This window comes from Desulfocurvus vexinensis DSM 17965, assembly GCF_000519125.1.
Taxonomy (GTDB): Bacteria; Desulfobacterota; Desulfovibrionia; order Desulfovibrionales; family Desulfovibrionaceae; genus Desulfocurvus; species Desulfocurvus vexinensis.
The window spans coordinates 1-51,974 of record NZ_JAEX01000013.1 but is presented as its reverse complement, the minus strand read 5'-3'; the positions used below and the strand labels follow the sequence as shown (position 1 = coordinate 51,974).

Below are 51,974 nucleotides of genomic sequence, written 5' to 3'. Positions count from 1 at the left end.
CTCCCGGACCCTCTCCCCCCTCATCCCCCAAATGCGCTCTCGCGGGGAGCGGCCGGGTCGGCGTGGCCATGCGCGGGCGTGGGCGCGGATACGGTTCCAAGGCGGTTTGGGCGCGAACTGCCCGGCATCCGGCTCCGGCCCTGGGCGGGGGGAAGGGCCGAAGTCCTGCGCATGATGGGGCCGGAGGTCGTCCGGCCCTGGGCGGCGGGGGGCTGGCTTGAGGAAGGGGCAGAGGGCGCTTTTGGAGAAAACGTGTGGGATGAAAGGCAAAGGCTGGCGCTTCAGCGCGCCGGGAAGCGGCTGACGCGGGCGGGGCGGCCCTGGGCCGCGCCGTCCTTCGTCGTGCCGGGCACGGTGGGCGAGAACTGCCGTTTCCTGGCCGGGCTGGCGCCCGAGGTGGGGCTGCTGTTTTTCGAAACGCAGGCCTGCATGGCCTATGGGCCGCAGGATTTGCCCCCGGAGCTGGCGGGGCTGGGGCTGCGCTACCATGTCCACCTGCCCCTGGACCTGCCCTGGGAGCGCGGGGTGGCGGCGGTGTGGGCCGTGGTCCGCGCGCTGGTGGACAAGGCCGCGTTCCTGGCGCCCTGGGGCTATGTGCTGCATCCGCCCGGCACGGTGCGGGAGCTGGAAGCCCTGGTGGGCTTGTGGACCGGGCATGGCCTGGACCCGGCGGCCCTGCTGCTGGAGAACGTGCGCGGCAACGATCTGACGGCGCTGCTGGCGCCCTCGGCGGCCCTGGGCCTGTCGCTGTGCCTGGACTTGGGCCACCTCATGGCTTACAACCAGCCCATCCCGGAGCTGGCGCGCGACTGGCAGCGGGTGCGCATGCTGCACCTGTGCGCCCCGGGCCCGGGCGGGCGGCACAGGCCGCTGGCGGAGCTGGACGGGGCCGGGCGCGCGCTGCTGGCGCGGCTTGTGGCCGCAACCGGCCCCCGGGCGGTGCTGATGCTCGAAATCTTCGACGCGCCCGGGCTGTTCGCCTCGGCGGCGCTGCTGGCGGACTGGATGGAGCAATGGAACGCGGCCCCCTGACCCTGATCCTTGGCGGCGAGAAGTCGGGCAAGTCGGACTACGCCTTGCGGCTTCTGGCCCGCTCGCCGGGGCCGGGGCTGTTCGTGGCCACGGGCCGCGCCCTGGACGCAGGCTTCCGCGCGCAGATCCAGGCCCACCGCGCCGGGCGCGGGCCGGAGCTGCCCGTCTGCGAAGTGGGCACCGGGCTGCCCGAGGCCCTGGCCCAGGCCGCCGGGCGCCACGGCACCGTGCTGGTGGACAGCCTGGATTTCTGGCTCTTCGCCTGCCGCGCCGCAGGGGACGAGGCCGGGCGCGTGGCCGCCCTGCTGGCGGCCCTGGACGCCATGGGCCCCACGGGTGTCATCGTGGTGTCGTGCGAAATCGGCCTGGGGCCCGTGGCGCCCACGGCCGAGGTTCGGGCCTTCGTGCGCGCCCTGGGGGCCCTGAACCGACAACTGGCCCGGCGCAGCACCCGGGCCGTGCTGGTGGTGGCCGGGCGCGCCCTGGCCCTGCCCGAGGACTGACCGTGGCCTATTTCCGCAGCCTGCCCAGGATCGAAGACCTGCTCGCCCTGTTCAAGAAGCAGGAGCGCTGGCTCATCGCCATCAACGCGGACCCCGACGCCCTGGCCTCGGCCATGGCTCTCAAGCGGATCATGGTCCACCGCGTGCAGGACGTGGGCATCGCCCACGTCAACGAAATCTCCCGGCCCGACAACCTGGAAATGATCGCCAGCCTGCGCATCCCCACCCGGCGCATGAACCCCAACTACACGGCCCAGTTCGACCGCTTCGCCCTGGTGGACTCCCAGCCCCACCACCACAAGGACTTTGCCGGGCTGCGCTTCTCCATCGTCATCGACCACCACCCGCGCAGCACCGAAAATCCCGTGGACGCCGATTTCGTGCACATCCAGCCCGACTACGGCTCCAACTCCACGCTGCTCACGGAATACCTCTACAACATGGACATCCGGCCCGGAAAATTCCTGGCCACGGCCTTGCAGTACGGCATCAAGACGGACACGTCCTCCTTCGAGCGCGCCTTCTGCGAGGCCGACCTGCGCGCCTTCCAGTACCTGAACAAGTTCGCCGACGCCCTGCTGCTGCGCAAGATCTACCGCTCCGAGTTCCAGCTCGAATGGCTGCGCTACTTCTGCCAGGCCTACTTCAAGATGCGCGTCATCGGCGACGGCCTGTTCGCCTTCCTGGACCATGTGGAGAGCCCGGACATCCTGGTCCTGCTGGCCGACCTGTTCCTGCGCGTGCAGGGCCGCTCGTGGACGGCCATCTCGGGCATCGTGGACGACAAGGCCGTGGTCATCTTCCGCGGCGACGGCCTGCGCCGCGACATGGGCAAATTCGCCCAGCGCTGCTTTGCCGACGTGGGCTCCGCCGGGGGCCGCGTCAACGCCGCGCGCGCCGAGGTTCCCGTCTCCGCCGCGCAGGACGAGCCCTCGGTGGAGGCCTTCGTCTGGAAGCGCCTGCACACCAAGCGCAAGCGCCCCCAGAAGCCCGCGCCCGAAGCCCCCGCCCAGAACCAGTAACCCGCCCAGGAGCCCCCATGTCCCTCAAGGAACGCCTCGGGCTGGAGCAGGACCCCGTCTTCCTTGTGGACGGGCACGCCTTCCTCTACCGCTTCTTCTACGCCAACCCGGGCATCTCGCGCTCCGACGGCTTTCCCACCAACGCGGTGTTCATGTTCGTGCGCATGCTCTTCGGCCTGGTGCGCACCGAGTCCGTGCGCTACGCGGGGTTCTTCTTCGACGGCAAGGGCCCGACCTTCCGCCACGAGCTGTTCACGCCCTACAAGGCCCAGCGCCCGCCCATGCCCGACGACCTGCGCGCGCAGGTGGACCACGTGCTGCGCGCCATCGGGCTCATGGGCTTTACCACCGTCACCAGCCAGGGCGTGGAGGCCGACGACTGCATCGCCGCCCTGGCCGCGCGCCTGGGCGCCGGGCGCCCGGTGGTCATCGTCGGGGCGGACAAGGACCTACGCCAGTGCCTGGCCCCGCAGGTCTTCCTGTGGGACCCCGGCGCCAAGAAGGACAGCGTGCTGACCCTGGACGCCTTCCGGGCCGAAACCGGGCTGGCCCCGGCCCAGTGGCCCGACTTCCAGGCGCTCATCGGCGACAGCGCCGACAACATCCCCGGCGTGCCCAAGGTCGGGCCCAAGACGGCCCTGCGCCTGATGCAGGACCACCCGACCCTGGAGGCCCTGCGCGAGGCCGTGGCCGCCGGGGCGGGCGAGTTCAGCCCCGCCCTGCGCCAGCGCCTGGCCGAGCACATGGACGACGCCTTCCTCTACCGCCGCCTGACCACCCTGGACACCACGGCCTGCCCGGAGCTGGGCCTGGCCGAGCTGGCCTGCGCCGCGCCCGACGCCCAGGGCATGGCCGACTTCCTGGCCGAGTTCGAGCTGCGCTCCCTGGGCCGCGAGCTGCCCGCCGTGCTGGCCCTGGCCACCCGGGTGGCGGGGGCCACGCAGGCGGCGGGGGCAGGGGCCCCGGCCCCCGGGGCGTCCCGGGCCAAGGCCGGGCCCGCCGCCCAGCAGCAGGTCTCGCTCTTCGAGATGGCCCCGGCGCCCGCCCCGGCCCAGGCCGACATCCAGGAGGCCAACGCGCCCTCGGCCCTGCCCGCCGCCGCCGGGCTGGTGGCCGGGCTGCTGCCCGAGCCCGGGGCCGCCCCGGGGGCCGACACCTTCCTGGTGGGCCTGGGCGGCGAGGAGCTGCGCAGCCCCGGGCCCGTGGCGGCCCTGGCCGCGCATCTGGCCCCGGCCCGCGCCGTGGCCACGCCCGACGTCAAGGCTCTTTTGACCCGCGACCCCGCCTGGGCCGCCCTGCCCGAGGACCGCTGGTTCGACCTCGGGCTGGCCGCCTACCTGCTCTCCCCCGAGGACCGCAACTACTCCTGGGAGCGCCTGACGGGCCGCCTGGCCCCGGAGCTGCTGGCCGCGCCCGTGGCCGGGCAGGCCTGCACCGCCGCCGCCCTGGCCCTGGCCCTGGAAGGCCGGCTGGCCGCCGCCGGGCTCGACGCGCTCATGCGCGACATGGAAACCCCGCTCATCGGCGTGCTGGCGCGCATGGAGCGCCGGGGCGTGCTGGTGGACACGGCGGCCCTGGCGGCCTTCCTGGCCGAGGTCAACGCCGAGCTGGACGCCCTGGAGGCGCGCATCAAGGAGCGCGCGGGGGTGGACTTCAACCTGCGCTCCAGCCAGCAGATGGCCGAGGTGCTCTTCACCCGCCTGGGCCTCAAGCCGCGCGGCAAGACCCCCGGCGGCCTGCCCTCCACGTCCTTCGACGTGCTGGAAAAGCTGCGCCACGAGCACCCCGTGGTGGCCGACATCCAGGCCTGGCGCAAGCTGGAGAAGATGCGCTCCACCTACCTGGAGCCCCTGCCCAGGGCCGCCGGGCCCGACGGGCGCATCCGCACCACCTTCAACCAGCTGGCCACGGCCACGGGCCGCCTGTCCAGCTCCGGCCCCAACCTCCAGAACATCCCCATCCGGGGCGACATGGGCCGCCGCATGCGCGCCTGCTTCGTGGCCCCCCCGGGGCGGCTGCTGGTGGCGGCGGACTACTCGCAGGTCGAGCTGCGCGTGCTGGCCCACCTCTCCCAGGAGCCCGCGCTGCTCGAAGCCTTCCGCCAGGGCCAGGACATCCACGCCCGCACGGCGGCCATCCTCTTCGACGCCGACCCGGCCCAGGTCACGCCCGACCAGCGCCGCAACGCCAAGACCATCAACTTCGGGCTGATCTACGGCATGGGCCCGCAGAAGCTCTCGGGCGAGCTGGAAATTCCGCTCTCCGAGGCCCGGGCCTTCATCGAGCGCTACTTCGAGCGCCTGCCCGGGCTGCGCGACTTCTACCAGACCGTGGAGGACGACGCCCGGCGCCACGGCTTCGTGACCACCCTGGCCGGACGGCGCCGCCTGCTGCCGCACATCGACACCCAGAACCAGCAGGACCGCGCCCTGGCCCGGCGCCAGGCCATCAACACCCGCGTGCAGGGCTCGGCGGCGGACATCATCAAGCTGGCCATGCTCGCCGTGGACCGCGACCCCGAGCTGGCGGCCCTGGACGCGCGCCTGCTGCTCCAGGTCCACGACGAACTGCTCCTGGAATGCCCCGAGGCCAATGCCGAGGCCGCCGGGCGGCGCATGGCCGCCATCATGGGCGAGGTCATGGCCCTGGACGTGCCCCTGGCCGTGGACTGGGGCCAGGGCCCGACCTGGGCCGAGGCCCATTAGGCGCGCCGCAGATCCGGGGCAGCGCCCCGGACCCTGCGGGGGGCACCGCCCCCCGGCCCCGCACGCCGCCCCGCCCGCGCGCGGGAAACCACCCCCCACGCCCATTGACACCCTGCCCCTCCCGCATTAGTTCCCCACTCAACTGTTGAGCGGTAAACAAACGGAGGGCCCATGGACCACCACGCGCGCCGAATGACCTCGGGCGGCTACCGCATCGGGATGATGAGCCGCCTGCAAGGGGCGCTGCTGGAGCGGCGCCTGCGCAGCCACGGCATCGCGGCAGGGCAGTTGCCCTATATCCTCGAAGCCCTGTGCAAGCCCGGGCTGACCCAGGACGAGATGGCCGCCCGCGTGGGCGTGAGCCGCGCGGCCACGGCGCGGGCCCTGCACGCCCTGGAGCAGGACGGGCTGGTCACCCGCACCGAGAACCCCGACAACCGCCGCCAGAAACTCGTGGAGCCCACCGCGCGCGCAAGAGAGCTGGAACGGCCCCTGCGCGCCGTGCTCGACGGGCACAACCAGATGCTTTTCAAGGAGTTCTCCCCACAGGAGCGCGCCCTGGCCCTGGGCCTCATGGACCGCATCGTGCACAACCTCAAAACCGCTCTGGATAATTGGGACAATTCGTGAAAACGCCTCTCACCCCGCAGCAGCACGCGGGGCTGTTCACCATAACGGCCACGCAGTTCGTGCTGGTGTTCATGCTCTCCTCGGTGGCCGTGGCCGTGCCCGCCCTGGGCCGCGAGTTCGGCGCCAAGGCCGCCGAGCTGGGCCTTGTGGAATCGGGCTATATCGCCGCCGTGTCCATGCTGCTGTTCCCCGTGACCCGCCTGGCCGACATGGTCGGACGCGGCGCGGTGTTCTTTTCCGGCATCGCGCTGTTCACCGTGGTCAGCCTGCTGCTGCCGCTGACCACGAGCATCGACGCCTTCATCGTGCTGCGCGTATTCCAGGGCGCGGGCGGGGCGATGATGGTCACCACCGGGCTGGTCATCCTGGCCGAGCTGTTCCCGGGCCAGGGCCGGGGCCGGGCCCTGGGCATCTCCTCGGCGGGGGTCTACCTGGGCCTGTCCGCCGGGCCGTGGCTGGGCGGGCTGATCACCACCCATCTGGGCTGGCGCTGGGTCTTCTACCTGTGCGCCGTGCCCTGCGTGGCCTGCCTCGCCCTGGCCCTGCGCCATCTGCCCGTGCGCCCGCGCCTGGCGCGCGGCCAGCGCTTCGACTGGGGCGGCGCGCTGCTCATGGCCCTGGGCATGATGCTCCTGACCCAGGGCGGCACGCACTTCGACACCGCCACGGGCAAGGCCATGCTGGCCGGGGCGCTGCTGGCCCTGGCGGGCTTTGTCGCCTGGGAGGCCCGGGCCGACGCGCCCCTGCTCGACCTGCGCCTGTTCGCGGGCAACCGGCCCTTCGCCTTTGCCTGCGCCGTGCAGTTCATCAACTACGCCGCCACCTTCGGCATCACCTTCCTCGTGAGCCTGTATTTGCAGATCGCGCGCGGCATGAGCGCGGGCGACGCGGGCCTGGTGCTCATGGCCCAGCCGCTGATGCAGGCCGTGCTCTCGCCCCTGTCGGGCTCGCTGGTGGACCGCGTGCCCCCGCACCGCATCGCCACCCTGGGCATGGGCGCGGGCACCCTGGCCATGGCCCTGGCGGCCCTGCTGGGCCCCGAGGCGCCCCTGCCCCTGGTGGCGGGCGTCCTGCTGCTGTGCGGCGCGGGCACGGCCAGCTTCGCCACGGCCAACATGAGCGTCATCATGGGCAGCGTGGCGCCCACGCACTACGGCGTGGCCTCGGCCATGACCGCCGCCATGCGCACCACGGGCATGACCTTCTGCCTGGTGGTCATCAGCGTGGCCCTGTCCGTGGCCCTGGGGCCCGCCGCCGCCACGGCGGAAAACGCCCCGCAGTTCATGGCCGCCATGCACGCCGTGCTCTGGGGCTTCGCCGCCCTGGGTGCGGGGGGCACGGTGCTGTGTCTCTACGCGCCCCTGCGCCGGGCGGGGCAGGGGCAGGCTCCCCCGGCCCCTCCCAATGATTGAAGGTTTGCGGGATACGCGGTACACCTTCCCGGCAACGGCACAGCAAACCCGCAACCAGCCTGCAAAGGACCGCCACCGATGACGCCCAAGACGCGACTGCTGACCCCCGGGCCCACGCTCCTGCCCGAAACCGTGCGCCTGACCCTGGCCATGGACATGGTCCACCACCGCAAGCCGGGGTTCACGGCCCTGCTGGGCGAGATCCAGGCGGGCCTGCGCTGGCTCTTCGGCACCGCCCAGCCCGTGGTGGCCATGGGCTGCTCGGGCACCGGGGCCATGACCGCCGCCGTGGGCAACCTGTTCGCCCCCGGCGAGCAGGTGCTGGTGGTCGAAGGCGGCAAGTTCGGCGAGCGCTGGACGGAAATCGCCGGGGCCCACGGGCTGGACACGGTGATCCTCTCCGTGCCCTGGGGCCAGGCCGTGACCGTGGAGCACGTCCAGAAGGCCCTGGCCCAGCACCCCGGCGTCAAAGGCATCCTGGTCCAGGCCTCGGAGACCTCCACCGGCGTGCTGCACCCCGTGCGCGAGCTGGCGGCCTTCACCCGCGAGCGCGACCTGATGCTCGTGGTGGACGGCATCTCGGCGGTGGGCATCTCGCCCTGCCCCATGGACGCCTGGGGCATCGACTGCCTGCTCACCGGCTCGCAAAAGGGCCTGATGCTGCCGCCGGGCCTGGCCTTCGTGGCCCTGTCGGCCCGGGCCTGGGAGCGCGTGGAGCGCGTGAACCCGCGCCACTACTATTTCAACCTGCGCGGCGAGCGCGACAAGATCACCGGCTCCAGCCAGACCCTGTTCACCCCGCCCATCAACCTGCTCATGGGCCTGCACACCTGCCTGGAGCTGTTCCGCGAAACGACCCTGGAGGGCGTGTTCCGCCACCAGTGGGCCCTGACGCAGATGGCCCGCACCGGGGCCCGGGCCCTGGGACTGGAGCTGCTGGCCAAGGACCACTTCACCTGGGGCCTGACCAGCATCCTGCTGCCCGCCGGGGTGGACGGCGCGCGCCTGCTCCAGGCCGCCGCCGAGCGGTACGGGGTGGTCATGGCCGGGGGCCAGGGCCAGCTCAAGGGCCGCATGGTGCGCCTGGGGCACATGGGCCATGTGGATTTCGGCGACGTGCTGGCCGGGCTGGCGGCCCTGGCGGGCGCCCTGGCCCTCACGGGCGGGCACAGCGGCTCGCGCGACCATCTCGAGCAGGCCATGGCCGCCTACGAGCAGGCCCTTGAGGACGGGCCGCCCGCGTGGGCCATGGACGACCACAACCCGACACAGGAGTGAGGCCATGAGCAGCGGACAGCCAGACGGCCAGTGCCCCGGCTGCGGCACGGGGCCCAGCAGCGAGGAGCAGCGGGCGGCAGAGCGCGCGGCGGACGCCGCGGCGGCCCAGACCCCCCTGCCCGAGGTGACCTTTTCCACCTTCGTCATGTCCCTGGCGTCTTCGGCGCTGGTGCATCTGGGCGAGGTGCCCGAGCCCGAGTCGGGCCGGACCATGGCCAACCTGCCGGTGGCCAAGCACACCATCGACATCCTGGCCATGCTCCAGGAAAAGACCGGCAACTGCCTTGCGGCGGACGAGCGCAGGCTCCTGGAGGGCCTGCTCTACGAACTGCGCATGAAATACGTCATGCAGATGAAGTGAGGGCCTGGCGATGACGACCTTCAAGGCCGGGCTGGTGGGCGTCACCGGCTACACCGGCATGGAACTGGCGCGCCTTCTGTGCGGCCACGGCGCCCTGGAGCTGGTGCGCGCCACCTCGCGCTCCGACGCCGGGCGGACCCTGGCCCAGCTCTTCCCCGGGCTGACCGGGCTGCCCCTGGGCGGGCTCACGGTCAGCGAGCCCGACGTGGACGACCTGGCCGGGGCCTGCGACCTGGTGTTCCTGGCCGTGCCCCACGGCACGGCCATGGACATGGCCGCCGCCCTGGTCGGGCGCGGGGTGCGCGTGGTGGACCTGTCCGCCGACTTTCGCATCAAGGACCCGCAGACCTACGCCCAGTGGTACGGCCTGGAGCACCGCCACCCCGGGCTCATCGCCGACGCCGTGTTCGGCCTGCCCGAGCTCAACGCCCCGGCCATCCGCACGGCCCGGCTCATCGCCAACCCCGGCTGCTACCCGACCTCGGCCATCCTGGGCCTGTATCCGGCCCTGAGCCGAGGCTTCGCGGAGCCCGACGGGCTGGTCATCGACGCCAAGTCCGGCGCCACGGGCGCCGGGCGCAAGGCCGCCGTGGGTTCGCTGTTCTGCGAGGTCTCCGACACCTTCCGGGCCTACAACCTGGGCCGCCACCGCCACACCCCGGAGATCGAGCAGGAGCTGTCGCGCCTGGCGGGCCGGGAGCTGCGCGTGTCCTTCAACACGCATCTTCTGCCCATCAACCGGGGCATCCTGTCCACCTGCTACGCGCGCCTGGCGCGCCCGGCCACCCTGGCCGAGGTCCACGCCGCCTACGAGGCGGCCTACGCCGACGCGCCCTGGGTGCGCGTGCTGCCCCAGGGCGCCCTGCCGGAAACCAAAAACGTGCGCGGCACCATGTTCTGCGACATCGGCCTGGTGGTGGACCCGCGCACCGACCGGCTCATCGTGGTCTCGTGCATCGACAACCTCTGCCGGGGCGCCTCGGGCCAGGCCCTGGCCAACGCCAACCTCATGCTCGGGCTGGACCCGGCCACCGGCCTGAACCTGGCGCCCCTGGTGCCCTGACCCCGCCCGGGCCCGGCGCCCGCCCCGCACCCCGCGCACAAGGCCGCCGGACCGCTGGTCCGGCGGCTTTTTGCGCGGGTTGCCGCCAGTCCGGCAATCCTCTTGCACGTGCAACAAATACTGTGGTATCTTCACAATACTGCGGGATTGCCGTCCGCAGCCGCGACACGAACCCGACACCCGCACCGCACCGGGAACCCGATGAACGACACCACAGGAACCGCCGCTCCCGCCGCCGAGGCCGTCTTCGTGGCCCGCCAGCCCATCTTCGACCCCAAGATGAACGTCTGGGGCTATGAGCTGCTCTTCCGCGCCACGGGCGAGGCCCGCTCGGCCCAGGTGACCGATGCCGACATGGCCACGGCCAAGGTCATCGCCGACGGCTTCCTGCTGGCCTCCCAGGGCCTGCGCCCCGGCCAGCGGACGCTGATCAACTTCCCGCGCACCCTGCTGCTGGAAAACTTCGCCTTCGCCCTCCCGGCGGACATCGCCGTGGTGGAAATCCTCGAAGACGTGCAGCCCGACGAGGCCGTACTGGCCGCCGTGGGCGAGCTCAAGGCCGCGGGCTACACCCTGGCCATGGACGACTTCACCGGCGAGGCCGTCCTCGAACCCTTCCTGCCCCTGGTGGACATCATCAAGGTGGACGTGCTGGCCGTGCTGGGCCCCGACGGCCTGGAGGGCGCCCCCAGGCTGCGCGAGGTGGTCCGCCGCCTGGAGCACCACGGCTGCCGCCTGCTGGCCGAAAAGGTCGAGGACAACGCCGTCTTCGCCCTGTGCCGCGAGCTGGGGTTCACGCTGTTCCAGGGCTACTTCTTCGCCCGGCCCGAGATCATCCCGGGCCGCAAGATCGCCGCCAGCGAGCTGGCCAAGCTCCAGCTGCTCCAGGAACTGGGCTCCCCGGACTTCGACGTGAAGCGCCTGGCCGAGATCATCCAGCGCGACCCGTCGCTGACCTACCGCCTGTTCCGCTACATCAACTCCGTGGGCATGGGCGTACGCCAGAAGGTGGAGTCCGTGACGCGGGCCATCGCCCTCCTGGGCCAGCGCCAGCTCGCCCAATGGCTGCGCGTGGTGATCATGTCCGACCTGGCCCCGGGCAACAAGGGCCGCGAGGTGACCTTCCTGTCGGTGCACCGGGGCCGTTTCCTGGAGCTCATGGCCGAGAGCTGCCCGGCGAACTACTCGCCCGAGACCCACTTCCTGCTCGGGCTGTTCTCGCTGCTGGACGCCATGCTCGGGGTGCCCATGGGGCAGGTCCTGGAAAATCTGCCCCTGGACGAAACCATGAAGGCCGCCCTGGCGGGCAAGAGCAACGACTACCGCTTCTGCATCGACCTGGCCCTGGCCTACGAGCGCAACGACTGGCCGCAGGTGGACAGCATGCTGGCCATCCCGGGCGTGCCCCCCGAGGAGGCCGACGTGCTCTACACCCAGGCCCTGGAATGGACCCAGGGCATCCTGGGCTCTGCGGAGCAGGGCCAGGCCTGCTGAGGCCTCCCCCTCCCCCGGCGGCGCGCCCGTGCGCCGCGCACAACCGCCCCGGGCCGCGACGGCCCGGGGCGGTTGCGTTTCCCTCTCCCGAAATAGCACTAAATAGCAAATGATAGCATTTTACTCTTGACCTATCCATATTAGTTCTACTACCCACAACCTTGTTCTTGAAACATATGCGTTTAAAATCGCAAAAAACAATTTGCGGGCATTTGTAGCGTATACCCTTTGGCCGGTCAGCCGGGGGTTTTGCCGCACCGGCCCGCCCCGCCTCCGGCGCGCCGGGAGCGGCAAACCAGGCGCACCGGAGGCTGCCATGCGGACCCACTGCTCGCGTCCCCCCCGCTCCCCGTTCCCGTTCCTGGGCCTTTGCGCGGCCCTCGCCCTGTTGCTGACCGGGCCTGCCCACGGCGCGGAGAACACCATCCGCCTGGACGAGATGGTCGTGAACGCCACGCGCATCATCACCCCGACCATGCAAAGCGGCGACACGGTGTTCACCGGCACGCAGATCACCACCGACGGTATCGAGATGCAGGGCGGCAGGACCGAAACCAGCATCTACAACGCCCTGCAGGTCATCCCCGGCGTGAACGTGGAAAGCGCCGACGGCTTCGGCCTGAGCCCCGAGCAGAACACCATCCGCACGCGCGGAGTGCGCGGCTACCTGGGGTCGCTGTCCGTGGAGGGCGTGCCCAACTGGGGCGGCAACCCCATCGGCCCGCGCGAATACCTCTACGACACCAACAACTTCGAGGGCGTGACCATCTACAAGGGCGCCGTGCCCGCCGACATCGGCACCGGCATGGGCGCGCGCGGCGGGGCCATCGAGCTGCGGCCCAAATGGCCCAAGGCCGAGCCCGGCCTGGAGTTCGAGCAGGGCCTGGGCTCCAGCGCCTACAGCCGCAGCTTCCTGCGCCTGGACAGCGGCGAGGTCACCGACTCCGGCACGGCGCTGTCCGGGTCGGTCTCCTACACCGAGGCCGACAAGTGGAAGGGCCCGGGCGAGGTCGGCCCGCGCACCAACGTGAACCTGATGCTCCGCCAGCCCACTGTGAACGACGACGACATCAAGATTTTCTTCAACTCCAACTACATCGAAAGCGATATGTACCGCGCCCTGAGCCACGCGGAAACCGAATCGCTCTCCGAAAACCACGACAAGGATTTCAACGAGGAACTGACAGGGACCAATGCCCAGGACATCTACTACTACAAATACAACCGTGGCACGTACAACAACAACGATGTCATGAGCATCATCACCGCCAGCGTGGACGACACCCTCGGCTTCACATTCAAACCATTCTACTCCAAGGAGGACTCCACGGTCTACGCGGGCAACTCGTCCAACAACCGCGTGCAGCAGCGCAACCGCTACATCGAGCGCTTCGGCGCCGCGGCGGAGATGGAAAAGCGTTTCGGCGAGCTGACCACCGTGCTCGGCTACATGTACGAAGCCGTGGACATGCGCATCATCACCAAGAACTACATCCCCAGCACCGGACAGTTCGCGGGCTACGGCATCTACACCCGCAACCTGGACAAGGGGCACATGCACAGCCCCTTCCTCAAGATCGGCGGCGAGCACGACCGCTTCAAGTGGCAGGCCGGGCTGAAGTATTTCTACTACCGCGACCCCGCCACCCACGGCTACACCTCCAAGACAGGGGCGCCCAGCACCCTGGTCCGCCAGGCCGACCTGGACCGCGCCACCAAGGAATACGACGCCCTGCTGCCGAGCGTCGCCCTGTCCTACGCCATAAACGACGCGGTGGAGCCCTTCGCCAGCTACGGCCGCAGCCAGATCCGCCCCTACTCCTACGTGCCGCTCATCAACACCTACAGCAGCAACCGCGCGGCCTTCCAGGCGGCGGGCGTGACCCTGGACGACCTGTTCAACACCCGCGACATGGAGACCACCGACACCGTGGAGGTCGGCGTACGCCTGAGCCTCGGCAGGGCCGAGATCACCCCCTCGGTGTACTACACCAAGAGCGAGAACCTGCTGGTCACCGTCCATGACCCGCGCATCGGCGTCGCGGGCGTGAACTACCAGCAGAACGTGGGCGCGGCCACGGGCTACGGCGCCGAGGTCGAGGCCAACGTCCACCTGACCGAGAACTTCACCTGGTTCCTGAGCCCCTCGTACTCGGTGCTGACCTACGACGACGACCTGACCTTCGCGGGCAACACCCTGGACAGCAAGGGCAGGCAGGTGGTGGACACCCCGCTGTGGATGGCCAAGACCGGCTTCATCTTCCGCCACGGCGGCTTCGAGATCTCGCCCATGCTGCGCCTGCTGGGCGAGCGCTACGGCGACCTGGAGCACAAGGAGAAGGTGGACGGCTACGGCGTGGTGGACCTCTGCGCCTCCTACACCTTCACGGACCTGGACTGGGCCAAGCGCGTGCGCCTGAGCCTGGACCTCTACAACCTGCTGGATTCCGAATACATCTCGGCCATCAACACCGGCGACGACACCCGCGCCGGGAGCAGCACCTACATGGTCGGCGCCCCGTTCACTGCGCTGCTGCGCTTGGCCGTGGAGCTGTAGCCCGCCGTCACCCCGGGCCCACGCCCACACCCACACCCCGCCCCCTCCGGCCCTGGCCGGAGGGGGCTCGCTTCTGCGCCACGGGGCAAGAACCCCGCCCGCAGGCGCGATTCTTGCTCCCCACCCCGCAGGGGGAATTTTTTTCACTGTATCCGGCCAGCAGGAGGAAGCATGCGCATCGACGACAGCACCCAGGGCCCCTGGGCGGCGGCGGCAGCGCCCGCCATCCGGGAGCAGACCCCTCAGGACGCCACCAACGAAGACACGGCGGCAGCCAGCGCCTGGACCGGCGACGACGCCTTCCGCGCACCGCGCGCCGCCGCGCGTCTGGCCGAGGCCGCCTCCGCGACCACCCTGGCCGCCACGGTGGACCCGGCCCCGGTGGGCGGGGCAAGCTGGCTCGCCGAGCGCGGCGCGGCGCTCTTCGGGCAGGGCCGCCCGATGCTGGGCATGAAGGACGGCCTGCCCATCGTGGGCGAGACTGAGCAGGAGCACGCCCAGGGCGTGGCCTACCTCACGGAGCAGCTCGCCCGGCGCGGGCAGGACACCGCGAACCTGGAGTTCATCACCGTGCGCGTCCCGGTGTTCGACGGCGCCACGGGCCCCAAGGTGGGCTGGTTCGAAGGCACGGCGGTCCTGCTGGACGCCAGCAGCCTCAAGGCCGTCGGCCCGGCGGACCTGCCGGAGAACATCGCCAGCGCCCTGCGCACCCTGGCCCGGAACTGAGCCCCCGGCGCAGGACGCAAAAAAAGGGGACCGCCCGCGGGCGGTCCCCTTTTTCTTTGCCTCGATGCCGCAGCTCGGCGCTAGCCCTTGCAGTTGGCCTTGAGGGTTTCGGCCATGTCGGTGGCCTCCCAGGTGAACTCGGGGCGCTCGCGGCCGAAGTGGCCGTAGCACGCCGTGGCCTTGTAGATGGGGCGGCGCAGGTTGAGCTTCTTCTCGATGTAGTAGGGGCGCAGGTCGAAGGTCTGCTGCACGGCGTCGGTCAGGGCCTCGTCGCTGACCTCGCTGGTGCCCAGGCTGGACACGAGCACCGACACCGGCTCGGCCACGCCGATGACGTAGGCGATCTGGACCTGGCACTTGGGGGCCAGCCCGGCGGCGACCACGTTCTTGGCGATGTAGCGGCCCATGTAGGCGCCGGAGCGGTCCACCTTGGACGGGTCCTTGCCGGAGAAGGCGCCGCCGCCGTGGGCGCCCATGCCGCCGTAGGTGTCCTGGATGATTTTGCGCCCGGTCAGGCCGCAGTCGCCCATGGGGCCGCCGATGACGAAGCGCCCGGTGGTGTTGATGAAGATGCGGGTCTTCTTGCGGTCCACGAACTCGCCGGGCAGGGTCTTGAAGATGACCTCCTCGCGGATGGCGTCCACCAGGTCCTGGTAGGCGATGTTCTCGTCGTGCTGGGCGGCGATGACCACGGTGTCGATGAACTTGGGCTGGCCGTCCTCGTAGGTGAAGCTGACCTCGGTCTTGCCGTCGGGGCGCAGGAAGTCGAGGATGCCCTCCTTGCGCACGTAGGTCAGGCGGCGCGAGAGCTTGTGGGCCCAGAAGATGGGCGCGGGCATGAGGGTCGGGGTCTCGTCGCTGGCGTAGCCGAACATCATGCCCTGGTCGCCCGCGCCCTGCTCCTCGGGGGCCTTGCGGTCCACGCCCTGGGCGATGTCCGGCGACTGCTTGTCGATGGTGGACATCACGGCGCAGGTGTCGGCGTCAAAGCCCATGACCGAGCTGGTGTAGCCGATCTCGCGGATGGTCTCGCGCACGATGGCGGGCAGGTCGGCGTAGCCCTTGGTGGTGATCTCGCCGGCGATCATGGCCAGCCCGGTGGTGACCAGGGTCTCGCAGGCCACGCGGGACTCGGGGTCCTGCGCCAGCAGCGCGTCGAGCACGGCGTCGGAGATCTGGTCGGCGACCTTGTCGGGGTGCCCCTCGGTCACGGATTCGGACGTGAAATGGAAACGGCCTTTGTTGCTGATCATGTGGTGCTCCTCCTGAAATGGTTCCCCGTCGGCACGGCCTTGCGGGGATGTTCTGCTTCGCGGCGCGGGCACGGCCCGGGCCGGATGGGGGTTACGGTTGCAAAAGCTCGTTGTCGATGAGCCGGGCGCGGCCCAGGCGCACGGCCACGGCGGCCAGGGCCGCCCCCGCCAGGGTCGCCACGGGCTGCACGGTCTCGGGGTCCACGATCTCGATGTAGTCCACCTCGCCAGCGGGAACATGCGCGGCGTAGTGCGCGGCGATGGCGGCCTTGAGGGTGGCTGCGTCGCGCTGCCCGGCCCGGGCCAGGGCCGCAGCGGCCAGCAGCCCGGCGTGCAGCCCCGGGGCCTGGGCCCGCTCGGCGGGGCCGAGGTAGACGTTGCGCGAACTCAGCGCCAGCCCGTCGGCCTCGCGCACGATGGGCCGGCCCTCGATGCGGCAGGGCAGGTGCAGGTCGCGCACCATGCGCCGCAGAAGCGCCAGCTGCTGCCAGTCCTTCTGGCCGAACACGGCCACGTCCGGCTGGGCCAGGTTGAGCAGCATGGTCACCACCGTGGCCACACCCCGGAAATGCACCGGGCGGCTGGCCCCGCACAGGTGCTGCGCCAGGGGCGGCACCTCCACCCAGGTGCAGTGGTCCGGGGCGTAGAGCGCGCCCGGCTCGGGCATGAAGAGCACGTCGGCCCCGCAGGCCTCGGCCAGGGCCGCGTCGCCCTCGGGGTTGCGCGGGTAGGCGTCCAGGTCCTCGCCGGGGCCGAACTGGGTCGGGTTGACGAACACGCTGACGCACACGCGTCCGGCATTGGCCGCAGCCCAGCGGATGAGGCTGGCGTGACCCTCGTGCAGAAAGCCCATGGTCGGCACCAGGGCCGTGACCTGCCCGCGCGCACGCGCGGCCAGGGCCTGCTGCTGGAACTGCTGCGGATCGCGAACGATATCCATGACGCCGTGAATCCTCCCGGGCCGTGGCCCACAAAAAAGCCCCTCCGCGCAAGGGGGAGGGGCTGATGCGTTACGCGTCACTCTCATGGTCCCTTGCGGGTCTGGCGTTAGCACCTTGCTCTCCGGTGACGGAGCAGGTTGCCGGGCGGTCAACGGGCCAGATCCCTCGCGCCTCTCTGCATGATATGTCAGGTGCGGGGGCCGGGGCTCCCGCGTGAACAGCACGTGTATCCGAAAGCCGCGCCGGGCGCAAGCACTTTGTGAAAACTGGCCGAAGCTCCGGGAAACGTTGTCAATCTTGGCCAGCTTTGCCGCCCCGCCTTCAGGCCGAGCCGCGCAGCAGCCCCGGGCCCAGCTCCGGGAGCGCCGGGCTCCCGGCGGCCTCGGCGCGGCGCGGGCCGTCGCCTTGCCGCGGCTCCGCCACCAGCGGCGCGGCCTCCACCACGTCCAGCAACGTGGAGCGCTCCATGTTGGCCACCTCGCGGCCCACGGGCGGGCCGACGTCCGCCAGCCCGGCGGCATTGGCCAGCCGCGTGTCCAGCCCCGGGGCGCGGATGGCTTCGGCCTGGGCGAGCAGCGCCGGGGCCAGCCCGTCCGGCGCCGCGCCCAGGGCGGCGTCCACGCCCCCGGGGTCGGCGGCCAGGGCCTCCAGGAAGGCCGGCCGGTCCAGGGTCCAGGCGCCGTCTGCGCCCTGGCGGGCGATGCCCAGGCTGTCCAGCTCCGCCGCGCGGTCGGCCAGGGGCGCCCCGGCGCGCGCCGCCAGCCCGGGTTCGAGCAGGTCCGCGTGGTCGGTCAGGAAGGAGTCCAGGTCGCTTGCGGCCTCCAGCAGGGTGCGCACCCCGGCGGCGCGCTCCAGGCCCGGGGCCCCCGCGCCGTCGCGCACCGTCTGGGCCGCGCGCTCCAGGGCCGTCAGGCGCAGGTCCAGCCCGGCCTGGACCAGGGAGCCCAGGCGGTCCATCCGGGCCCGGCGCTCGGCGCCCCGGTAGCGCCAGAGCACGCGCTCGCGAAAAGCGTCGGGCTCCAGGGCCAGGGCCGTCAGGTCCGTGGCCCGGCTGGTGGCCGAGGGCGTTTCCGCGAGGCCCTTGAATGCGATGCCGGTCATGGTCCGCCGCCAGTGCTTGCGCCGGGGGCGCGTTGCTCAGGGCAGGGGCGGGTCGTAGTGCACGCGGGTCAGGCACAGGCCCCGGGCCGGGGCCGTGGCAAAGGCCACGGCGCGCTCGCGCCCGGCGACGATGCGCTCCACGTCCCCGGGGGCGAAGCGCCCCCGGCCCACGGCCACCAGCAGCCCCATCATGTTGCGCACCATCTGCTTGAGGAAGCCGTCGGCGCAAAAGCGCCAGTCCGTCTCGCCGGGAAAGACCCCCGGCCCGCGGACCACGGCAAGCACGGTGCGCACGGTGCTGTTGACGGGCGTGCCCGTGTTCTGGAAGCACCGGAAGTCGCGGGTGCCGGTCATGTGCCGCGCGGCGGCGTCCATGGCCGCCTCGTCCAGGGGCCCCGTAGCCCACGCGAAGTTCCGCCTCTGTGGAATATGGTATCGGCCTTCGGGCCACAAACTGTAGGTGTAGGTCTTGGCCTGGGCGCTGAAGCGGGCGTGGAAGGCGTCGTCCACCACCTCGGCGGCCAGCACGGACACATCGTCCGGCAGCCGGGCGCCCAGGGCCCGGGCCCAGGGCACCCCCGCGCGCGCGGCGGGCACGTCGCAGTGGGCCACCTGCCCCAGGGCGTGGACCCCCGAATCCGTGCGCCCGGCGCCGTGCACGCGCACGGGCTCGGCGCAGATGTCCTCCAGGGCCCGTTCCAGCACCTGCTGCACGGTACGCTCGGGGCGGCCCTGCTGGATCTGCCAGCCGCAGAACGCCGTGCCGTCGTAGGCCAGGGTCAGCTTGAGCCGTGGCACCGCGCCGCTCCCGGCTACTCGAAGGGAATCTGCAGCCGCGTGAGCTGCTCGGCCAACCGCGCGGCCTTTTCGGCGTTGACGAAGGTCAGGATCTCGCCCGCCTGACGCCCGCGCATCCCGGACAGGATCTTGACGGCCTGGGCCTCGTCCATGGTTTCCATGACCGAGGCGGCCTGCTTGGCCTTCATGTTGGAAAACACGTCCACCAGGTGGCGGTCCTTCTTGTCCTTGACCATCTCGGCGTCGTCGAGCATCCGCTGGAGCTGGGCCCGGCGCTCCTCCAGGGCCGCCATGTCGCGGGCGATCTTCTGCTCCAGGGCCCTCAGCTCGCGCTCGCGGCGGTCCAGCTCCTCCTGGCGGCGCACCAGGCCCTGGCGGTCGGGCACGGGGGCGTCGGGGGCCGGGGCGGCCTCGGGCTGGGCAGCCTCGGCGGGCGCCGGGGCCGCCTCCGGGGCCGGGGCGGGTGCCGCCTCCTGGGCCTGGGCCGGGGCCATGGCCACCACGGCCCTGCCGCCGCCCTGGGCGGGAGCCATGAATTGCAGGCCGACCACGGCCAGCAGCGCCAGCTTGACCAGCGCCAGGACCATGAGCAGCTTGAGCAGCCTACACGGCTTCACGCCCGTAACGAAGCGTCGCCATTTCATCGCTTTCCCTCTGTTCCTTCTGGTTCTCGCTGGTGCGGTGCGCCTGCTCCTGGACCGCGCGCAGGCGTTCCAGAAGCTTCTTTTCCCTGGCGCGGGCCACCAGGTCCTGGCGGGCCTGGGTCAGCTCGCGGCCAAGCTGCATGAGCCTGCGTTCGGCCAGGGCGATGTCCTCTTCCAGGCGCACCCGGTAGCGGCGCCACAGCCACAGGTCGTTTTCGGTAATCTGGGCCCCGCCATACAAGGAGGCCATATGCCGTTCCAGGGCCTGACGCAACCCGTCCAGCTCCGCCTGCTGGGCGCGGTGCGCGGCCAGGGCCCGCGCCACGGCCATGCGCGCCTGCTCCTCCTGCTGGCGGCGGTAGTCCAGCACCCGCTCGAGCGGGAATCGAAATCCTCTGGCCATTGCGTCTCCGGGGCTGCGCCAAAAGTCCGGCGCGGGCAAGGGCCCGCCCCCGGGGAAAAGCAAGAACCGGGCCGGACGCCCGGGGCTACGAACGCTCCATGTCCGCCAGCAGGATGTTCATGGCGTTGACCGAGATGACGATCTCGCGCAGCGACTGGGCCAGGGAGATCATGAGCAGGACCATGCTCACGCCGAAGAGCACGTGCCCGGCGGTGATCCAGCCGCTGAAGAGCGTGAACATGCACAGCACGCAGGTGAACAGGCTGAACACGCCAAAGCCCTGCATGCTGCGGATGAGGTACAGCCGGGTGCGCAGGGCGTCGATCTGGCGGCGGTGCGAGTCGCCGCCCTCGGCGCAGTAGCGGTTGTGCAGCTCGCGGATGCGCGTGGTGATGGCCAAAAACCGGTTGGTGTAGGCCAGCAGCAGCAGCGAAATGGCCGGGAACAGCAAGGCCGGGGTGGTCACGGTGATGTCCAAGGGCAGGTCTCCAAGGGCAGGGGGCAAAGGCCCCCGGCGCGGGCAGAACGCCGCGCCGGGGGCCCTGGGCGAAGCCTCGCGCCGCGCGGGCGGCTAGAGGATGGGCAGGTAGCGCTTGATCTCGTATTCGGAAACGTGGGTCCGGTAGGCGTCCCACTCCTTCAACTTGTTCTCCACGAGGTTGGCGTGGACGTGCTCGCCCAGGCACTCCTTCATCAGCGCCGAGCCCTTGAGGGCCATGGCCGCCTCGTAGAGCGACCCGGGCAGGGCCTCGATGCCGTGGGCGTCGAAGTCCTTCTCGGTGAAGGCGAAAATGTTCTTCTCCACAGCGGGGGTCAGCTCGTAGCCCTCCTCGATGCCCTTGAGGCCCGCGGCGAGCATCACGGCGAAGCACAGGTAGGGGTTGGCCGCCGGGTCCGGGCAGCGCAGCTCGATGCGCGTGGCGGCCTCCTTGCCGGGCTTGTACATGGGCACGCGAATGAGCGCCGAGCGGTTGCGCTGGGCCCAGGCGATGTACACCGGGGCCTCGTAGCCCGGCACCAGGCGCTTGTAGGAGTTGATCCACTGGTTGGTCACGCAGACGAACTCGCGGGCGTGGCGCAACAGCCCGGCGATGTACGACTTGCATTCCGCCGAAAGGCTGTGCGGGTCCTTGGGGTCGAAGAAGGCGTTGCGCCCGTTCTTGAACAGCGACTGGTGCACGTGCATGCCCGAGCCGTTCTCGCCGAAGATGGGCTTGGGCATGAAGGTGGCGTAGGCCCCGTGCTTGCGGGCGACCTCCTTGACCACCACCTTGTAGGTGGTGGCGATGTCGGCCATGGCCAGCCCTTCGGCGTAGCGCAGGTCGATCTCGTGCTGCGAGGGCGCCACCTCGTGGTGCGAATACTCCACCTGGATGCCCATGCGCTCCAGGGCGAAGATGATGTCGCGACGGATGTCGTTGCCCAGGTCCAGCGGCGGGGCGTCGAAGTAGCCGCCCGCGTCCAGGGTCTGCGGGCTCTGGGCGTTGGCGAAAACGAAGAATTCCAGCTCGGGGCCCACATAGTAGGTGTAGCCCTTCTCGGCGGCCTTGGCGAGCATGCGCTTGAGCACGTAGCGCGAGTCGCCCTCGTAGGGCGTGTGGTCGGGGTTCTTCACGTCGCAGAACATGCGCGCCACGGGCCGCTCCGTGGGCCGCCAGGACACGAGCTGGAAGGTCGTGGGGTCGGGGATGGCCACCATGTCCGACTCCTCGATGCGCGTGAAGCCGAGGATGGAGGAGCCGTCGAAGCCCATGCCCTCCTCGAAGGAGGCCTCCAGCTCGTTGGGCGTGATCTGGAACGATTTCAGGGTGCCCAGGATGTCGATGAACCAGAACTGGATGAAGCTCACGTTGTAGTCGCGGACGGCCTTGAGCACGTCGTCGGCGTTCTTGCAGTTGAAGACGGGCGCTGCTTCCATGATCCTTTCCTCCGTGCTGATGATGGACAAAGATGTCATCTGGCGCAGTGGCGCGCCGGGGTTCCTTCAAATGCGATGCCACCCGGGCGATGGCCCGCCACGGCGCCGGGTTGCCCCCGGGCCCAGGCCGCGCCGCAGGGCCGCGCTGCACAAAATTGCAACCCCGCCCGCCCGCGCCGCAGGGGGCCTTGCCAGAATTGTCACTGCGCGCGGCAGGCCGGGGCCGACTTCCCGCATTGCCGACCCTACCCCCCCGGCGCGCCCGCTGTAAAGCGCCCGCGAGCCCTTGCCCCGCAGGGCCTGCGCCCCGCTAGGGCCGCACCCCCGTGACCACGAACAACGGGTCCGACTCCAGCACCTGGGCGATATGCGGGTCGTCCTCGGGCCGGGGCCAGTTGCGCCAGGACGCCGTGCGGCAGCCCGTGAACCCCGCCGCCAGCATGTGGTCCAGCACCAGGCCCATGCGCTCGAAATCGTGCAGCTCGGCCCACAGGGCCGTGACCTTCTCGGGGAACCAGCGGTTGGAAAACGACACCGCCAGCGCGCCCCCGGGCCGCAGCACGCGCAGCGCCTCGGCCAGCACCGCCCCCGGCGCCGTCAGGTACTCGAAGCTCAGGCTGCACAGCACCAGATCGAAGCTCCCGGCCTCCAGAGGCAGGCGCGGGGCCGCGTTCAGGTCGTGCTCCACCCGCCGCGCAAGCCGCGCGTTGGCCTCCAGGTCCGCCCGGCCCAGGCCCAACCCCGTGACCTGCGCCTCCAGCCCCGGCGGCAGGTGGGTCATGGCCCCGGCCATGAGGTCCAGCACGCGGCAGCCCGGCGCGGCCAGCCCCGCGTGGGCGCCCTCCAGATGCCCGCGCGCCGTGGCGTCGATGTGCGCCACCGGGCGGGCCACGGCGTAGAAGGCCGCGTCGGCGCCCGCGTCCACGCGCTCCATGGCGTAAGGGGGCGCGAAATCCGTGCGCAGTCCCCCGGCCCGGGCCTGCATCCCCGGCCCGTCCTGGCAGATGTCCTCCACCCAGTCGGGCAGCCGCCCGCGCACCGCCCCCCGGCGCAGGAAGACCCGCTCCACCTGCGCCGCGACCTCCAGCTCCGCCCCGGCCAGGGGGTGGTTGAAGTCCACGGTCATGGCCGAGCCCTCCACCCCCAGCACCCGGAAGGACGGGCGCACGTCGGCGCTGCGGATGCCCGGGTGTGCCGCCAGCAGCGCATACGGGTAGAACCGCCCCGCGCGCGGCTCCACCAGGTGCCCGCGCAGCCGGAATTTCTTGAACCCGTCACGCGGAATGGCCGCGACCTTGCGCGGGCGCAGCCCCGGCACCAGCTTGCCCGGGGCGAAAACCCCGCGCCACGCCGCGCCCGGCTCCGCCCCGCGCAGGGCCTGGGCCAGCTCCGGGGGCAGGATGTCGCGCCACGGCGCCACCTTGCGCGCCAGGAAATGTTCTTCGTGGGCGGCCTCGGCGCTGGTCCAGCGCACGGTGAACCGGACCTCGGCCAGATGGGCCTGGGTCAGCGCGGGGGCGGGCTCGGTCATGCTCTCTCCTTGGCTTTCGTGTTGCGGCTCGCGGCCAGCCCACCATAGCCATTGTCCGCCGGGGCGCAAGGCCCCCCGGGCCCCGGGGTTTGCCAACCGCGCGCGGATGGGATAGGTTGCGCGGCATTGGTCCCCCCGTGCGCGCGGGGCTTCCGGACCGCGCAACCCGACGCAGCACCCCCGGCCCCGGGCCGGATTCAGGAGGACACCGTGAGGATTCTCATCGTTGGTTCCGGAGGCCGGGAGCACGCCCTGGCCTGGAAGCTGGCCCAGAGCCCGCACATCACACGGCTGTTCGTCGCCCCGGGCAACGGCGGCACCGCCCGCGTGGCCGAAAACGTGGACATCGCCGACGCCGACCTGCCCGCCCTGGTGGCCTTCACCCTGCGCAAGAAGATCGACCTCGTGGTCGCCGGGCCCGAACTGCCCCTGGTCCTGGGCCTGGCCGACGCCCTGGCCCAGGAGGGCATCCCCTGCTTCGGGCCCGACGCCTTCGCCGCCCAGCTCGAAGGCTCCAAGGCCTTCGCCAAGACCGTCATGCGCGCCGCAGGCGTGCCCACCGCCGACTTCATGGTCTTCGACGACCACCTCCAGGCCCGGGCCCACGTCCTCGAACGGCCCATGCCCTGCGTCATCAAGGCCGACGGCCTGGCCGCCGGCAAGGGCGTCGTGGTCTGCAAAACCCGCGAAGAGGCCCTGGAAACCCTCGACGAGATGATGCTCCGCGATGTCTTCGGCGCCGCAGGCGAGCGCGTGGTCATCGAGGACGCCCTCGTGGGCGAGGAGGCCTCCTTCCTGGCCTTCTGCGACGGCACCTCCTTCGCCCTCATGCCCTCCTCGCAGGACCACAAGGCCGCCCTGGACGGCGACCTGGGCCCCAACACCGGCGGCATGGGCGCCTACAGCCCCGCCCCCGTGCTGCCCGAGGCCGACTGCGCCGCCATGGGCGACCTGGTCATCCGGCCCATCCTCGACTACATGGCCGCCTCGGGCCACCCCTTCGTGGGCATCCTCTACGCCGGGCTCATGTTCACCCCCGCCGGGCCGCGCGTGCTCGAATACAACGTGCGCTTCGGCGACCCCGAATGCCAGCCCCTGCTCATGCGCCTGGACGGCGACCTGCTGGAGATCATGCTCGCCTGCACCCGGGGCACCCTGGCCCAGACCCCCGTACGCTGGAAGCCCCAAAGCGCCCTGTGCGTGGTCATGGCCGCCGGGGGCTACCCCAAAAGCTACCCCAAGGGCATGGAGATCACCGGCATCGACCGCGCCGAGGCCGAAACCGGCGTCACCGTCTTCCAGGCCGGCACCCGCGCCCAGGACGGGCGCACCCTGTGCTCCGGCGGGCGCGTGCTGGGCGTCACCGCCCTGGGCGACACCCTGGCCCAGGCCCGCGACGCGGCCTACAAGGGCGTGGAACTGATCCACTTCGACCCCTGCCACTACCGCCGCGACATCGGCAGCAAGGGGCTGGGGCGCAGGTAGGCGAAGCCGGGCGAAGCCGGGCGCGGGCGGCGGGTGGACGGGGGAGGGGAGGAACCCTTTTTCTCCTCAAGAAAAAGGGTTCCTCCCCTCCCCCGGACCCCCCTCCCCTCTTCCCAAAAAGACCTTTTTCTTTGGGGGGAGAGCTTGGAAGGAGAGTTTGCGGGGGTGAATGGCCTGCGCACTGCGCAGGCGTGGCAACGAAAAATCCTAACGTGCGAGGAGCAAAACATGAGTCGCGTCGCCATCTTCATGGGCAGCATTTCCGATGAACCCATGGTCCGGCCCTGCGCCGACGTGCTGGACAGCCTGGGCATCGACTACCTGTTCACCGTCACCAGCGCCCACCGCACCCCCGAACGCACCGCCGCCCTGGTGGCCGACCTGGAGGCCAAGGGCTGCCAGGTCTTCATCTGCGCGGCAGGCATGGCCGCCCACCTGGCAGGCGCCGTGGCCGCCAAGACCGTGCGCCCCGTGCTGGGAATCCCCGTGACGGCCTCGGCCCTGGGCGGCATGGACGCCCTGCTGGCCACCGTCATGATGCCCCCCGGCTTCCCCGTGGGCACCGTGGCCCTGGACAAGGCCGGGGCGCGCAACGCCGCCTGGCTCGCCGCCCAGATCCTGGCCCTGACGGACAAGGACCTGGAAGCCCGGCTGCGCGCCGCCCGCGAGGAGTTCAAGGCCTCGGTGGACAAGGCCGCGACGGAACTGGCGGCCAGGAAGTAGGGCAGAGGCGGCGAAGCCGCAGCCAAAAATCCGGCAGAGCTCCGGCCGGGAAGAAAGGCGCATCCGGGCAGCAGCGCTGCTGCCCGGGTGCGCCCTTTTCCATCGGGGGCGGGGGATGCCCGCAAGCCCCCGTCAGGCGCCGGGCAGGTCACGCTCCACGGCCAGGAAACGGGCCACGGCCTCGCCGGCCGGGCCCTGGTGCGGGCAGCTCACGCTGACCCCCGCCCCGCGCAGGGCCAGGGCCGCCTTGGGCCCCACGTTGCCCCCCAGCACGGCCCGTGCCCCGGCCTCGATGAGCATCCGCGCCACGAGGGTGCCGCTGCCCTGGCTCAGGTCGCGGTGCGGGTTGGCCTGGGCGCGCACGAAGGCTCCGCGCGCGTCGAAGAACAGAAAATAGTCCGCCCGGCCGATGACCGGCTCCACCGGGCTGCCGGGGTCCGGGCCTGCGGCGGCCACGGCGATGACGTCTGGCATGACTCCTCCTCGCCAGCCTGGCGGCTGGCTCGCCTGCTGCCCGGAGCATACCCCCGCCTGGCCGCGAAGGCCACCCCCGCCCGCAGGCCCGCACCATCCGGAAGCCCGCCTCGCAAGCCCGGCGGCAGGCGCGGAAATCCTTGGGCCGCGCCTTGCCTGCCGCAGGCCCCTGGATTTTTGCGCCCCGCGCGGCCAGCGGTTGACGGAAGCCCCGTCCGGTGGCCCCGGGCGGCGCGAAAAAACCAGGCCCCCGCGTCCCGGGGCAGACGCAGGGGCTTGGATGTCCCGGGCAGCGCGGCGGCGCGCCCTGCGGGGCGGCCCGGCTAGGCCTGGTCGCGCTCGTCGATGACGCGCTTGGTCTTGGCGAAGGAGCGCGGCAGGGAGCCAAAATCCACGATCTCCACGCTGGCGCGGGCCATAAGCTGGTGGTGCAGGGCCTCGGCAACGGCCTTGGCCGCGCCCGCGTCGTCCCCGGCCTGGGCGTCCCGGGCGCGCTCGACCTTGATGCGCATGGAGTCGCGCCCGCCCGTGCGCGTCAGCACGATCTGGTATTCGCTGCCCGCCTCGGGGAACTTCTCCAGCACGGCGGCGATCTGCCCGGGGTAGATGTTCACGCCCCGGAAGATGATCATGTCGTCGGAGCGGCCCAGGATCCTGTCGTGGCGCGGCATGGCCACCCCGCAGGCGCACTCCCCGGGCAAAAGCCGCGTCAGGTCGTGGGTGCGGTAGCGGATGAGCGGCGCGCCCTCCTTGCGCAGGGTGGTCACGACCATCTCCCCGGTCTGCCCCGGGGCCACGGGTTGCAGGGTCGCCGGGTCGAGGATCTCCAGGATGTACATGTCGGCCCAGTAATGGATGCCCGCGTGGGCCGTGCATTCCAGCCCCGCGCCCGGGCCGTACAGCTCGGTCATGCCCGAGATGTCGAAGCTGTGCTCCAGCCCCAGCAGGGCCTCGAAGCGCGCACGCATCTTGGGCGTGTGCGCCTCGGCGCCGAAGATGCATTTTTTCAGCGCGATCTGCTCGCGCAGGCCGTGTTTTTCGACCTCCTCGCCCAGCAGCAGGGCCATGGAGGCCGTGGAGCACAGGCAGGTGGCGCCCAGGTCGGTGATCAGCTGCATCTGGATTTCCAGGTTGCCCGGGCCCACGGGCAGGGCCGTGGCCCCGAAATGCTCGCAACCGAGCTGGAAGCCCGCTCCGGCGGTCCACAGCCCGTAGCCCACGGCGATCTGCACCCGGTCGCGCGGGGTCAGCTCCGCCAGCTCGAAGCAGCGGGCCATCATCGTCTTCCAGGTGTCCACGTCGCCCTGGGTGTAGACCATGACCTTGCGCTTGCCCGTTGTGCCGCTGGAGGCGTGGATGCGCACCAGGCGCTCCTCGGGCACGCAGCGCAGGGGCATGGGGTAGCCCTCGCGCAGGTCGTCCACGTCGGTGAAGGGCAGCCGGGCCAGGTCGTCCAGGAAGCGCACATCCCCCGGGGCCAGGCCTGCGGCCTCGAACTTGGCGCGGTAGGCCGGGCTGTTGGCGTAGGCGTGCTCCACGGTCCATTTGAGGCCCGCGAGCTGGATGTCGTGGAGCTGCTCCTGGGAGAGCCGGGGGATGAACCTGGGCGCGCACTGCATGGGTTGTTCTCCTGGGCTGCGGGCCGGGGGCCCGGCTTGTGGCCGGGCCGGAAATCCAGTACCCACTCGGATTGGCGAAGCGGAAAAGACCATGCCCGAAAACCCGGGCGCATTCAACCGCAAGGCGGCGCGCATGGACGAGACCACAGTCTTCCGCATCCTGGCCACGGTGCTCGGCCTGGTGCTCGGCAGCTTCTACAACGTGTGCATCCACCGGGGGCTCACGGGCGAATCCATCGCCAACCCGCCGCGCTCCAAGTGCCCGAAATGCGGGCATTTCCTGTCCTGGTGGGAGAACATTCCGCTCGTGTCGTGGCTCATGCTGCGTGGGCGCTGCCGCAACTGCCGCAAGCCCATTTCCGCGCGCTACCCGCTGGTGGAGGCCCTGTCGGGCGCCGTGGCCCTGGCCCTGGCCGTGAAGTTCGGCCCGGGCATGACCTTCGCCGTGTACCTGGCCTTCTCCGGGTTGCTCATCGTGCTGGCCTTCATCGACCTGGCCAGCTTCATGCTGCCCCTGTGGCCGATGATCATCGGCGCGGTGCTGGCCATGGTCTGCGCGCCGCTGTTTCTGGGCATCCCCCTGGTGGACGCCCTGCTGGCGGCGGGCGTGGGCGCGGGCACGTTCTGGCTGGTGCGCTGGGCCTACCGCAGGCTGCGCGGCATCGAGGGCCTGGGCGAGGGCGACATCTGGCTCATGCTGCTGCTCGGGCCGCTCACGGGCCTGCGCCACCTGCCCTTCGTGATCCTGGCCAGCGGCGTCTCGCTCATCGCCTTCAACCTGCCCATGCTCCTGCGCCAGGGGCGCCGCGACGCCCAGGGCAACCCCATGCAGACGCCCATCCCCTACGGGCCCTTCCTGTGCCTGGGGGCCATGCTGGCCATCCTCGTGGGCGACGACGTGCTGGCCTGGTATCTGGGGACGGTGCGCTGACCCCCGCGCGAGAAGCGTTGCGCGCGGCGCGCCCCTCGTGTACTGCCTGAGCGGAAGAACCCAGGAGGACGACGCGATGAGGCATACGGCCCTGCTGGCCTGCGTGGTGCTGGCCGCCCTGCTGCTTTCCGGGTGCGGCAAGCGCCACATCCCCACCGCCCCCGACACCGGAGCCCGCCCCCAGGCGCCCGCCCAGGTGCCCCCTGGCGGCGCGGGCCCCGTGCCCAAGGGCACCTTCAAGCCCTACACCATCGCCGGGCGGACGTACTATCCCCTGTCCTCCGCCGACGGCTACCAGGAAACGGGCCTGGCCTCGTGGTACGGCCCGACCTTCCACGGCAAGAAAACCGCCAACGGCGAAACTTACGACATGCACGCCATGACGGCGGCGCACAAGATCCTGCCCATGAACACCTATGTGCGCATCACCCGCCTGGACAACGGGCGCGAGGTGACCCTGCGCGTCAACGACCGCGGGCCCTTCGTGGGCGACCGTATCGTGGACCTCTCGCGCGCGGGGGCCGAGCAGTTGGACATGCTCGGCCCCGGCACGGCGCGGGTGCGCCTGGAGGTGGTGGGGGTGGCCGGACAGCAGGGCCCGACCCTGGCCCAGGCCCTGGAGGCCGAGACCTTCTACGTGCAGGTGGGGTCCTTCCGGGTGCAGGAAAACGCCGAGCGGCTGGTCAGGCAGTTGCGGGCCGCCGGGTACAGGCAGAGCAGGGTGCAGCAGGCCGAGATTTCCGGCGCGACGTACTGGCGGGTGCAGGCGGGCGCGTTCCAGGGCATGGCCCGCGCCACGCGGGCCCATGCCGAACTCGCAGGGCGCTTCGCGTCGAGCTTCCTTATTGCGGATTGAGCTCGGCGCGGAACTTGCGCGACAACCGGAAGACCACGACCTTGCGCGGCGGCAGGGTGATGGACTGGTTGGTCTGCGGGTTGCGTCCCTTGCGGGCGCGCTTGTCGTAGGCCTCGAACTTGCCGAACCCGCTGACGAGCAGCGCGTGGTCCTTCTTCACCGACTGCTTCATGATCTCCAGCAGAGACTCGACCTGGGCCTTGACCTCGGCCCGGTTGCGGTCGGACTTCTCGTAGATGCTGTCAACGATGTCGGCCTTGGTTAACGTCTTGCCCATGATGGACCTCCGTAACGCTTTCCCCGGTTTGACGGCTCCTTGCGGCCAGGGGCTCTGCCACCCCCGCCCCCTTGGCGGCGCCGGGGCCTGTGGCGCCGCCAAAGGACCCGCCGCCCCGGGGGCGGCACCCCGCGCCGCGCACGTCGCGCGGGCCGGGCTCGGCGGGCCTTGTCTCTGAATTATTACCTAAGGTTTGAGTTTTTATCAAGGAATTTAAAATGAACGTGCCTTTTCGCGCAATCCGGCACCCCGGGAACGCAAAAAGCCCCGCCCCGCCTGGGGCCCGGGCCTTTCCGCACCCCGAGCCGCCGCGCCAACGGGCCCGTATCCTCCCGGTGTTCTTCCCTTTCCAGGGCTGCCCGGGGCGCTGCGTCTACTGCGCCCAGCCCGCCGCCACGGGCACGGCCCCGGCCTCCCTGGCCGAACACCTGCGCGCCCTGGAAGCCCGCCTGGAGCTTGCCGCGCGCCAGGGCGCCGCGCCCCTGGAGCTGGGCTTCTACGGCGGCACCTTCACCGCCCTGCCCGAGCCCTGGCCCGGGCGTTTCCTGGCCCTGGCCGCGCGCTACCGCGCCTCGGGGCTCGTCACGCGCGTGCGCTGCTCCACCCGGCCCGACGCCGTGAGCCCCGCCCTGCTGGACCGTCTGGCCGCTCAGGAACTGGACATGATCGAACTGGGCGTGCAGACCTTCCACGCTCCGGCCCTGGCGGCGGCCCGCCGGGGCTACGGGCCCGAGGCCGCCCACGCGGCCTGCCAGGCCGTGCGCCGGGCCGGGCTGGCCCTGGGCGTGCAGTTGCTGCCCGGGCTGCCCGGCCACGCGCCCGGCCACCTGGACGCCGACGTGCGCGCGGCCCTGGAGCACGGGCCCGAGGCCGTGCGCCTGTATCCCTGTGTGGTGCTGCGCGGCACGGCCCTGGCCGACGCCCTGGCCCGGGGCGAGTACGCGCCCTGGACGCTGGAGGCCACGGTCCCGGCCCTGGCCGACGCCCTGCTGGCCTGCTGGGGGGCAGGCGTGCCGGTGATCCGCATCGGCCTGGCCCCGGAGCAGGACCTGGCCGCCCATATCCTGGCCGGGCCGTGGCACCCGGCCCTGGGGCAGCTGGCGCGCTCCCTGGCGCTTTTGCGCCATGTCCGGGCCCGGGCCCGGGCCATGGACCCGCCGCCCACGCGCCTGCTGGCCCCGGATCGCTGGCGCAGCGACGTGCTCGGCCACCGGGGCGCCCTGGGCCCGCACTACGCCGCCCTGGGCCTGGCCCCGGCCTTCGAGGCCCGGGCCGATTTCCTGCTGGCCTGAGCCGCGCCTCAGCCCCGCCGCCTGGGCCCGCGCTCCTTCACCTCCTTGACGAGGCGGCCAAAGGCCTTGTCCCGCCTGCGCTTGTCCAGGGCGCTCAATTCCTGGAACTCCGCCTCTTTCCTGAGCTTCAGGTAGCTGGCGTAGCGGTCCGCGCGCAGTGCGCCGCTGGCGAGGGCGGCCCGCACGGCGCAGCCGGGCTCGTTCTCGTGGCGGCAGTCCGCGTAGCGGCAGTGCTCCGCAAGGGCGGCGACCTCGTCGAAGCCCGTGGCGACGCCCTCGCCGGCCCCGGCCATGCCCAGCTCGCGCATCCCGGGTGTGTCCACGAGCATGGCACCCTGGCCGAGCATGACGAGCTGGCGGCGGGTGGTGGTGTGCGTGCCTTCCCCCGTGGCGCTGACGGCGCTGGTCCCGAAGGTTTCCCGGCCCAGCAGGCGGTTGAGGAGGGTCGTCTTGCCCACGCCCGAGGAGCCGAGCAGGCAGTAGGTCCTGCCCGGGGCCAGGGCCTGCTGGAAGTCGGCGAACCCGGCCCCGGTGTGCGCGCTCAGGGCGATGACCCGGGCCCGGGTGGCGGCGCCTGCCAGCGCGCATTTGTGCTCCAGCTCCTGCGGGTCGATGAGGTCCGTCTTGGTCAGCACGACCACCGGCTCCACCTGCCCCTGGGCCGCCATGACCAGATAGCGGTCCAGCCGCGCCGGGTTGAAGTCGAAATGGCAGGACTGGACGATGAAGGCCGCGTCGATGTTGGCGGCGATCAGTTGCACGCCCGCGCCGCCCGGGGCCTTGCGCCGCAGCAGCGTCCTGCGCGGGAAGACCCGGTGGATCAGGGCCGCCGCGCCGTCGTTGTAGAGGCTCACCGTGACCCAGTCCCCGACGCAGGGCAGATCGGCGGGGCCCTCGGTCTGGAAAGCCAGCCGCCCCGACAGCTCGGCGGGGATTTCCCCCGACCCGTCGCGGATCAGCCATGCCCCGCGGTCCACGGCCACCACACGCGCAAAGCCGCAGCCCTCCAGGCCCAGCTCGCCCGCGCGGGCCTCGAACCAGGCGTCGAAACCCAGGGCCCGCAACGGGGTCACATCCACACGCAATTCCATATCCTGCTCTCCTGCGCCGACGGCGCGGCGCCGCGCGCTACACCCGCTGCCCGCACAGCTGGACCAGCGAGAAATACTTCCCGCCCTCGGCCTGCATCATGGGCACGTCCTGCCGGGCGTGGGGGTTGGGGCTCTCCAGCCAGTCGGCCCAGGCCTGGCGCAGGCAGTCCATCTCGCGGCAGGGGCCCAGGCGCAGCCCGTCCGCCTGCTCCCACAGCGCCCGCCACCAGGCCAGGGTGCGGAACTCGTCGTCCAGCTGCGGCACCCAGAAGGGCCGCAGCTCCGGGGGCACCTCGCCACCGGGCAGCTCGCGCGAGAGCCCGGGCACGGCCACGGCCACATGCCCGCCCGGCTTCACGAACTCCAGCAGGCCCGGCAGCATGGTCTGGTTCGTGCCGAAGTACTGGTAGGCGTCCACGGAAAAGAGCACGTCGAAATAGCCATGGGCAAAGGGCAGGCCCTTGGTGGCGTCCACGGCCAGCGGCACGATCTGCTCTTCCAGGCCCAGGGCCTGGAAGCGCCGGGAGTTGTCCGTGGGGGCGATCCACAGGTCGGCGGCGAAGACCTGGACCCCGAACTTCTGCGCCAGCAGGATGGACGAGATGCCCATGCCGCAGCCCAGGTCCAGCACGCGCAGCCCCTGGCGCAGGGGCAGGAAGGAGGCCATCTCCTCGGCGATGCGCATGGCGTTGGGGCCCATCATGGTGTCGAGCAGGAAGGCCTTGTCGTAGGCGTCGGTGAACGGGGTCGGTATCGGCATCGTCGTGGTCTCCTTGTCGTGTTCGGGGTGTCGTTTGTGCCGTCATAGCCGCAAACCCCGCCCGGGGCACTCCACTTCTTGGTTGGCAAACAAAGAAGCGCCCCGGGGGTCCGGGGCGCTTCGCGTCAGTCACCGTTCACGGCGGCGAGGATCTTGTAGACGGCCTTGGCGGACAGGCAGTACTGCTCCGCCAGGCTGGCCACAGGGCAGCCCGCCCTGCGCCGGGCCGCGATCTCGCGGTTCCTGGCCAGCAGGCGCTGCCTGTTCTGCGTCGTTTCCCCCCACTGCCTTCTGTTCTCCGCCTTGCGGGGGATGTACAGCACTTCGCCGTCGATATACTCCTGTATCGCGCGCAGCAGTTGCCGCGGCAACACGTCGTTCGCTTTCCTGTAGCTCATCATGCTCCTCCTGGTTTGTTTTCAGGATCGAGCATGGGCCCTTGCCGCAGGATCTACGCTGTCATGCAAAAGCCCATGCTATGCATGACGCACGGAATCCAAAGAAGAAAACATCCAAATTCCTCCGTTGATTGTGCCTTGCCTGCCCCGCGTGTATCCGCGCGCAGGCGGGCTGTCAACCCGCCGGGAGCGCCCGCCCCGCCCCGCAGTCCGGGCTTGCGCGCGCCCGGCGGCGGCGCTAGAAGAAATGATCGTTCCCCGCGCCCCAGCCCCAAGGAGCCCCAGCATGGACACCGGAACCGTCGTCTTCGCCTTCGCCCTGACCCTGCTGGCGGGCCTGTCCACGGGCATCGGCGCCGCCGTGGCCTTTTTCACCCGCCAGACCAACACAAAGGTGCTCTCCGTGGCCCTGGGCTTCTCCGCCGGGGTCATGCTCTATGTGTCCTTCGTGGAGATCTTCGCCAAGGCCAGGGACACGCTGACCCAGGCCCTGGGCGAGGGCGCGGGCACCTGGGCCACCGTGGGCGCGTTCTTCGCGGGCATGGGCCTCATCGCGCTCATCGACCGCTTGGTGCCCAACTACGAGAACCCCCACGAGCTGCACTCCGTGGAGGAAATGGACGCCGGGCTGTGCAACCTGCCCCGCAACGAGGCCCACGACTTCGCCAAGCTCAAGCGCACCGGGATGATGGCCGCCGTGGCCATTGCCGTGCACAACTTCCCCGAGGGCCTGGCCACCTTCACCGCCGCCCTGTCCGACCCGGGCCTGGGCCTGGCCATCGCCGTGGCCGTGGCCATCCACAACATCCCCGAGGGCATCGCCGTGTCGGTGCCCCTGTTCTACGCCACGGGCGACCGCAAAAAGTCCTTCCGCCTGGCCTTCCTCTCCGGGCTGGCCGAGCCCGTGGGCGCGGGGGTGGGCTTCCTGCTGCTCTTGCCCTTCTTCACGCCCACGCTTTTCGGCTGCCTGTTCGCCAGCGTGGCCGGGATCATGGTCTTCATCTCCCTGGACCAGCTGCTGCCCGCCGCCGAGGAATACGGCGCGCACCACCACTGCATCTTCGGCGCGGTGCTCGGCATGGGCGTCATGGCCCTGTCGCTGCTGTTGCTGCTGTAGGGGCAGCCCCGCGCCACAAGCAAGACGGGCCCGCGCGCCACTGCTGCGCGCGGGCCCGCCTTGTTGCGGCGCCGCCTCCGGCCCCTAGAACCCCGACTGGCGGTAGACCTTGCCCCGGCGGTCGATGAGCTGGGCGAAGCGGTAGCCGCCCTTGACCAGGGCCTGCTCGAAAAGCTGCACGCCCCGGGCGTGGCAGCGGTCGCATGCGCGCTGGGGGATCTCCACGCCCACGGACAGCGGATGCGCCGTGGACCACGACTCGATGCGCACCACCCCCGGGCAGTCGCAGCAGAGCAGCACCGACTCCACCTGCGACTCGCGGATGTCGTCGGTGTCGTAGTAGATGTCCTTGTGACGCACGCGGAAGCCGTCGCACTCCTCGCCCTGCATCCGCTCGCGCGGGGGGTTGAAGTACAGCCCACGCACGTCGTCGCACAGCCGCTTGATGTAGTCGGTGACCTTGTCCGGCTGGCGCAGCCGCCCGGCGTCGTAGCCCGGCTCCACCACGCCCTGGTAGTCCAGCCCGGCCATGGCCAGGCACAGCCCAAGGTTCACGTAGGGCAGCGCGCCCTGGATGGCGTAGCCGCCCTCGAGCACGGCGATGTCCGGGTTGAGCCGCTCGCTGAGCAGCGCGTAGCCCCGGGCCGAGAAATTCATGTTCGTGATGGGGTCGGAGAAGTGGTTGTCCTGCCCCGCCGAATTGATGACTAGGTCGGGCTTGAAGTCGTCCAGCAGCGGCAGCACGACATGGTCGAGCACGTGCAGGAAGCCTTCGTCGGAGGTCTGCGGCGGCAGGGGCACGTTGATGGTCTTGCCGTAGGCCCCGGGCCCGCCCAGCTCCAGGGGGAAGCCCGTGCCCGGGTACAGGGTGCGCCCGTCCTGGTGCAGCGAGATGAACAGCGTGTCGGGGTCGTGCCAGTAGATGTCCTGGGTGCCGTCGCCGTGGTGGCAGTCGGTGTCCACGATGGCCACCCGCCGCGGGCCGTAGGTCTCGCGGATCCACTCCACCATCACGGCCTCGATGTTCATGTTGCAAAAACCCCGGTTGCCGTGGACGAACTTCATGGCGTGGTGCCCCGGGGGCCGCACCAGGGCAAAGGCCTTCTCCTCCTCGCGCTCCATGACCAGCCGCGCGGCCTTGATGGCCCCGCCCGCCGAAATCAGGTGCGACTGCGTGGCCACGCTGGCCACGTCGGGCAGGCAGAAATGCACGCGCTCCACGTCCGCCAGCGTCGCCACCTCGGGCCGGTGCTCCGTCACGCCGTCGATGTCGAACAGGCCCTCCTCCAGCAGCTGGTCCTGCGTGTAGAGCAGCCGCTCCTCCCGCTCGGGATGCGTGGGGCTGATGGACCAATCGAAGGCCGGAAAAAAGACGATCCCCAGACGATTCTTGGCCTCAAGCATGACGAACCCTCCCGCGCCGTGCGCGTACCCCGCCAAAGCACGCCAAACCCCGCGCGATGTCAACCGCCTGCCCGGTGGACGGCGCCCAGGCGGTGGTGAACGGAGCGGTTGCTGCGGGCCGCCCCCCTGCGCCAAGGCGCGCCGGGGGCCAGACGCGGGGCCTTCGCCCGCGCCGCGTGGCGCCACAAGCCCCGCGCCCCGGCGGGCCTACTTGCCCAGCTGGCGCAGGCGGGTTTCGATGACCATGGGGTTGGGGTAGGTCGCGCGGATGGATTCCAAGAGCTCGCGGGCCCGGGTCTTCTGGCCCTCGGATTCGAGGATCTCGCACAGCATGTAGGTGCCCAGGGCGTGCAGCTCGGTGTCCAGATCGGGCAGGGCCAGGAGCTTTTCCAGCCAGGCCCGGGCCTGGGCGCGGTTCTTGAGCAGGCTGTAGGCCTGGGCCAGCTCGTACATGCAGTGGGCGTGCGGGTTGGTGGCGTCGGCCTGCTCCATGCAGGCCAGCATGGCATCCTTGGCCATGCCGTAGCGCCCCTGGTACTGGTGGATCTTGCCCAGGTTCCAGTGGACCTCGGCGATCTGCGGGCGGGTCAGGTCGCCCTGGTCCAGCAGGGTCTGCCAGGTTTCGCTGGCCTTGTCCCATTCGTGCAGGCGGGTGTAGATCTCGGCGAGCTGCCAGGAGAGGTCCACGAAGCGCGTGGCGTCCTCGGAGAATTCGAGCTGCATGGCTTCCAGCAGCCGCGCGGCCTTCTTGGTATTGCCGGTGACGGTGTCGCTGATGCGCACCAGCTGCTGCCAGGCCTCCCAGCGCTGCGCGCCCTGGGGGTTGGCCTGCAGGTAGCCCTCGTAGAGGGCCTCGGCCTTGAGGTAGTTGCCGCTGGCGAACTCCCTGTCGGCCTGGGCGAGGGGACCCTCGCCCAGGCCGGAGGAGCAGGCCCACAGGGCCGCGCAGAGCAGCAACGCCCCAAGGCTAGTCTTCATCGGGCAGGGTGTCGGCGTCCTGGGGCTCGACGCCGTCGATCTGGTTTTCGCGCACGAGGTCGAACCCGGCCACCTGCGCGCCCTCGGCCATGGACACCAGGCGCACGCCCTGGGTGGCGCGGCCGACCTTGCGGATCCCGTCCACGGGGATGCGGATGACCTTGTTCTCCGAGGTCATCAGGATGATCTCGTCGTTGGGCTCGACCATCACCGCGCCCAGGAGCTGCCCGGTCTTGGGCGTGGTGCGCATGGTGATGATGCCCTTGCCCCCGCGCGACTGAAGCCGGTAGAGGTCGTAGGCCGTGCGCTTGCCGTAGCCCCCGCCCGACACGCACAGGATGTCGCGGGTCTCCTGGGCGTCGGCCACCACGGCGGCCACCACGCGGTCGCCGCCGCGCAGGGCGATGCCCTTGACGCCCGCCGTGCCCCGGCCCATGGGCCGCACGTCCTGGCAGGCGAAGCGGATGGAGAACCCGGCGGCGGTGACCAGCACGGCCTCGTCGTTCTTGCCCACCTCGGTGACCTGGAGCAGCTCGTCGTCCTCGCGGATGTTCACGGCGATGATGCCCGTGGAGCGGCAGTTGGCGTACTGGTCCACCTCGGTGCGCTTGACCATGCCCTTGCGGGTCACGAACAGGAAGTAGCGCTCGGGCAGGAAGTCGCGCAGGGTCAGGGCGCAGGTCACGAACTCGTCGCGGCCCAGGGGCAGCAGGTTGTTGATGTGCACGCCCTTGGCCGTGCGGCTGCCCTCGGGAATCTGGTGCACCTTCATGCGGTACATGCGCCCGTTGTTGGTGAACAGGATCAGGTTCTGGTGGTTGGAGGTCACCAGGAAGTTGAGGATGAAGTCGCCGTCGGAGGTGTGCACGCCGAAGACACCCTTGCCGCCGCGCTTCTGCTGGGCGTAGTGCTCCAGGTTGGTGCGCTTGACGTAGCCGCGCTGCGACAGGGTGATGACCACCTCCTTGTCGGGGATGAGGTCCTCGATGTCGATGCCGCACAGGTCGTCCTGGACGATCTCGGTCTGGCGCGGGGTGGCGAAGGTCTCCTTGAGCTTGACCAGCTCCTCCTCGATGACGCCGCGCAGCACCCCGTCGTGCTCCAGGATGCTCTTGAAGTATTCGATGGCCTTGAGCAGCTCGTTGTACTCCTCGATGAGCTTCTCGTGCTCCAGCCCGGTCAGGCGCTGCAGGCGCATGTCCAGAATGGCCTGGCTCTGCGGGTCGGACAGGCCGAAGCGCTCGCGCAGGGCGTCCTTGGCGTCCTGGGGGGTCTTGGAGCCGCGGATGATGGCCACCACCTCGTCGATGTTGTCCAGGGCGACGCGCAGGCCTTCGAGGATATGCGCCCGGGCCTCGGACTTCTCCAGGTCGAAGCGGGTGCGGCGGATGATGACCTCGCTTCTGTGTTCCAGGAAGTGGCGCAGGATATCCTTGAGGTTCAAAAGCTGGGGCCGGTTGCCCACCACGGCCATCATGTTGTAGCCGAACGAGGTTTCCAGGGGCGTGTACTTGTACAGCGAGTTGACGATGATGTCGGGGATGGCGCCCTTCTTGAGGTCGAGCACGATGCGGATGCCCTTGCGGTCGGACTCGTCGCGCAGGTCGGACACGCCGTCGATGCGCTTGTCCTGCACGAGCTGGGCGATCTTCTCCACCAGCGAGGACTTGTTCAGCGCGAAGGGGATCTCGGTGATGACAATGGCTTCCATGTCGCGCTTGCGCTTCTCGATCTCGACCTTGCCGCGGATCTTCACCGTGCCGCGCCCGGTGCGGTAGGCATCCAGCAGGCCCTGCCCGGCGTAGAGCGAGCCTCCGGTGGGAAAGTCCGGCCCCTTGACGTGGCGCAACAGGTCGTCCACCGAGCAGGAGGGGTTGGCCAGCTGCTCCAGCAGGGCGTCCACCAGCTCGCCGAGGTTGTGCGGCGGGATGTTGGTGGCCATGCCCACGGCGATGCCCGAGGAGCCGTTGAGCAGCAGGTTGGGCACCTTGGTCGGCAGGACCACGGGCTCCTGGAGCGAGTTGTCGTAGTTGGGCCGGAAGTCCACGGTCTTCTTGTCGATATCGGCCAAAAACTCGCCTGCCAGGCGCGACATGCGCGCCTCGGTGTAGCGCATGGCCGCCGCGGCGTCGCCGTCGATGGAGCCGAAGTTGCCCTGGCCGTCCACCAGCGGGTCGCGCATGGAGAAGCTCTGGGCCATGCGCACCAACGCGTCGTAGACCGCCGAGTCGCCGTGGGGGTGGTACTTGCCGATGACGTCGCCGACCACGCGGGCGGACTTCTTGTAGGGCCGCGTGTAGGAGTTGCCCAGCTCGTACTGGGCGAACAGGATGCGCCGGTGCACGGGCTTGAGGCCGTCGCGCACGTCGGGGATGGCGCGGCCGATGATCACGGAAAGCGAATATTCCAGGTAGGATTTCTGGATTTCCTTTTCGATGCTGATGGTCGGATTGTCCACTGAGCTTCCTCGCTGTTGTGACCTGTGCAGGCCGGGGGAAACGCGTCCGCCAGGAGGCGCCCCCGGGTGATGGCCGCCGCCCGGTGCGGGCGGCGGACGGGGGGCCGCTGGCCGGGCGGTCCGCCCGCTGCCTGCCCCGCGTGTTGCGTGTGGCCTCGTTTTCGCGTCGCGGGCCGCCGCCTCCGGCGCGCCCGCAGGCCTTCATAACCAATTTTCCGGCCGGACGCAGCCTCTGCGATGGCCCCCGGGCCGATTTCCCGCCCCCGGCCCGCCAGGGGCCGGGGCGCCACGGCCCGCGCCGCAGAAACACCCCGGCGCAGGCCACGGCGGAGCCCGCCGCAGGGCCGCAGCTTCGGCGGCCCCGCAGCGGATGCCGGGAGCAAAGCGCCCGGCCCGGCTAGCCCTTGGCGGCCTTGGCGGCCTCGGTGATCTTGAGCAGCAGCTCGTCAAGGGCCACGGGCTTGATCAGGTAGTCGAAGGCCCCGAGTTCCAGCCCCTTGCGGGCGGCCTCCACGCTGGCGTGGCCGGTGAGCATGATCACCCGCACCCGGGGGTGGCGCTGGCGCAGCTCGGCCAGCACCTCCAGACCGTCCTTGCCCGGCATGCGCACGTCCAGCACCACCACATCGGGCTCGCGCTCCTCCACGGCGTCCAGGGCCTCGGCGGCGCTGCTGGCCAGCCGGACCGGGATGCCCCTCCAGCCCAGGCGCTTGCCGTACATTTCGAGAATCTTGAGTTCGTCATCGACGAAGAGAACGTCCATCTCCTCCACGGGAACCTCCCCGTGCCTCGGCCCGCCTGGCGGGGGGCACGACAACTCCATCCTCCTGTTGCGGACCGGGCGCGGCCCTCGCGCCCGTGGGCATTGGGGCGATGAGCCGGCTGCGCCGGCCTGCCGGCACGCGCGGCCCTCGCGCCTGCGGGCAATGGTGCTTGAGCGGCGGGGTTTTGTCCAGACGTCCGCAAAGGGCCGGGGAGCGGCCCTTTTGCGGCCCTCCCGGACCGGAAAAGGGGCCGCCTCCTGACGGAGGCGGCCCCATGCGGACGCGGAGGCGGCCCGGATCAGATGAAGATGAGCTGCACGAGCACGAACAGGGGGATGAGGATGCCCAGGCTCCAAGCCATATAGCCGAAGAAACTGGGCATCTTCACGCCGCTGGTCTCGGCGATGGAACGGACCATGAAGTTGGGCGCGTTGCCGATGTACGTGTTGGCGCCCATGAACACCGCGCCCGCCGAGATGGCCAGCAGGGTGGAGGCCATGGTGGTCATCAGCTCCCCGGCATTGCCGCCTGCGGTGTTGAAGAACACCAGATAGGTCGGCGCGTTGTCCAGGAAGCTGGAGAGCACGCCCGTGAGCCAGAAGTACATGGCATCGACGGGCTCGCCCCCGGGGCCGGAGACCATGGTGATGACCCCGGCCAGGGCGCCCTTGGTTCCGGCCTTGAGGATGGCGATGGCCGGAATCATGGACAGGAAGATGCCGATGAACAGCTTGCCGACCTCCACGATGGGGAACCAGTCGAAGTCGTTCTTGCGGCGGTTCTCCTCGGTGGTGAACTTCAGCGACAAGAGGGCCATGCCCACCAGGATCGCGTCGCGCAGCACGTTCTGCAGGTCCACATGGGTGTGGTAGATGTCGAACTGCACGCCCGACTTCCACATGCCGCTCATGAGCACGCCGCCGATGATGCCCGCCAGGAACAGCAGGTTGATCTTGCCGTCCAGGCCGAGCTTTTCGGAGCTGGCGTCCGTCGCGGGCATGGCGGGGCGGCCTTCCTTGTTGAAGAGCACGGTGTCCACCGCGAAATAGATGCCCAGCAGGAGCACCACCAAAAAGAGCATGGGCAGGAACATGTGTGTGGTGGTCCAGAAGAAGTCAACGCCCTTGAGGAAGCCCAGGAACAGCGGCGGGTCGCCCAGCGGGGTCAGGGAGCCGCCGATGTTGGCCACCAGGAAAATGAAAAAGACCACGGTATGAACCTTGAACTTGCGGTGCGCGTTGGCGCGCAACAGCGGGCGGATGAGCAGCATGGCCGCGCCGGTGGTGCCCATCCAGCTCGCCAGGACCGTGCCCACCAGGAGCACCCCGGTGTTGACCGCGGGGTTGCCCACCAGCTGCCCGGTGAGGCGCACGCCGCCGGACACCGTGAACAGCGCGAAGAGCAGGATGATGAAGGGGATGTACTCCAACAGGAGCACATGCACGACCTCGTACAGGGCCAGCTCGAAGCCGAAGGTCGCCGCGAAGGGCACCAGGAAGGCCAGGGACCAGAAGGCCGAGATCTTCCCGAAATGATGGTGCCAGAAGTGCGGCGCGGCCAAGGGGAAGATGGCGATGGACAGGAGCATGCAGGCGAAGGGGATGACCCAGAACACGCCCAGCTCCGTGCCGATGGCCTCGGCCATGTGGTGCAGGTCTCCGCCTGCCGCCAGCCCCGCCTGGGGCAGCAGCAGGCACGCGACCAGCGGCAGGAGAAGGAAAACCAGCAATTTGCCAAAGAACTGATGCACTGTCGTTATCCTCCGGTTTGTTGGGGTAGCCCCCCGCAAAGGGCTGCCGAAGCGGACGGCGCCGCTTGGCCCTGGCGACACGGGCCGCATATGGCGGGAACTTGCGGACTCCCGCTTCCAGCACGGCGGATGCCGCGCATCCGCCGTGTTCGGAACTGGTCTGGGCAAGGGGGGCGGGCCCCCCTTGCGCGTTTTCAGCGGACGATGAGCACCGGGCAGTCGCAGCGGTGCAGCACGTGGTGCGTCACACTGCCCAGGAACAGGCCTTCGAGCTCCGTGAGCCCCCGGCTGCCCAGGACGATGAGGTCCACGCCGTTTTCTTCGGCGTAGTGGATGATCGCGTTGGCGGGGTCGCCCAGGCGCACGTCCACGCGGAAGCGGACGTCGGAGCCCTCGCACAGGCCCTTGTAGCCCTCAACGACCTTGCGGCCCGCCATTTCCAGCTCCTTTTGGAGCTCCTCGCGCGCGCCGCCGCCGATAAGCCGGGGGATGTTGCCAGGGCAGAAGAGCAGCATCAGCTCCGCCCCCTGGGTCCTGGCCACGCCCCGGGCGTATTGGGCCGCCTTTTCCGCATGCTTCGAGCCGTCCACGCCCACAAGAATCTTCTTGAACAACATCGCTTGGTCCTCCTGTGTCGAGGTTACACACACAGGCCGGGCCGGGCCGCGCCGGAAGGGACACGGACCGCCCCCGCCTCGTCGGGCCGGTGGCGACGTCTGCCGGCCAGGGCCGGCAGGGTAACGGGGAAGCGCTCCGCCCGCACTGTGCGGTGCAGGCGGTTTTCATGCATGGCGATGCGGGTTGTGAGTCTCACGCTTACCCCACCGCAGCGGGTGCGCGCAAGCTGCATTTGCCCCGCAGGACCCGATTGTCGCCGAAAATGTCCGCCCGGGGCCGGACGGGCACCGACGGCGCCGCAGTCCCGGGCAGCACGCCCCGCCGTCCGCTGGCGGCGCCCCCGTGGGCAAAACCGCCACCGTGAGCGATGCGCGCCTCTTTTCCTGCACCGCCCATCCCGCGCCCGGGGCCGCCCCCTGCCGGATGCCTGCCTGCGGCTGGGCCATGGCCCTCCCTCCCGCCAGGGGCCACCCCCGGATTGCCCCGGCCCCGCACGCGGGGAGCGCGGGGCCTGACGGTCAGGGAGGCAGCACTTCCGGACGGCCATGACTCGCCGGATGCGCCAACGGGCCCGCCCCGGGCCGCGCGATACCCCGGGGCCGCAAGGCCTGCGGATGGCGCGCCTCTGGCCCACGATTCACTCCGCCCTTGCGCGATGCACAGCGCCAATGGCCAGATGCGGGATTCGCACCGCACGCGGTGGCGGCCCCACGCAGGCGCCCCCCCGGCAATCCTTGCAAAGAGCGGGTGTACTGGCCGCCAGGCCCGAGCGGGCGCCCGGGAAAAAAGCAAAAAGACGGCCGCCACACCCCTGAAGCGGCCTTGCCCCCCGCCGAAAGACGCAAAATAGCGCAAAAAATCAGGAAAAAACGCGAACCCACAAGCGGCTTGTGAAGAGTGTGTCAATATTTTTATAAACAATTCCAGATAAATAGCGACTTTTGCCGAATCTCGCAAATATTTTCGGCACAGAGACTGCTTTCTGCGAAGTGGGCTTTGGCCCGGCATCGTGGCCTCACTGTGAAAAAACGCATCCGGCAACCAGACCCACGGCCCCTGGCTCGTGCGGCTCAACCCAGGAGTGAACAGTCATGAACGGTCTCGTGAAAGACTACACCGTCCCCGTCGACAAGTTCCCCCGGCTCTCCGATTCGGCGACCTTCGCCGAGGCCGTCCTGGCCCTGGACAAGGCCCAGGAGGAGTTCGCCAGCGGCAAGCGCGAGCAGCGCATCATGCTGGTCTTCGACAACGCCAACAAGATCGTCGGCAAGCTCTCGCCCCTGGATGTGGTGCGCGGGCTCGAACCCGACTTCGACAAGCTCGTGGACGCCCAAGCCAGCAGCTTCGTCAGCAGCGGCTATGTCATCGACTCCATGAAGAGCCAGGCGCTGCTCTGGTCCACGCCCCTGGACGACCTCTGCTCCACCGCCAAGAACATCAAGGTCAAGGACTTCATCCGCAAGCCTTCGGCTTCCCAGGTCATCGAGGCCGGAGAAACCCTGAACATCGCCTTCCACCGTTTCGTGCTCTTCCGCCACGACTCGCTGTTCGTCATGGACGATCACAGGCTCGTGGGCCTTTTGCGCTTCTCCGACGTCTACAGGGAGATCGCGCGCAGGATCAAGGACGTTTGCGGCGTTTAGGGCCGCGCAGGACTTTACTCCCGAACACCGCAGGGCCGCCGCGGCGGCCAGCCCCCACGGAACCACAAAGGAGAGAACGAAATGAGCAACACCGCGACCCAGACCCCCAACCCGGACTACAGGACCCCGGACGAGCTCGTGGTCGAAGAACACGAGCCCCAGGGCCCCACGCAATCGCCCCAGGCAATAATCATCAAACTGCTCATCGCCGTCGGCCTGGGCGCGCTCATCTTCCTGCTGCCCCGGCCCGACAACCTGCCCGTGGAAGGACACCGCCTGGCGGCCATCCTGGTGCCCGTGGTCTTTTTGTGGGTTTCCGAGGCCATTCCCATCGGCATCACCGCGCTTCTGGCCACGGCGCTGATGATCGTGCTCAAGGTTGAAAAGAGCAGCGCGGCCTGGGCGCCCTACGCCAACCAGGCGGTCATGTTCGTGATGATGATCATCATGTTCGGCGTGGTGCTCAACGAGGTCGGCCTGGCCAAGCGCCTGCTGTTCTGGATCCTGCGCTTCGCGGGCACCAACGTGAAGCGGCTGAGCTTCTTCATCGCCTTCAGCAGCACGATCCTGTCGTCGATCTTCCACGATGCGACCATCACCATCATCATGCTCTTCGCCATCCTGCCGCTGTTCAAGGCCATGGGCATCACGCCCAACAAGAGCAACAACCTGAGCAAGTTCTTCGTCATCCTCATCCCCCTGGCCGCCTCGGCGGGCGGCTTCGGCACCTTGCTTGGCGGCGGCCGCTGCGCCCTGGCCGTGGACATCACCCAGAAGTACCTGCTCGAGGCCACCGGCGTGGCAGTGAAGATCGGCTTCCTCAAGTACGCCATCATCGAGTTCCCCATCTGCATCCTGACCGCCATCGCCACCTGGGCCATTGTCTACGCCGTCTTCCGGCCCAAGGAAGTGGAGTTGCCCGCCTCGGTGAAGATCGAGTCCATGCCCAAGATGAGCACCGCCGAGATCGGCGTGAGCGTGATCTTCGTGGCCGCCTTCGTGCTGTGGTTCGCCGGCGACCTGACCGGCTGGCACGTGAGCGTCGTGGCCGCCCTGGCCCTGGCGGGTTTCTGCACGCCGGGCTGGGTGTCCTTCAAGACCATCTGCGACAAGTTCCCCTGGGAGTCGTGGATCGTGTTCGGCTCGGGCGTGTCCCTGGGCGCGGCCATGCTCACCAGCGGCCTGGGCAAGTACCTGGCCGAGGCCTTCATCCCCCTGCTCCAGGGCCAGAGCACCTTCGTGACCTACTTCGGCATGGGCTTCTTCGGCTCGGTGCTCTCCAGCATGATGAGCAACTCCGCCGCCGTGGCCCTGAGCCTGCCCATCACCCTGCCCATGGCCGAGATGATGAACATGAGCATAGAGGCCGTGGGCCTGCTCTCGCCCATGTCCACCTCCTTCATCATGCTCGTCATCGGCTGCCCCCCGACCATCATCGCTTACAGCACCGGCTACTTCAGCCAGATGGAGTTCATCAAGGTCGCCGTGCCCTGGTGCCTCCTGCTGCTGACCATCTGCGTGCTGGGCGCCATGCTCTACTGGCCGATGATCGGCTTCAGCTGATGCGCACCAAGAGCGAACAACCCAACCCCAACTCCCGCCGGCCGGAGCCCGGCCGGCGGGAAACACGAGAGGAACGCACATGAGCGACAGCAAGCCGAGACTGCTGCTGGTGGACGACGAGGAGCGCTTCCGCACCACCCTGGCCAAGCGCCTGGCCGAGAGCGGCTTCGAGACCCAGACCGCGGGCAGCGGCAAAGACGCCCTGGCCCTGCTGACCAAGGAGCCCTGCGACGTGGTCGTCCTGGACATCCGCATGCCCGGGCTCTCGGGCATCGAGACCCTGGCCGAGATCCGCAAGAGCCACATCGGCGTCGAGGTCATCCTGCTCACCGGCAACGCCGATGTGCCCAGCGCCATTGAGGGCATGCGCCTTGGCGCCTTCGACTACCTCATGAAGCCGCACGACTATGACAGCCTGCTGGAAAAGCTGAACCAGGCCGTGGCCCTCAAGCGCCAGCGCGAGGAGCGCCTGCGCAAGGCCGAGGAGCGCGCCCGGCTCGAAAAGCTGCAAAAGCACATCGGCTTCTAGGAGGACGCCGCGAGCCAGAAGCACACCACCCGCAGCGGGTGACACAATACAGGCCCCCGCCCAGGACGCCACCGGCTCCACCCCAGCCGGCCGCCAGGCAGGAGCCGCAGCAACCAAGACCCGGCCATGCAGCAGCATGGCCGGGAATTGGTGTTTTCGCCCGTTGAGTGGCCCAGAGGCGGAATAAAATATTGTTTTCTCTCCATTGCATTGAATATTCCCGTTTTTTGTTGACTCAAAATTAGTTTGTGTGAAAGAGAACAAGACGGGACCGGCGCACACCAGTCCATAAAAACGAAAGCCCGCTCCGGGCCGGACGTTCCTTGCGAACACTTCGGCCCGGCAACAAGCAGACCACGCCATATTCCGCCGGACGCGCAGCCGCCCCGGCGGACCGCCAGCACCCTGGGCACCGGACCGGGCTCTCCTGGCATCTCCCCTGTGGCGCAACGCGGCGGGCACGGCAGAGGCACACACGTTCCACCATGCGCGCAGGCCCCGCCTGCGCCAAGACCTCCCGGCCAAGGGCCGAAGGAAACCACCAGGGGCGGGCAAGCCCCTCCACCCCCAACCGGACCGCCCGGCCCGGCCCGGGCTCCCGGAAAGGAGCCAAACCATGCAAGATTCGGTCAAGGCGCTGATGGTGCCCATCGGCAAGTTCCCCACGATCAAGGACTCGGCGACGTTCTCCGAGGCCGTCGTGGCCCTGGAGCAGGCCCAGCAGGACTACCAGACAGGCAAACGCGAACAGCGCATCCTGCTGGTCCAGGACGAAAGCGGAAAGATCGTGGGCAAGCTCTCGCCCACGGACGTCATCCGGGGCCTGGAGCCCGACTTCGACAGGATCGTCGATCCCAAGGCCAGCAGCTTCATCAGCTCGGGCTACGTCATCGACTCCATGAAGGATCTGACCCGGCTGTGGTCCACCCCGCTGGACGACCTCTGCTCCACGGCAAAAAACGTCAGAATCAGGGACTTCCTGCGCAAGCCCGCAGCCTCGCAGGTCGTGAACATCGACGACTCCCTGAACAGCGCCCTGCACCGCTTCGTGCTCCTGCGCCACGACTCGCTGTTCGTCACCGACGGCAACAAGCTGGTCGGCCTGCTGCGCTTCTCCGACGTCTACCGCGAGATTGGCCGCAGAATAAAGGAAGTCTGCACGCTCTAGCCCGGACGGCCCGGCGCCGGGCTCCCCGGCCATGTGCTTCGGACAACTCGACCGCACGACGGCCCCTTTGTCACGGACCCACAACGCGAAACGCCAACGTTTCACCATGACCGGAGGTTTCCCCATGAGTGCAGCCCACGCGCACACCCCCGAGAACGACTACAGGGACGACAGCGAGCTCATGCTCGACGACCACGAACCCCAGGCCCCACAGCAGCCAGGCAAAACCATCATCATCAAGGTGCTGCTCGCCCTGGCCGTGGGCCTGGGCATCTACCTGCTGCCCACCCCCGCCAACCTGCCCGACGCCGGGCACAAGCTCCTGGCCCTGGTGGCGGCCATCATCGTCCTGTGGGTCAGCGAGGCCATCCCCATCGGCGTCACGGCCCTGTGCGCCGCCGCAGGCCTGATCCTGTTCGGCATCGAAAAGCCCACCGCCGCCTGGGCGCCCTTCGCCAGCCCGGCGGTCATGTTCGTACTCATGATCATCATGTTCGGCGTGGTGCTCAACGAGGTGGGCCTGGCCAACCGCCTGATGTATTACATCTTCAAGATCGCGGGCACCGGGGTCAAACGCCTGAGCTTCTTCATGGCCATCGGCTGCACCATGCTGGCCACCATCTTCCACGACGCCACGGTGACGGTCATCATGATCTTCGCCATGGTTCCGGTTTTGCGTGCCATGGGCCTGACCCCAGGGAAATCGAGCAACTTGGCTAAATTTTTCATCATCCTCATCCCCCTGGCCTCGTCGGCCGGCGGCTTCGGCACGCTGCTGGGCGGTGGCCGAAACCCCCTGGCCGTGGAGGTGCTGCAAAACTTCACCGAGGGCGCGGTGCGCATCGGCTTCGTGGAATACCTGATCATCCAGTTCCCGCTGACCATTCCCGTGGCCGTGGTCACCTGGGCCATCGTCTACGCCATCTTCCGGCCCAAGGAGAAGGAGCTGCCCGCCTCGGTGAAAATGGACAAGCTGCCGCCCATGCGCGGCAAGGAACTGGGCGTGACCATCATCTTCTCCCTGACCTTCGCCCTGTGGACCTTCTCGGACCTCACGGGCTGGCACGTCAGCGTGGTGGCGGCCCTGGCCCTGGCGGGCTTCTGCGGGCCCAAGTTCATCTCCTTCAAGACCATCTGCGACAAGTTCCCCTGGGAATCGTGGATCGTCTTCGGCGCGGGCGTGTCCCTGGGCGCGTCCATGCTCACCTCCGGAGCCGGAAAATACCTGGCAGAAACCCTGCTGCCCCTGCTCGACGGCCAGAGCGCGTTCGTGGTCTACTACGGTATGGGCCTGTTCGGCTCCATGCTCTCCAGCGTGATGAGCAACTCCGCCGCCGTGGCCCTGACCCTGCCCGTGACCCTGCCCATGGCCGAACTGCTGGCCATGTCGCCCAAGGCCGTGGCCCTGCTCTCGCCCATCACCACGTCCTTCATCATGCTGGTCATCGGCTGCCCCCCGACCATCATTGCCTACAGCACCGGCTACTTCAGCCAGATGGACTTCATCAAGGTCGCCGTGCCCTGGTGTCTGGCCCTGCTGCTGGTTGCGGTCCTCGGCGTTATGACCTATTGGCCTCTCATAGGGTTCTATTAGGCACAGGGCGGGCGGCGCGCGGCGAGGCGGCGCCGCCCGCAGGAAACGCAACAACTCCCGCCGACACCGTGCCGGGAGAGAGACACAAGGAGAATGCCATGACCAACGACACCCCAAAGCTGCTGCTCGTGGACGACGAGGAGCGCTTCCGCACCACCCTGGCCAAGCGCCTGAAGGAAAGCGGCTTCGCGGTGCAGACCGTGGGCAGCGGCATGGACGCCCTGGCCCTGCTGGCCAAGGAGCCCTGCGACGCGGTCGTCCTGGACATCCGCATGCCCGGGCTCTCGGGCATCGAGACCCTGGCCGAGATCCGCAAGAACCACATCGGCGTCGAGGTCATCCTGCTCACCGGTGACGCCGATGTGCCCAGCGCCATCGAGGGCATGCGCCTGGGCGCCTTCGACTACCTCATGAAACCCCATGACTACGACAGCCTGCTGGAAAAGCTGAACCAGGCCGTGGCCCTCAAGCGCCAGCGCGAAGAGCGCCTGCGCAAGGCCGAGGAACGCGCCCAGCTCGACCGGCTGGAAAAAACCATCCGCTTCTAAGTCGGCACCAACCGATACCACCGGGCGCCCCCTCGCGTCGGCCATGCGCCGGGGGCGCCCGGATTTTCAGACTCTGGACATCCGGGCCGCCCACCCGGTACAGTACACCGAACACCCGCTGAACCGGAGGCGGCCATGGCCGGGAACCGGCGCGACGAAACACCAGGGCAGCAGGGGCCCCGCCCCATCAAGGCCCTGCACCACCTGCCCCGGGGCAGGAACGCCTGGAATCCGCCGTTCATGAAGAAATGGTGGTTCTGGCCCGCCTGCATCGGCGGGCTGGTCCTGCTGAACATGCTGGCCAGCCTGGTCCACCGGCTGCTCGGCGCATGACGCCCCCAACGGCCCGCCCCCGGAACCCGGCCCCGGGCTCCGCCACGGCTCCTTGAATCCGCACAGAGTCCACCGCCTGCTGGCGACCCCCCCTTCCCAAGGGACCAGGCAGACGCACGAGGTCAGCCCATGCCCAATCTCGCCCTGAACCGCAAACGAAAGGTCTTCATCCTCTCGGTCCTGCTCTATTCCACCTTGCCCGCCGTACTGGTGGGCCTGCTGGCCTTCGCCTACGCCCTGAAGGACATGGACAGGGAAATCGAGGCCCGCTCCACCGAATACTTCCAGCTGCTCACCCACAAATACGCGACCATCGTCGATCTCTCCCTGGCGGACCTGGCCCGCACCGTGGCCCTGGTGGCCGACCTGCACTCCCTGGACGAACTCCAGCGCCCCGGAGCCCTGGAAGCCGTCTTCGGCACCGTGAGCCAGAACTTCAGCCACCTTTTCGAAGACATGGGCGTGCTGGGGCCCGACGGGCGGCACCTGGCCTACGCAGGCCCCCACGACCTGCAAGGCAGGGACTACAGCAAGGAACCCTGGTTCCAGGAGGTCATGGCCAAGGGCCGGGTCGTGAGCAACGTGTTCCTGGGCTACCGGAACTCCCCGCACTTCGCCATCGCCGTCAAACGCCAAAGCGCCGGCCGGACCTGGGTCCTGCGCGCCTCGGTCAACGCCTTCCACTTCAGCTCCCTGCTCGACGGCGAACGCTTCGGGCGCACCGGCGAGGTCTTCATCCTCGACCCGCAGGGCCTGCTGCAAACCCGCTCCATGATGTACGGCGCCATGCTGCGCCCTGTGGACCAGGACCTGGCCGACGCCGTGGCCGCAGCCGGGGATGGCGTCCTGCGCCGCCCCAGCCAGGGCATGGACCTGCTGTTCACCGTGTCGCGGCTGGCCTCCAAGCCCGAATGGGCCCTGGTGGTGCAGCAGGAGGAACGCGAGGCCCGCCAGGCCTGGGCCACCAAGCTCAAGACCTTCAGCGTCGTCTTCGCCCTGGGCATCCTGGCCATCGCGGGCGGCGCGGCCTGGGCCCTGCGCATCCTCTTGCGGCGCATGGAACGGCTCGACAAGGAAAAGAACGTCTTCGACGACCAGATGATCCAGTCCCAGAAACTCGCGGCCATCGGCCAGCTCTCCGCAGGCATCGCCCACGAGATCAACAACCCCCTGGCCATCATCGGCGAAGAGGCCGGCTGGATGCAGGACCTGCTCAAGCGCGAAGCCATGAGCCAGTTGCCCGAAATGGTCGAAATCCAGGACTCCCTGCGCGAGATCGTGGTCCAGGCCGGACGCTGCAAGGAAATCACCCACAAGCTCCTGAGCTTCGCCCGCAAGATGGACTCCACCATCCGCGACGTGGACGTCAACGCCCTGGTGGACGACGTGGTGGGCATGCGTGAACGCGAGGCCACCCTGGACAATATCCAGATCGTCAAGGACCTGGCCCAGGACCTGCCCATCATCCACAGCGAACCCTCGCTGCTGCGCCAGGTGCTGCTCAACCTCGTCAACAACGCCATCGACGCCCTGCCCAAGGGCGGCGAGATCACCGTGCGCACGGCCAAGGGCGAACAGGGCGGCCTGTCCTTCTCCGTGGCCGACAACGGCATCGGTATCCCACAGGAAAACCTGGAAAAAATCTTCGACCCCTTCTTCACCACCAAGCTGCCCGGCAAGGGCACCGGCCTGGGGCTGTCCATCTGCCACGGCATCATCCAGAAACTGGGCGGCACCATCTCCGTGACCAGCCAGCCCGGGCAGGGTACGGCCTTCCTGGTCCACCTGCCCGCCCAGGCCCCGCCCGAGCCGCGCTAGGGGGCTTGGGCTTGGGCTGAAGAGACCGGGAGAGGGGGGAGCGGGGGAATTTGTCATTCTTCGCAAGGGCGCCAAAATCCCCCCGCTCCCCCCTCTCCCGGACCCACACCCCCCTCACCCCCAAAATGCGCTCTCGGGGGAAGGGTTGGGGGGTTTTTGGGGTTGGGGGAAGGGGCATGGAAAACGCCGGGGTTGTCCCATGGCCAGACCAGACCCGAAAACCACCGGGCCGGATTCCCTTGCGGGAATCCGGCCCGAGGCTTTTCTCCGGCCTTGACCAGAGCGTCCCCATCCCCCCGCCCTGCCCCCGCTCCGGGTGGTTGCGGCGCTTCGCCGCAGCCACCCGGGGCGGCGTATGGGGTCGAGGGGCCCCCGGCCCCTCGCGGGGGTCCAGGGGGCAGCGCCCCCTGG

At 69.6% G+C, this 51,974-nt stretch carries 47 protein-coding genes and 1 riboswitch; of the genes, 26 read left to right on the top strand and 21 right to left on the bottom strand.

What is annotated here, in order from left to right; translation table 11 throughout:
* Positions 1 to 252: 252 nt before the first annotated feature.
* From cbiR to G495_RS0110120, 12 genes are all read left to right on the top strand, one after another.
* Positions 253 to 1,032 carry a cobamide remodeling phosphodiesterase CbiR gene (cbiR, locus tag G495_RS18600; protein WP_051445261.1) on the top strand — a complete coding sequence of 260 codons (780 nt, stop codon included), beginning with the start codon at positions 253 to 255 and terminating at the stop codon, positions 1,030 to 1,032.
* On the top strand, positions 1,014 to 1,535 hold the full coding sequence (locus tag G495_RS0110170) for a bifunctional adenosylcobinamide kinase/adenosylcobinamide-phosphate guanylyltransferase (protein WP_028587732.1): 522 nt from the start codon (positions 1,014 to 1,016) through the stop codon (positions 1,533 to 1,535). The genes cbiR and G495_RS0110170 overlap by 19 nt, the downstream gene beginning before the upstream one ends.
* 2 nt (positions 1,536 to 1,537) lie before the next feature.
* Complete coding sequence (locus G495_RS0110165) at positions 1,538 to 2,557, top strand: DHH family phosphoesterase (protein ID WP_028587731.1); 1,020 nt, start codon at positions 1,538 to 1,540, stop codon at positions 2,555 to 2,557.
* A gap of 17 nt (positions 2,558 to 2,574) precedes the next feature.
* On the top strand, positions 2,575 to 5,262 hold the full coding sequence (gene polA / locus G495_RS0110160) for a DNA polymerase I (protein ID WP_028587730.1): 2,688 nt from the start codon (positions 2,575 to 2,577) through the stop codon (positions 5,260 to 5,262).
* A gap of 171 nt (positions 5,263 to 5,433) precedes the next feature.
* Positions 5,434 to 5,892, top strand: coding sequence for a MarR family winged helix-turn-helix transcriptional regulator (locus G495_RS18595; RefSeq protein ID WP_051445260.1), 459 nt, complete (start codon positions 5,434 to 5,436; stop codon positions 5,890 to 5,892).
* Positions 5,889 to 7,304: an MFS transporter gene (locus G495_RS18590; protein WP_051445259.1), complete on the top strand. Its 1,416-nt coding sequence runs from the start codon at positions 5,889 to 5,891 to the stop codon at positions 7,302 to 7,304. Before G495_RS18595 ends, G495_RS18590 begins: the two co-directional genes overlap by 4 nt.
* Positions 7,305 to 7,382: 78 nt before the next feature.
* Positions 7,383 to 8,582: a pyridoxal-phosphate-dependent aminotransferase family protein gene (locus G495_RS0110145; protein ID WP_028587729.1), complete on the top strand. Its 1,200-nt coding sequence runs from the start codon at positions 7,383 to 7,385 to the stop codon at positions 8,580 to 8,582.
* Positions 8,583 to 8,586: 4 nt separating this feature from the next.
* A complete protein-coding gene (locus tag G495_RS22540) occupies positions 8,587 to 8,943 on the top strand; it encodes a DUF1844 domain-containing protein (protein ID WP_084458113.1) in 357 nt (118 codons plus the stop codon).
* Positions 8,944 to 8,953: 10 nt separating this feature from the next.
* Positions 8,954 to 10,006, top strand: a complete 1,053-nt coding sequence (argC, locus tag G495_RS0110135; protein ID WP_028587727.1) for an N-acetyl-gamma-glutamyl-phosphate reductase — start codon at positions 8,954 to 8,956, stop codon at positions 10,004 to 10,006.
* Between the two features lie 201 nt (positions 10,007 to 10,207).
* Positions 10,208 to 11,500 (top strand): EAL and HDOD domain-containing protein, encoded by a 1,293-nt coding sequence (locus tag G495_RS0110130; protein ID WP_028587726.1) that lies wholly within the window; start codon positions 10,208 to 10,210, stop codon positions 11,498 to 11,500.
* Positions 11,501 to 11,888: 388 nt separating this feature from the next.
* A complete protein-coding gene (locus tag G495_RS0110125) occupies positions 11,889 to 14,057 on the top strand; it encodes a TonB-dependent receptor (RefSeq protein WP_211234141.1) in 2,169 nt (722 codons plus the stop codon).
* Between the two features lie 171 nt (positions 14,058 to 14,228).
* A complete protein-coding gene (locus tag G495_RS0110120) occupies positions 14,229 to 14,783 on the top strand; it encodes a hypothetical protein (RefSeq protein ID WP_028587724.1) in 555 nt (184 codons plus the stop codon).
* Between the two features lie 80 nt (positions 14,784 to 14,863).
* Here G495_RS0110120 and metK read toward each other — a convergent pair whose 3' ends face one another.
* The 9 genes from metK to G495_RS22835 form a co-directional block, all read right to left on the bottom strand.
* Positions 14,864 to 16,036 carry a methionine adenosyltransferase gene (metK, locus tag G495_RS0110115; RefSeq protein WP_028587723.1) on the bottom strand — a complete coding sequence of 391 codons (1,173 nt, stop codon included), beginning with the start codon at positions 16,034 to 16,036 and terminating at the stop codon, positions 14,864 to 14,866.
* A gap of 91 nt (positions 16,037 to 16,127) precedes the next feature.
* Positions 16,128 to 16,976 (bottom strand): pantoate--beta-alanine ligase, encoded by an 849-nt coding sequence (panC, locus tag G495_RS0110110; RefSeq protein ID WP_028587722.1) that lies wholly within the window; start codon positions 16,974 to 16,976, stop codon positions 16,128 to 16,130.
* A gap of 80 nt (positions 16,977 to 17,056) precedes the next feature.
* A riboswitch (SAM riboswitch) is annotated at positions 17,057 to 17,163 on the bottom strand.
* Positions 17,164 to 17,298: 135 nt separating this feature from the next.
* Entirely contained in the window at positions 17,299 to 18,078 is a 780-nt protein-coding gene (locus G495_RS0110105; RefSeq protein WP_028587721.1) for a hypothetical protein, read from the bottom strand.
* 36 nt (positions 18,079 to 18,114) lie between these two features.
* Positions 18,115 to 18,876, bottom strand: a complete 762-nt coding sequence (truA, locus tag G495_RS0110100; RefSeq protein WP_028587720.1) for a tRNA pseudouridine(38-40) synthase TruA — start codon at positions 18,874 to 18,876, stop codon at positions 18,115 to 18,117.
* A gap of 14 nt (positions 18,877 to 18,890) precedes the next feature.
* A complete protein-coding gene (locus G495_RS0110095) occupies positions 18,891 to 19,493 on the bottom strand; it encodes a MotE family protein (RefSeq protein ID WP_028587719.1) in 603 nt (200 codons plus the stop codon).
* Positions 19,480 to 19,923: a flagellar export protein FliJ gene (gene fliJ / locus G495_RS0110090; RefSeq protein ID WP_028587718.1), complete on the bottom strand. Its 444-nt coding sequence runs from the start codon at positions 19,921 to 19,923 to the stop codon at positions 19,480 to 19,482. Before fliJ ends, G495_RS0110095 begins: the two co-directional genes overlap by 14 nt.
* 85 nt (positions 19,924 to 20,008) lie before the next feature.
* Positions 20,009 to 20,401, bottom strand: a complete 393-nt coding sequence (locus G495_RS0110085) for a DUF2721 domain-containing protein (protein ID WP_028587717.1) — start codon at positions 20,399 to 20,401, stop codon at positions 20,009 to 20,011.
* Positions 20,402 to 20,494: 93 nt separating this feature from the next.
* A complete protein-coding gene (locus G495_RS0110080) occupies positions 20,495 to 21,841 on the bottom strand; it encodes a glutamine synthetase family protein (RefSeq protein ID WP_028587716.1) in 1,347 nt (448 codons plus the stop codon).
* 310 nt (positions 21,842 to 22,151) lie between these two features.
* On the bottom strand, positions 22,152 to 23,372 hold the full coding sequence (locus G495_RS22835; protein WP_028587715.1) for a methyltransferase domain-containing protein: 1,221 nt from the start codon (positions 23,370 to 23,372) through the stop codon (positions 22,152 to 22,154).
* Positions 23,373 to 23,582: 210 nt separating this feature from the next.
* On the opposite strand from G495_RS22835, the gene purD reads away from it, so the two are divergent.
* Positions 23,583 to 24,857: a phosphoribosylamine--glycine ligase gene (gene purD / locus G495_RS0110070; protein WP_028587714.1), complete on the top strand. Its 1,275-nt coding sequence runs from the start codon at positions 23,583 to 23,585 to the stop codon at positions 24,855 to 24,857.
* A 228-nt stretch (positions 24,858 to 25,085) separates the two neighbouring features.
* Positions 25,086 to 25,580, top strand: coding sequence for a 5-(carboxyamino)imidazole ribonucleotide mutase (purE, locus tag G495_RS0110065; RefSeq protein WP_028587713.1), 495 nt, complete (start codon positions 25,086 to 25,088; stop codon positions 25,578 to 25,580).
* Between the two features lie 132 nt (positions 25,581 to 25,712).
* On the opposite strand, the gene G495_RS0110060 is transcribed toward purE, so the two are convergent.
* Positions 25,713 to 26,054: a NifB/NifX family molybdenum-iron cluster-binding protein gene (locus G495_RS0110060; RefSeq protein WP_028587712.1), complete on the bottom strand. Its 342-nt coding sequence runs from the start codon at positions 26,052 to 26,054 to the stop codon at positions 25,713 to 25,715.
* Positions 26,055 to 26,377: 323 nt separating this feature from the next.
* The gene (locus tag G495_RS0110055) at positions 26,378 to 27,673 is read right to left on the bottom strand and encodes a phenylacetate--CoA ligase (protein WP_028587711.1); all 1,296 of its coding nucleotides are present in this window, start codon (positions 27,671 to 27,673) and stop codon (positions 26,378 to 26,380) included.
* A 91-nt stretch (positions 27,674 to 27,764) separates the two neighbouring features.
* On the opposite strand from G495_RS0110055, the gene G495_RS0110050 reads away from it, so the two are divergent.
* Positions 27,765 to 28,604, top strand: a complete 840-nt coding sequence (locus G495_RS0110050) for a prepilin peptidase (RefSeq protein WP_245588407.1) — start codon at positions 27,765 to 27,767, stop codon at positions 28,602 to 28,604.
* Between the two features lie 76 nt (positions 28,605 to 28,680).
* A complete protein-coding gene (locus G495_RS0110045) occupies positions 28,681 to 29,460 on the top strand; it encodes a septal ring lytic transglycosylase RlpA family protein (protein WP_028587709.1) in 780 nt (259 codons plus the stop codon).
* Here G495_RS0110045 and G495_RS0110040 read toward each other — a convergent pair.
* Positions 29,447 to 29,740 carry an integration host factor subunit alpha gene (locus tag G495_RS0110040; RefSeq protein ID WP_028587708.1) on the bottom strand — a complete coding sequence of 98 codons (294 nt, stop codon included), beginning with the start codon at positions 29,738 to 29,740 and terminating at the stop codon, positions 29,447 to 29,449. The genes G495_RS0110045 and G495_RS0110040 overlap by 14 nt on opposite strands.
* A gap of 332 nt (positions 29,741 to 30,072) precedes the next feature.
* Between G495_RS0110040 and G495_RS0110035 the strand changes: the two genes are divergently transcribed.
* Positions 30,073 to 31,029, top strand: a complete 957-nt coding sequence (locus tag G495_RS0110035) for an elongator complex protein 3 (RefSeq protein ID WP_245588406.1) — start codon at positions 30,073 to 30,075, stop codon at positions 31,027 to 31,029.
* An 8-nt stretch (positions 31,030 to 31,037) separates the two neighbouring features.
* Here the strand turns inward: G495_RS0110035 and rsgA are convergent, their stop codons facing one another.
* From rsgA to G495_RS0110020, 3 genes are all read right to left on the bottom strand, one after another.
* Positions 31,038 to 32,120: a ribosome small subunit-dependent GTPase A gene (rsgA, locus tag G495_RS0110030; RefSeq protein ID WP_084458111.1), complete on the bottom strand. Its 1,083-nt coding sequence runs from the start codon at positions 32,118 to 32,120 to the stop codon at positions 31,038 to 31,040.
* Positions 32,121 to 32,157: 37 nt separating this feature from the next.
* Positions 32,158 to 32,880: an SAM-dependent methyltransferase gene (locus G495_RS0110025; RefSeq protein ID WP_035251699.1), complete on the bottom strand. Its 723-nt coding sequence runs from the start codon at positions 32,878 to 32,880 to the stop codon at positions 32,158 to 32,160.
* 125 nt (positions 32,881 to 33,005) lie between these two features.
* Complete coding sequence (locus G495_RS0110020; protein WP_028587704.1) at positions 33,006 to 33,278, bottom strand: CD3324 family protein; 273 nt, start codon at positions 33,276 to 33,278, stop codon at positions 33,006 to 33,008.
* A gap of 286 nt (positions 33,279 to 33,564) precedes the next feature.
* On the opposite strand from G495_RS0110020, the gene zupT reads away from it, so the two are divergent.
* Entirely contained in the window at positions 33,565 to 34,395 is an 831-nt protein-coding gene (zupT, locus tag G495_RS0110015; RefSeq protein ID WP_028587703.1) for a zinc transporter ZupT, read from the top strand.
* An 84-nt stretch (positions 34,396 to 34,479) separates the two neighbouring features.
* On the opposite strand, the gene G495_RS0110010 is transcribed toward zupT, so the two are convergent.
* The 6 genes from G495_RS0110010 to G495_RS0109985 all read right to left on the bottom strand — a co-directional run bounded on the left by G495_RS0110010 (position 34,480) and on the right by G495_RS0109985 (position 42,366).
* The gene (locus G495_RS0110010) at positions 34,480 to 35,799 is read right to left on the bottom strand and encodes a histone deacetylase family protein (RefSeq protein WP_028587702.1); all 1,320 of its coding nucleotides are present in this window, start codon (positions 35,797 to 35,799) and stop codon (positions 34,480 to 34,482) included.
* Positions 35,800 to 36,006: 207 nt separating this feature from the next.
* A complete protein-coding gene (locus G495_RS0110005) occupies positions 36,007 to 36,777 on the bottom strand; it encodes a tetratricopeptide repeat protein (RefSeq protein WP_156939668.1) in 771 nt (256 codons plus the stop codon).
* On the bottom strand, positions 36,767 to 39,235 hold the full coding sequence (gene gyrA / locus G495_RS18585; RefSeq protein WP_035251695.1) for a DNA gyrase subunit A: 2,469 nt from the start codon (positions 39,233 to 39,235) through the stop codon (positions 36,767 to 36,769). Before gyrA ends, G495_RS0110005 begins: the two co-directional genes overlap by 11 nt.
* A gap of 397 nt (positions 39,236 to 39,632) precedes the next feature.
* Complete coding sequence (locus tag G495_RS0109995) at positions 39,633 to 39,998, bottom strand: response regulator (RefSeq protein WP_028587700.1); 366 nt, start codon at positions 39,996 to 39,998, stop codon at positions 39,633 to 39,635.
* 299 nt (positions 39,999 to 40,297) lie between these two features.
* Positions 40,298 to 41,644, bottom strand: a complete 1,347-nt coding sequence (locus G495_RS0109990; RefSeq protein WP_156939672.1) for a sodium:proton antiporter — start codon at positions 41,642 to 41,644, stop codon at positions 40,298 to 40,300.
* Between the two features lie 299 nt (positions 41,645 to 41,943).
* Entirely contained in the window at positions 41,944 to 42,366 is a 423-nt protein-coding gene (locus G495_RS0109985; protein ID WP_028587698.1) for a universal stress protein, read from the bottom strand.
* 1,092 nt (positions 42,367 to 43,458) lie between these two features.
* On the opposite strand from G495_RS0109985, the gene G495_RS0109980 reads away from it, so the two are divergent.
* From G495_RS0109980 to G495_RS18580, 8 genes are all read left to right on the top strand, one after another.
* Positions 43,459 to 44,010, top strand: a complete 552-nt coding sequence (locus G495_RS0109980) for a CBS domain-containing protein (protein WP_028587697.1) — start codon at positions 43,459 to 43,461, stop codon at positions 44,008 to 44,010.
* Between the two features lie 81 nt (positions 44,011 to 44,091).
* Complete coding sequence (locus tag G495_RS0109975; RefSeq protein ID WP_028587696.1) at positions 44,092 to 45,573, top strand: SLC13 family permease; 1,482 nt, start codon at positions 44,092 to 44,094, stop codon at positions 45,571 to 45,573.
* 79 nt (positions 45,574 to 45,652) lie between these two features.
* A complete protein-coding gene (locus G495_RS0109970; RefSeq protein WP_028587695.1) occupies positions 45,653 to 46,102 on the top strand; it encodes a response regulator in 450 nt (149 codons plus the stop codon).
* 616 nt (positions 46,103 to 46,718) lie between these two features.
* Positions 46,719 to 47,270: a CBS domain-containing protein gene (locus G495_RS0109965; protein WP_028587694.1), complete on the top strand. Its 552-nt coding sequence runs from the start codon at positions 46,719 to 46,721 to the stop codon at positions 47,268 to 47,270.
* 124 nt (positions 47,271 to 47,394) lie between these two features.
* The gene (locus G495_RS0109960; protein WP_035251692.1) at positions 47,395 to 48,864 is read left to right on the top strand and encodes an SLC13 family permease; all 1,470 of its coding nucleotides are present in this window, start codon (positions 47,395 to 47,397) and stop codon (positions 48,862 to 48,864) included.
* Between the two features lie 98 nt (positions 48,865 to 48,962).
* Complete coding sequence (locus G495_RS0109955; protein WP_028587692.1) at positions 48,963 to 49,412, top strand: response regulator; 450 nt, start codon at positions 48,963 to 48,965, stop codon at positions 49,410 to 49,412.
* Between the two features lie 135 nt (positions 49,413 to 49,547).
* On the top strand, positions 49,548 to 49,745 hold the full coding sequence (locus tag G495_RS0109950; protein ID WP_028587691.1) for a hypothetical protein: 198 nt from the start codon (positions 49,548 to 49,550) through the stop codon (positions 49,743 to 49,745).
* A gap of 129 nt (positions 49,746 to 49,874) precedes the next feature.
* Positions 49,875 to 51,563, top strand: a complete 1,689-nt coding sequence (locus G495_RS18580) for a sensor histidine kinase (RefSeq protein ID WP_051445254.1) — start codon at positions 49,875 to 49,877, stop codon at positions 51,561 to 51,563.
* Positions 51,564 to 51,974 lie beyond the last annotated feature (411 nt).

Coding starts and splice junctions, on each gene's coding strand:
- G495_RS0110170 (WP_028587732.1), top strand. CDS start 1,014: ATGGAACGCGGCCCCCTGACCCTGATCCTTGGCGGCGAGAAGTCGGGC.
- polA (WP_028587730.1), top strand. CDS start 2,575: ATGTCCCTCAAGGAACGCCTCGGGCTGGAGCAGGACCCCGTCTTCCTT.
- G495_RS18595 (WP_051445260.1), top strand. CDS start 5,434: ATGGACCACCACGCGCGCCGAATGACCTCGGGCGGCTACCGCATCGGG.
- G495_RS0110145 (WP_028587729.1), top strand. CDS start 7,383: ATGACGCCCAAGACGCGACTGCTGACCCCCGGGCCCACGCTCCTGCCC.
- G495_RS22540 (WP_084458113.1), top strand. CDS start 8,587: ATGAGCAGCGGACAGCCAGACGGCCAGTGCCCCGGCTGCGGCACGGGG.
- argC (WP_028587727.1), top strand. CDS start 8,954: ATGACGACCTTCAAGGCCGGGCTGGTGGGCGTCACCGGCTACACCGGC.
- G495_RS0110130 (WP_028587726.1), top strand. CDS start 10,208: ATGAACGACACCACAGGAACCGCCGCTCCCGCCGCCGAGGCCGTCTTC.
- G495_RS0110120 (WP_028587724.1), top strand. CDS start 14,229: ATGCGCATCGACGACAGCACCCAGGGCCCCTGGGCGGCGGCGGCAGCG.
- metK (WP_028587723.1), bottom strand. CDS start 16,036: ATGATCAGCAACAAAGGCCGTTTCCATTTCACGTCCGAATCCGTGACC.
- panC (WP_028587722.1), bottom strand. CDS start 16,976: ATGGATATCGTTCGCGATCCGCAGCAGTTCCAGCAGCAGGCCCTGGCC.
- G495_RS0110105 (WP_028587721.1), bottom strand. CDS start 18,078: ATGACCGGCATCGCATTCAAGGGCCTCGCGGAAACGCCCTCGGCCACC.
- fliJ (WP_028587718.1), bottom strand. CDS start 19,923: ATGGCCAGAGGATTTCGATTCCCGCTCGAGCGGGTGCTGGACTACCGC.
- G495_RS0110080 (WP_028587716.1), bottom strand. CDS start 21,841: ATGGAAGCAGCGCCCGTCTTCAACTGCAAGAACGCCGACGACGTGCTC.
- G495_RS22835 (WP_028587715.1), bottom strand. CDS start 23,372: ATGACCGAGCCCGCCCCCGCGCTGACCCAGGCCCATCTGGCCGAGGTC.
- purE (WP_028587713.1), top strand. CDS start 25,086: ATGAGTCGCGTCGCCATCTTCATGGGCAGCATTTCCGATGAACCCATG.
- G495_RS0110060 (WP_028587712.1), bottom strand. CDS start 26,054: ATGCCAGACGTCATCGCCGTGGCCGCCGCAGGCCCGGACCCCGGCAGC.
- G495_RS0110055 (WP_028587711.1), bottom strand. CDS start 27,673: ATGCAGTGCGCGCCCAGGTTCATCCCCCGGCTCTCCCAGGAGCAGCTC.
- G495_RS0110050 (WP_245588407.1), top strand. CDS start 27,765: ATGCCCGAAAACCCGGGCGCATTCAACCGCAAGGCGGCGCGCATGGAC.
- G495_RS0110045 (WP_028587709.1), top strand. CDS start 28,681: ATGAGGCATACGGCCCTGCTGGCCTGCGTGGTGCTGGCCGCCCTGCTG.
- rsgA (WP_084458111.1), bottom strand. CDS start 32,120: ATGGAATTGCGTGTGGATGTGACCCCGTTGCGGGCCCTGGGTTTCGAC.
- G495_RS0110025 (WP_035251699.1), bottom strand. CDS start 32,880: ATGCCGATACCGACCCCGTTCACCGACGCCTACGACAAGGCCTTCCTG.
- G495_RS0110020 (WP_028587704.1), bottom strand. CDS start 33,278: ATGAGCTACAGGAAAGCGAACGACGTGTTGCCGCGGCAACTGCTGCGC.
- zupT (WP_028587703.1), top strand. CDS start 33,565: ATGGACACCGGAACCGTCGTCTTCGCCTTCGCCCTGACCCTGCTGGCG.
- G495_RS0110010 (WP_028587702.1), bottom strand. CDS start 35,799: ATGCTTGAGGCCAAGAATCGTCTGGGGATCGTCTTTTTTCCGGCCTTC.
- G495_RS0110005 (WP_156939668.1), bottom strand. CDS start 36,777: ATGAAGACTAGCCTTGGGGCGTTGCTGCTCTGCGCGGCCCTGTGGGCC.
- G495_RS0109995 (WP_028587700.1), bottom strand. CDS start 39,998: ATGGACGTTCTCTTCGTCGATGACGAACTCAAGATTCTCGAAATGTAC.
- G495_RS0109990 (WP_156939672.1), bottom strand. CDS start 41,644: ATGGCCGAGGCCATCGGCACGGAGCTGGGCGTGTTCTGGGTCATCCCC.
- G495_RS0109985 (WP_028587698.1), bottom strand. CDS start 42,366: ATGTTGTTCAAGAAGATTCTTGTGGGCGTGGACGGCTCGAAGCATGCG.
- G495_RS0109980 (WP_028587697.1), top strand. CDS start 43,459: ATGAACGGTCTCGTGAAAGACTACACCGTCCCCGTCGACAAGTTCCCC.
- G495_RS0109975 (WP_028587696.1), top strand. CDS start 44,092: ATGAGCAACACCGCGACCCAGACCCCCAACCCGGACTACAGGACCCCG.
- G495_RS0109970 (WP_028587695.1), top strand. CDS start 45,653: ATGAGCGACAGCAAGCCGAGACTGCTGCTGGTGGACGACGAGGAGCGC.
- G495_RS0109965 (WP_028587694.1), top strand. CDS start 46,719: ATGCAAGATTCGGTCAAGGCGCTGATGGTGCCCATCGGCAAGTTCCCC.
- G495_RS0109960 (WP_035251692.1), top strand. CDS start 47,395: ATGAGTGCAGCCCACGCGCACACCCCCGAGAACGACTACAGGGACGAC.
- G495_RS0109955 (WP_028587692.1), top strand. CDS start 48,963: ATGACCAACGACACCCCAAAGCTGCTGCTCGTGGACGACGAGGAGCGC.
- G495_RS0109950 (WP_028587691.1), top strand. CDS start 49,548: ATGGCCGGGAACCGGCGCGACGAAACACCAGGGCAGCAGGGGCCCCGC.
- G495_RS18580 (WP_051445254.1), top strand. CDS start 49,875: ATGCCCAATCTCGCCCTGAACCGCAAACGAAAGGTCTTCATCCTCTCG.